The organism is Ancylobacter pratisalsi (assembly GCF_010669125.1).
In the GTDB taxonomy this organism is placed as follows: domain Bacteria; phylum Pseudomonadota; class Alphaproteobacteria; order Rhizobiales; family Xanthobacteraceae; genus Ancylobacter; species Ancylobacter pratisalsi.
The window spans coordinates 55,295-109,622 of record NZ_CP048630.1; the positions used below are offsets into that span (position 1 = coordinate 55,295).

At 64.7% G+C, this 54,328-nt stretch carries 62 protein-coding genes and 1 tRNA gene (1 of these 63 only partly in view); 20 read left to right on the forward strand and 43 right to left on the reverse strand.

The window, feature by feature from the left end; translation table 11 throughout:
- The first annotated feature begins 5 nt into the window (after window positions 1–5).
- The 3 genes from plsY (at window position 6) to topA (ending at window position 4,911) form a co-directional block, all read left to right on the forward strand.
- Window positions 6–611 carry a glycerol-3-phosphate 1-O-acyltransferase PlsY gene (gene plsY, locus G3A50_RS00285; protein ID WP_163073258.1) on the forward strand — a complete coding sequence of 202 codons (606 nt, stop codon included), beginning with the start codon at window positions 6–8 and terminating at the stop codon, window positions 609–611.
- A gap of 3 nt (window positions 612–614) precedes the next feature.
- Window positions 615–1,727 (forward strand): DNA-processing protein DprA, encoded by a 1,113-nt coding sequence (dprA, locus tag G3A50_RS00290; protein ID WP_163073259.1) that lies wholly within the window; start codon window positions 615–617, stop codon window positions 1,725–1,727.
- A gap of 496 nt (window positions 1,728–2,223) precedes the next feature.
- Complete coding sequence (gene topA / locus G3A50_RS00295; protein WP_163073260.1) at window positions 2,224–4,911, forward strand: type I DNA topoisomerase; 2,688 nt, start codon at window positions 2,224–2,226, stop codon at window positions 4,909–4,911.
- 51 nt (window positions 4,912–4,962) lie between these two features.
- Here the strand turns inward: topA and G3A50_RS00300 are convergent, their stop codons facing one another.
- Window positions 4,963–6,444, reverse strand: coding sequence for an MDR family MFS transporter (locus G3A50_RS00300; RefSeq protein ID WP_163073261.1), 1,482 nt, complete (start codon window positions 6,442–6,444; stop codon window positions 4,963–4,965).
- A 175-nt stretch (window positions 6,445–6,619) separates the two neighbouring features.
- Between G3A50_RS00300 and rnr the strand changes: the two genes are divergently transcribed.
- From rnr to rpmG, 5 genes are all read left to right on the forward strand, one after another.
- Entirely contained in the window at window positions 6,620–8,944 is a 2,325-nt protein-coding gene (gene rnr, locus G3A50_RS00305; RefSeq protein WP_210255192.1) for a ribonuclease R, read from the forward strand.
- Between the two features lie 21 nt (window positions 8,945–8,965).
- Window positions 8,966–9,415 carry a DUF983 domain-containing protein gene (locus G3A50_RS00310; protein ID WP_163073262.1) on the forward strand — a complete coding sequence of 150 codons (450 nt, stop codon included), beginning with the start codon at window positions 8,966–8,968 and terminating at the stop codon, window positions 9,413–9,415.
- Window positions 9,416–9,440: 25 nt separating this feature from the next.
- Window positions 9,441–10,181, forward strand: coding sequence for an NUDIX hydrolase (locus tag G3A50_RS00315; protein ID WP_163073263.1), 741 nt, complete (start codon window positions 9,441–9,443; stop codon window positions 10,179–10,181).
- 142 nt (window positions 10,182–10,323) lie between these two features.
- Window positions 10,324–11,493: an MFS transporter gene (locus tag G3A50_RS00320; protein WP_163073264.1), complete on the forward strand. Its 1,170-nt coding sequence runs from the start codon at window positions 10,324–10,326 to the stop codon at window positions 11,491–11,493.
- Window positions 11,494–11,624: 131 nt separating this feature from the next.
- On the forward strand, window positions 11,625–11,792 hold the full coding sequence (rpmG, locus tag G3A50_RS00325; RefSeq protein ID WP_018390658.1) for a 50S ribosomal protein L33: 168 nt from the start codon (window positions 11,625–11,627) through the stop codon (window positions 11,790–11,792).
- 291 nt (window positions 11,793–12,083) lie between these two features.
- Here rpmG and G3A50_RS00330 read toward each other — a convergent pair whose 3' ends face one another.
- A complete protein-coding gene (locus tag G3A50_RS00330) occupies window positions 12,084–12,452 on the reverse strand; it encodes a response regulator (RefSeq protein ID WP_163073265.1) in 369 nt (122 codons plus the stop codon).
- 109 nt (window positions 12,453–12,561) lie between these two features.
- Here G3A50_RS00330 and G3A50_RS00335 point away from each other — a divergent pair, with 109 nt between their 5' ends.
- Both G3A50_RS00335 and G3A50_RS00340 read left to right on the forward strand, forming a co-directional pair.
- Window positions 12,562–12,864, forward strand: coding sequence for a DUF3572 domain-containing protein (locus tag G3A50_RS00335; protein WP_163073266.1), 303 nt, complete (start codon window positions 12,562–12,564; stop codon window positions 12,862–12,864).
- Window positions 12,865–12,913: 49 nt separating this feature from the next.
- A complete protein-coding gene (locus G3A50_RS00340) occupies window positions 12,914–14,281 on the forward strand; it encodes a DNA polymerase IV (RefSeq protein ID WP_163073267.1) in 1,368 nt (455 codons plus the stop codon).
- Here G3A50_RS00340 and G3A50_RS00345 read toward each other — a convergent pair.
- Window positions 14,238–15,056 (reverse strand): cell envelope integrity EipB family protein, encoded by an 819-nt coding sequence (locus G3A50_RS00345; protein WP_163073268.1) that lies wholly within the window; start codon window positions 15,054–15,056, stop codon window positions 14,238–14,240. The genes G3A50_RS00340 and G3A50_RS00345 overlap by 44 nt on opposite strands.
- A gap of 153 nt (window positions 15,057–15,209) precedes the next feature.
- Between G3A50_RS00345 and G3A50_RS00350 the strand changes: the two genes are divergently transcribed.
- The 4 genes from G3A50_RS00350 to G3A50_RS00365 all read left to right on the forward strand — a co-directional run bounded on the left by G3A50_RS00350 (window position 15,210) and on the right by G3A50_RS00365 (window position 18,332).
- Entirely contained in the window at window positions 15,210–15,671 is a 462-nt protein-coding gene (locus G3A50_RS00350; protein ID WP_163073269.1) for a RidA family protein, read from the forward strand.
- 33 nt (window positions 15,672–15,704) lie between these two features.
- Window positions 15,705–16,451: a glycerophosphodiester phosphodiesterase family protein gene (locus G3A50_RS00355; protein WP_163077142.1), complete on the forward strand. Its 747-nt coding sequence runs from the start codon at window positions 15,705–15,707 to the stop codon at window positions 16,449–16,451.
- A gap of 143 nt (window positions 16,452–16,594) precedes the next feature.
- Window positions 16,595–17,845 carry a GNAT family N-acetyltransferase gene (locus tag G3A50_RS00360; protein WP_163073270.1) on the forward strand — a complete coding sequence of 417 codons (1,251 nt, stop codon included), beginning with the start codon at window positions 16,595–16,597 and terminating at the stop codon, window positions 17,843–17,845.
- A gap of 64 nt (window positions 17,846–17,909) precedes the next feature.
- Window positions 17,910–18,332, forward strand: coding sequence for an HIT family protein (locus G3A50_RS00365; RefSeq protein ID WP_163073271.1), 423 nt, complete (start codon window positions 17,910–17,912; stop codon window positions 18,330–18,332).
- Here the strand turns inward: G3A50_RS00365 and G3A50_RS00370 are convergent, their stop codons facing one another.
- The 5 genes from G3A50_RS00370 to G3A50_RS00390 form a co-directional block, all read right to left on the reverse strand.
- Window positions 18,333–18,698, reverse strand: a complete 366-nt coding sequence (locus tag G3A50_RS00370; protein ID WP_246251983.1) for an AzlD domain-containing protein — start codon at window positions 18,696–18,698, stop codon at window positions 18,333–18,335.
- Entirely contained in the window at window positions 18,695–19,438 is a 744-nt protein-coding gene (locus G3A50_RS00375; RefSeq protein ID WP_163073272.1) for an AzlC family ABC transporter permease, read from the reverse strand. The genes G3A50_RS00370 and G3A50_RS00375 overlap by 4 nt, the downstream gene beginning before the upstream one ends.
- A gap of 165 nt (window positions 19,439–19,603) precedes the next feature.
- A complete protein-coding gene (clpA, locus tag G3A50_RS00380; protein WP_163073273.1) occupies window positions 19,604–22,042 on the reverse strand; it encodes an ATP-dependent Clp protease ATP-binding subunit ClpA in 2,439 nt (812 codons plus the stop codon).
- A 31-nt stretch (window positions 22,043–22,073) separates the two neighbouring features.
- Window positions 22,074–22,430, reverse strand: coding sequence for an ATP-dependent Clp protease adapter ClpS (gene clpS / locus G3A50_RS00385; protein WP_163073274.1), 357 nt, complete (start codon window positions 22,428–22,430; stop codon window positions 22,074–22,076).
- A gap of 272 nt (window positions 22,431–22,702) precedes the next feature.
- On the reverse strand, window positions 22,703–23,041 hold the full coding sequence (locus tag G3A50_RS00390) for a phasin family protein (protein WP_163073275.1): 339 nt from the start codon (window positions 23,039–23,041) through the stop codon (window positions 22,703–22,705).
- Window positions 23,042–23,434: 393 nt separating this feature from the next.
- Between G3A50_RS00390 and G3A50_RS00395 the strand changes: the two genes are divergently transcribed.
- A complete protein-coding gene (locus tag G3A50_RS00395) occupies window positions 23,435–25,114 on the forward strand; it encodes a D-alanyl-D-alanine carboxypeptidase (protein WP_246251986.1) in 1,680 nt (559 codons plus the stop codon).
- An 11-nt stretch (window positions 25,115–25,125) separates the two neighbouring features.
- Here the strand turns inward: G3A50_RS00395 and G3A50_RS00400 are convergent, their stop codons facing one another.
- Window positions 25,126–25,824, reverse strand: a complete 699-nt coding sequence (locus tag G3A50_RS00400) for a DnaJ domain-containing protein (RefSeq protein ID WP_163073277.1) — start codon at window positions 25,822–25,824, stop codon at window positions 25,126–25,128.
- Entirely contained in the window at window positions 25,821–26,537 is a 717-nt protein-coding gene (locus G3A50_RS00405) for a VWA domain-containing protein (RefSeq protein ID WP_163077144.1), read from the reverse strand. The genes G3A50_RS00400 and G3A50_RS00405 overlap by 4 nt, the downstream gene beginning before the upstream one ends.
- 210 nt (window positions 26,538–26,747) lie before the next feature.
- Between G3A50_RS00405 and panC the strand changes: the two genes are divergently transcribed.
- Entirely contained in the window at window positions 26,748–27,608 is an 861-nt protein-coding gene (gene panC, locus G3A50_RS00410) for a pantoate--beta-alanine ligase (protein WP_163073278.1), read from the forward strand.
- 3 nt (window positions 27,609–27,611) lie between these two features.
- Here panC and G3A50_RS22360 read toward each other — a convergent pair whose 3' ends face one another.
- The 3 genes from G3A50_RS22360 to G3A50_RS00420 form a co-directional block, all read right to left on the reverse strand.
- Complete coding sequence (locus G3A50_RS22360) at window positions 27,612–27,782, reverse strand: hypothetical protein (protein ID WP_170308619.1); 171 nt, start codon at window positions 27,780–27,782, stop codon at window positions 27,612–27,614.
- An 81-nt stretch (window positions 27,783–27,863) separates the two neighbouring features.
- Entirely contained in the window at window positions 27,864–28,298 is a 435-nt protein-coding gene (locus tag G3A50_RS00415; RefSeq protein WP_163073279.1) for a DUF1489 family protein, read from the reverse strand.
- Between the two features lie 26 nt (window positions 28,299–28,324).
- Window positions 28,325–28,999 (reverse strand): glutathione S-transferase family protein, encoded by a 675-nt coding sequence (locus tag G3A50_RS00420; protein ID WP_163073280.1) that lies wholly within the window; start codon window positions 28,997–28,999, stop codon window positions 28,325–28,327.
- A gap of 620 nt (window positions 29,000–29,619) precedes the next feature.
- Here G3A50_RS00420 and G3A50_RS00430 point away from each other — a divergent pair.
- Complete coding sequence (locus tag G3A50_RS00430; protein WP_163073282.1) at window positions 29,620–30,318, forward strand: DUF599 domain-containing protein; 699 nt, start codon at window positions 29,620–29,622, stop codon at window positions 30,316–30,318.
- A 41-nt stretch (window positions 30,319–30,359) separates the two neighbouring features.
- A complete protein-coding gene (locus G3A50_RS00435) occupies window positions 30,360–30,638 on the forward strand; it encodes a DUF3253 domain-containing protein (RefSeq protein ID WP_163073283.1) in 279 nt (92 codons plus the stop codon).
- On the opposite strand, the gene G3A50_RS00440 is transcribed toward G3A50_RS00435, so the two are convergent.
- From G3A50_RS00440 to mgtE, 3 genes are all read right to left on the reverse strand, one after another.
- A complete protein-coding gene (locus G3A50_RS00440) occupies window positions 30,596–31,381 on the reverse strand; it encodes a YdcF family protein (RefSeq protein ID WP_163073284.1) in 786 nt (261 codons plus the stop codon). The genes G3A50_RS00435 and G3A50_RS00440 overlap by 43 nt on opposite strands.
- 15 nt (window positions 31,382–31,396) lie before the next feature.
- Window positions 31,397–33,712: a putative bifunctional diguanylate cyclase/phosphodiesterase gene (locus tag G3A50_RS00445; RefSeq protein ID WP_163073285.1), complete on the reverse strand. Its 2,316-nt coding sequence runs from the start codon at window positions 33,710–33,712 to the stop codon at window positions 31,397–31,399.
- Window positions 33,713–33,803: 91 nt separating this feature from the next.
- Window positions 33,804–35,201 (reverse strand): magnesium transporter, encoded by a 1,398-nt coding sequence (mgtE, locus tag G3A50_RS00450; RefSeq protein WP_163073286.1) that lies wholly within the window; start codon window positions 35,199–35,201, stop codon window positions 33,804–33,806.
- A 136-nt stretch (window positions 35,202–35,337) separates the two neighbouring features.
- Between mgtE and G3A50_RS00455 the strand changes: the two genes are divergently transcribed.
- On the forward strand, window positions 35,338–35,631 hold the full coding sequence (locus tag G3A50_RS00455) for an acylphosphatase (protein ID WP_163073287.1): 294 nt from the start codon (window positions 35,338–35,340) through the stop codon (window positions 35,629–35,631).
- On the opposite strand, the gene lipB is transcribed toward G3A50_RS00455, so the two are convergent.
- Complete coding sequence (lipB, locus tag G3A50_RS00460) at window positions 35,628–36,356, reverse strand: lipoyl(octanoyl) transferase LipB (RefSeq protein ID WP_425483489.1); 729 nt, start codon at window positions 36,354–36,356, stop codon at window positions 35,628–35,630. The two genes, G3A50_RS00455 and lipB, sit on opposite strands and share 4 nt — an antisense overlap.
- 169 nt (window positions 36,357–36,525) lie before the next feature.
- Between lipB and G3A50_RS00465 the strand changes: the two genes are divergently transcribed.
- Window positions 36,526–36,610, forward strand: a tRNA-Leu gene (locus G3A50_RS00465).
- 104 nt (window positions 36,611–36,714) lie between these two features.
- On the opposite strand, the gene G3A50_RS00470 is transcribed toward G3A50_RS00465, so the two are convergent.
- From G3A50_RS00470 to rpsC, 26 genes are all read right to left on the reverse strand, one after another.
- Complete coding sequence (locus G3A50_RS00470; protein WP_163073289.1) at window positions 36,715–37,503, reverse strand: polysaccharide deacetylase family protein; 789 nt, start codon at window positions 37,501–37,503, stop codon at window positions 36,715–36,717.
- A gap of 120 nt (window positions 37,504–37,623) precedes the next feature.
- The gene (locus G3A50_RS00475) at window positions 37,624–39,036 is read right to left on the reverse strand and encodes an exopolysaccharide biosynthesis polyprenyl glycosylphosphotransferase (RefSeq protein WP_163073290.1); all 1,413 of its coding nucleotides are present in this window, start codon (window positions 39,034–39,036) and stop codon (window positions 37,624–37,626) included.
- A gap of 269 nt (window positions 39,037–39,305) precedes the next feature.
- On the reverse strand, window positions 39,306–40,397 hold the full coding sequence (locus G3A50_RS00480; RefSeq protein ID WP_163073291.1) for an RluA family pseudouridine synthase: 1,092 nt from the start codon (window positions 40,395–40,397) through the stop codon (window positions 39,306–39,308).
- Between the two features lie 48 nt (window positions 40,398–40,445).
- On the reverse strand, window positions 40,446–40,829 hold the full coding sequence (gene crcB / locus G3A50_RS00485) for a fluoride efflux transporter CrcB (RefSeq protein ID WP_163077145.1): 384 nt from the start codon (window positions 40,827–40,829) through the stop codon (window positions 40,446–40,448).
- A 15-nt stretch (window positions 40,830–40,844) separates the two neighbouring features.
- Window positions 40,845–42,155: a replication-associated recombination protein A gene (locus G3A50_RS00490; protein ID WP_163073292.1), complete on the reverse strand. Its 1,311-nt coding sequence runs from the start codon at window positions 42,153–42,155 to the stop codon at window positions 40,845–40,847.
- Window positions 42,156–42,162: 7 nt separating this feature from the next.
- A complete protein-coding gene (locus G3A50_RS00495; protein ID WP_163073293.1) occupies window positions 42,163–43,635 on the reverse strand; it encodes a DegQ family serine endoprotease in 1,473 nt (490 codons plus the stop codon).
- 167 nt (window positions 43,636–43,802) lie between these two features.
- A complete protein-coding gene (gene rplQ, locus G3A50_RS00500) occupies window positions 43,803–44,231 on the reverse strand; it encodes a 50S ribosomal protein L17 (protein WP_163073294.1) in 429 nt (142 codons plus the stop codon).
- Window positions 44,232–44,302: 71 nt separating this feature from the next.
- The gene (locus tag G3A50_RS00505) at window positions 44,303–45,328 is read right to left on the reverse strand and encodes a DNA-directed RNA polymerase subunit alpha (protein ID WP_425483430.1); all 1,026 of its coding nucleotides are present in this window, start codon (window positions 45,326–45,328) and stop codon (window positions 44,303–44,305) included.
- 121 nt (window positions 45,329–45,449) lie between these two features.
- A complete protein-coding gene (gene rpsK / locus G3A50_RS00510) occupies window positions 45,450–45,839 on the reverse strand; it encodes a 30S ribosomal protein S11 (protein WP_163073295.1) in 390 nt (129 codons plus the stop codon).
- A gap of 116 nt (window positions 45,840–45,955) precedes the next feature.
- Window positions 45,956–46,324 carry a 30S ribosomal protein S13 gene (rpsM, locus tag G3A50_RS00515; RefSeq protein ID WP_163073296.1) on the reverse strand — a complete coding sequence of 123 codons (369 nt, stop codon included), beginning with the start codon at window positions 46,322–46,324 and terminating at the stop codon, window positions 45,956–45,958.
- A 193-nt stretch (window positions 46,325–46,517) separates the two neighbouring features.
- Window positions 46,518–47,102, reverse strand: a complete 585-nt coding sequence (locus tag G3A50_RS00520; protein WP_163073297.1) for an adenylate kinase — start codon at window positions 47,100–47,102, stop codon at window positions 46,518–46,520.
- Window positions 47,099–48,430: a preprotein translocase subunit SecY gene (secY, locus tag G3A50_RS00525; protein ID WP_163073298.1), complete on the reverse strand. Its 1,332-nt coding sequence runs from the start codon at window positions 48,428–48,430 to the stop codon at window positions 47,099–47,101. The genes G3A50_RS00520 and secY overlap by 4 nt, the downstream gene beginning before the upstream one ends.
- A 58-nt stretch (window positions 48,431–48,488) precedes the next feature.
- Window positions 48,489–48,983 carry a 50S ribosomal protein L15 gene (gene rplO, locus G3A50_RS00530; RefSeq protein ID WP_163073299.1) on the reverse strand — a complete coding sequence of 165 codons (495 nt, stop codon included), beginning with the start codon at window positions 48,981–48,983 and terminating at the stop codon, window positions 48,489–48,491.
- Window positions 48,984–49,004: 21 nt separating this feature from the next.
- The gene (gene rpmD / locus G3A50_RS00535; protein ID WP_163073300.1) at window positions 49,005–49,196 is read right to left on the reverse strand and encodes a 50S ribosomal protein L30; all 192 of its coding nucleotides are present in this window, start codon (window positions 49,194–49,196) and stop codon (window positions 49,005–49,007) included.
- A gap of 26 nt (window positions 49,197–49,222) precedes the next feature.
- Window positions 49,223–49,774: a 30S ribosomal protein S5 gene (rpsE, locus tag G3A50_RS00540; RefSeq protein WP_152301896.1), complete on the reverse strand. Its 552-nt coding sequence runs from the start codon at window positions 49,772–49,774 to the stop codon at window positions 49,223–49,225.
- Window positions 49,775–49,817: 43 nt separating this feature from the next.
- A complete protein-coding gene (gene rplR / locus G3A50_RS00545) occupies window positions 49,818–50,180 on the reverse strand; it encodes a 50S ribosomal protein L18 (protein WP_163073301.1) in 363 nt (120 codons plus the stop codon).
- Window positions 50,181–50,192: 12 nt separating this feature from the next.
- Window positions 50,193–50,726 (reverse strand): 50S ribosomal protein L6, encoded by a 534-nt coding sequence (rplF, locus tag G3A50_RS00550; protein WP_163073302.1) that lies wholly within the window; start codon window positions 50,724–50,726, stop codon window positions 50,193–50,195.
- Between the two features lie 19 nt (window positions 50,727–50,745).
- On the reverse strand, window positions 50,746–51,144 hold the full coding sequence (gene rpsH, locus G3A50_RS00555; protein WP_163073303.1) for a 30S ribosomal protein S8: 399 nt from the start codon (window positions 51,142–51,144) through the stop codon (window positions 50,746–50,748).
- Window positions 51,145–51,157: 13 nt separating this feature from the next.
- Window positions 51,158–51,463 (reverse strand): 30S ribosomal protein S14, encoded by a 306-nt coding sequence (rpsN, locus tag G3A50_RS00560; RefSeq protein WP_163073304.1) that lies wholly within the window; start codon window positions 51,461–51,463, stop codon window positions 51,158–51,160.
- Window positions 51,464–51,520: 57 nt separating this feature from the next.
- A complete protein-coding gene (gene rplE, locus G3A50_RS00565) occupies window positions 51,521–52,078 on the reverse strand; it encodes a 50S ribosomal protein L5 (RefSeq protein ID WP_163073305.1) in 558 nt (185 codons plus the stop codon).
- A complete protein-coding gene (rplX, locus tag G3A50_RS00570) occupies window positions 52,071–52,388 on the reverse strand; it encodes a 50S ribosomal protein L24 (RefSeq protein ID WP_163073306.1) in 318 nt (105 codons plus the stop codon). The genes rplE and rplX overlap by 8 nt, the downstream gene beginning before the upstream one ends.
- Window positions 52,388–52,756: a 50S ribosomal protein L14 gene (gene rplN, locus G3A50_RS00575; protein WP_163073307.1), complete on the reverse strand. Its 369-nt coding sequence runs from the start codon at window positions 52,754–52,756 to the stop codon at window positions 52,388–52,390. The genes rplX and rplN overlap by 1 nt, the downstream gene beginning before the upstream one ends.
- An 86-nt stretch (window positions 52,757–52,842) precedes the next feature.
- The gene (gene rpsQ / locus G3A50_RS00580) at window positions 52,843–53,091 is read right to left on the reverse strand and encodes a 30S ribosomal protein S17 (protein WP_163073308.1); all 249 of its coding nucleotides are present in this window, start codon (window positions 53,089–53,091) and stop codon (window positions 52,843–52,845) included.
- A 10-nt stretch (window positions 53,092–53,101) separates the two neighbouring features.
- Window positions 53,102–53,311, reverse strand: coding sequence for a 50S ribosomal protein L29 (rpmC, locus tag G3A50_RS00585; protein WP_163077147.1), 210 nt, complete (start codon window positions 53,309–53,311; stop codon window positions 53,102–53,104).
- A gap of 11 nt (window positions 53,312–53,322) precedes the next feature.
- Window positions 53,323–53,736: a 50S ribosomal protein L16 gene (gene rplP, locus G3A50_RS00590; RefSeq protein WP_163073309.1), complete on the reverse strand. Its 414-nt coding sequence runs from the start codon at window positions 53,734–53,736 to the stop codon at window positions 53,323–53,325.
- A gap of 30 nt (window positions 53,737–53,766) precedes the next feature.
- Window positions 53,767–54,328: the 3' portion of a 30S ribosomal protein S3 gene (gene rpsC / locus G3A50_RS00595; protein WP_163073310.1), read on the reverse strand. It continues 146 nt past the right edge of the window; only the last 562 of its 708 coding nucleotides appear in the window; its start codon lies off the right edge, out of view — the gene reads right to left on this strand; it ends in the stop codon at window positions 53,767–53,769.

Below are 54,328 nucleotides of genomic sequence, written 5' to 3' on the forward strand. Positions count from 1 at the left end.
GTCGCATGAGCTGGTCCCTGCCCCCGATGTCGAGCTATGTCGCGCTGCTGCTTGGCTATCTGCTGGGCTCGATTCCGTTCGGGCTCATCATCACGCGCTTCGCCGGCACGCAGGACATCCGCAACATCGGCTCCGGCAACATCGGCGCCACCAACGTACTACGGACCGGCCGCAAGGGCCTCGCCGCCGCGACGCTGATCTGCGACGCGCTCAAGGGCACCTTCGCGGTCCTGCTCGCGGCCTGGCTCATCGATGCGCCGGCGGCTCTCCCGGCGGCACTGGGCGCGTTTCTCGGCCACATTTTCCCGGTCTGGCTCGGCTTCAAGGGCGGCAAGGGGGTCGCGACGTTTCTGGGCGTCACCCTCGCGCTGGTCTGGCAGGCGGGGATCGTGTTCATCGCCTCCTGGCTCGCGGTTGCCTTCATCAGCCGTTACTCGTCGCTGTCGGCACTGGTCGCCAGCCTTCTCAGCGCCGTCGCCGCCTTCCTGCTCGCGCCCCCGCCCGTGGGCCTGCTGTTGAGCATTCTGGCGGTGCTGCTGTGGTTCATGCATCGCCAGAACATTGCCCGGCTGCTCGCCGGGACCGAAGGCCAGATCGGCGGGAAAGGCTGAACGGTGGCCACACCCGGCGTTGAGCTCGACCACACGCAGCGCCGCGATTGGCTCCGCCTCATCCGGGCCGAAAATGTCGGCCCCCGTGCCTTCATCAATCTGGTGAACCGGTTCGGCGGAGCGTCCGCTGCCCTTGAGGCGCTTCCGGGCATGGCACGGCGCGGCGGGCGGCTGCTGGAGCCGCGCATTCCCTCCATCGCCGAGGCCGAAGCCGAAATGCAGGCGCTGGCCCGCCTTGGCGGGCGTTTCCTCGCGCTCGGCGAACCGGCCTATCCCGCCCTGCTGCGCCAGATCGAGGACGCGCCGCCGCTGATCGCCGTGCGCGGGCGGGTGGAATTGTTGAACCAGCCCATCGTCGGCGTGGTCGGCTCGCGCAATGCCTCCGGTGCCGGGCGCACCATGGCGGTGCGGATCGCGCGCGGTCTGGGCGCCGCCGGCTGGGTGATCGCCTCGGGGTTGGCACGCGGCATTGACGCCGTCGCCCATGAGGCGAGCCTTGGCACCGGCACCATCGCCGTCCTCGCCGGCGGGCACGACCGGCCCTATCCGCGCGAGAACGAGGCGCTTCTGGCCGGCATCGCCGAGCAAGGTGCCGTCATCACCGAAATGCCGATGGGCTGGGAGCCGCGCTCGCGGGACTTTCCCCGGCGCAACAGGCTGGTGTCCGGCCTGTCGCTGGGCGTGGTGGTGATCGAGGCGGCGGAACGATCGGGCTCGCTCATCACCGCCCGTCTCGCCGCCGAGCAGGGACGCGAGGTGTTTGCCGTGCCCGGCTCGCCGCTCGACCCACGCGCGGGCGGGACCAATGCGCTCATCAAGCAGGGCGCCGCACTGGTGACCGACGCGGCGGACGTCATGTCGGCGCTTGCCAGCTACCGCGACCGCCTGCCGGGGATGGATGCCGACGAGGACCAGCCGATCCCCATGGACGCCCCCGAGCCGGGCGACGACCTGCGCGGGCGCGTGGCCGCCCTGCTCGGCCCGACACCATTGCCGGTGGACGATCTGGTGCACATGTCGGGCGCGAGTGCGGGCGAGGTCATGATCGTGCTGCTCGAACTCGAAATCGCCGGCCGCCTGGAGCGCCATGGCGGCGGACGTGTTTCGTTGCTGTGAGCGGCGTCAGCCGTCCTCGCATGGCGGCTCGGTCCCACCGGCGACCCATCTGTGCCTCATCGCGCGCCATCTCGAGCAGATAGCGCAGCACGGCAAGCTCTGGACCGTCTGCGAGTGTTGACAGCTCATGGGCGAGTGCGGCGATATAGCCCGCCGTCTCACGCGTCTTATGGAGGGCGCGATCAATTTCGTTCACGAAAGTTCCGTGGGCTCGTGGCGGATTGATTCAAGGTAGCACCCGACTCCCACTCGTCACTACCTAAAGGCGTATTTTTTCCTATAACCACTATTAAAAATTGTAATGCGAGCCTGCGCCGTGCCTTGTATGGGTGGCGGCGGTGAGCTCGGGCCTGTCAGCGAGCTGAGCCGGTCCTGCGATGCGCCAGCATGGCATTCCTCGTGCTTCCCAAATGGCTGCCATTTGACAGTCGGGGGCGGCTACCCCATTTTCCCGGCCTCTTTCGGGGCTTGATATACCAACGGAAACGGCGGACGCATGCAGGTCGTCATCGTTGAATCGCCTGCAAAGGCGAAGACGATCAACAAATATCTGGGTCCAGGCTACGAGGTCATCGCCTCGTATGGACATGTCCGCGATCTTCCGGCCAAGGATGGCTCGGTGGATCCCGAACACGATTTCCACATGCTGTGGGATGTCGACCCCAAATCCCAGAAACGGCTTTCCGACATTGCCAAGGCGGTGCGCGGGGCTGACGGCCTGATCCTCGCCACCGATCCGGATCGCGAGGGCGAGGCCATTTCCTGGCATGTGCTCGAGGTGCTCAAGGAAAAGCGCGCCCTCAAGGACCAGCCGGTGTCGCGCGTCGTCTTCAACGCCATCACCAAGCAGGCCGTGCTTGAGGCGATGAAGAACCCGCGCATGATCGACGCGGCCCTCGTCGACGCCTATCTCGCCCGCCGCGCCCTCGACTATCTGGTCGGCTTCACGCTCTCGCCGGTGCTGTGGCGCAAACTGCCCGGCGCGCGGTCGGCGGGGCGCGTGCAGTCCGTGGCGCTGCGTCTGGTCTGCGACCGCGAGCGCGAGATCGAGACCTTCATCACCCGCGAATACTGGTCGATCGCGGCCAGGCTGGCCACGCCGCGCGGCGACGAGTTCGAGGCGCGCCTCGTCGGGGCTGACGGCAAGAAGATCACCCGCCTCGATGTCGGCACGTCCGAAGAGGCGATGGCGTTCCGGCAAGCGCTGGAGAGCTCCGATTACAAGGTGCGCTCGGTCGAGGCGAAGCCGGCCCGCCGGCACCCCTACCCGCCCTTCACCACGTCCACGCTGCAGCAGGAAGCCAGCCGCAAGCTCGGCTTCGCGCCCGCCATCACCATGCGGATCGCCCAGCGCCTGTATGAGGGCGTGGACATCGGCGGCGAGACGGTCGGCCTCATCACCTATATGCGTACCGACGGCGTCGACATGGCGCCCGAGGCGATCGCCTCCGCCCGCTCGGTGATCGGCCGCGACTATGGCGACCGCTACGTGCCGTCCGTGCCGCGCAAATACACCGCCAAGGCGAAGAACGCCCAGGAAGCGCATGAGGCGGTACGCCCCACCGATCTCGGCCGCCGTCCGAAGGATGTGCTGCGCCTCCTCGAAGGCGACCAGGCCAAGCTCTATGAGCTGATCTGGCTGCGCACCATCGCCAGCCAGATGGAATCGGCCGAGCTGGAGCGCACCACGGTCGATATCGACGCCGTCGCCGCCGGCCGCGCGCTGGAGCTTCGCGCCACCGGGCAGGTCGTGAAGTTCGACGGCTTCCTCACCCTCTACCGCGAAGGTCGCGACGACGAGGAGGAGGACGAGGAGAATCGCCGCCTGCCCGCGCTCACCGCCGGCGAGGGCCTCCTCAACAAGGGTATCAAGACCGACCAGCACTTCACCGAGCCACCGCCGCGCTATTCCGAGGCGTCGCTGGTGAAGCGGATGGAAGAGCTGGGCATCGGGCGTCCCTCGACCTACGCCTCTGTGCTCGCCGTGCTGCGCGACCGCGAATATGTGCGGCTGGAAAAGCGCCGGCTGATGCCCGAGGACAAGGGCCGGCTGGTCACCGCCTTCCTGGAGAGCTTCTTCGAGCGCTATGTGGAGTACGACTTCACCGCCGACCTTGAGGAGAAGCTCGACAAGATCTCGGCGGGCGAGCTCGAATGGAAGGACGTGCTGCGCGACTTCTGGCTCAACTTCGCCGCCGCCGTCGGCGAGACGAAGGACCTGCGCGTCTCCGAGGTGCTGTCCGCCCTCGACGAAATGCTCACCGCGCACATCTTCCCGCCCAAGGAAGACGGCACCGACCCGCGCCTGTGCCCCAATTGCGGCAATGGCCGGCTGTCGCTGAAGGTGGGCAAGTTCGGCGCCTTCATCGGCTGCTCGAACTACCCCGAATGCAAGTACACCCGTCCGCTCGCCGTGCAGTCCGGCGAGAATGGCGAGGCGGTCGACACCGGCCCGCGTGTGATCGGTACCGATCCGGACTCAGGTCTTGAGGTCACCGTTCGCGACGGGCGCTTCGGGGCCTATCTCCAGCTTGGCGAGGCCAAGGACGGCGAGAAGCCCAAACGCTCCAGCCTTCCCAAGGGGCTGGCGCCCGCCGATGTCGATCTGGAAACGGCGCTCGGCCTGCTGTCGCTGCCGCGCGAGATCGGCACGCATCCTGACAGCGGGGACCCGATCCTCGCCGGCATCGGGCGCTTCGGCCCCTATGTCCAGCACGGCAAGACCTACGCCAATCTGGACGCGGAGGATGACGTGCTTTCCATCGGCATCAACCGTGCCGTGGCGCTGATCGCCGACAAGCAGAACAAGGGTCCGGGACGCGGGCGCGGCGCGCAGGGCGGACGCGAGCTGGGCGCCCATCCCACGCTCGGCGGCCCGATCACGGTTCGCCCGGGCCGCTTCGGCGCCTATGTGAACCACGGCAAGGTCAATGCGACGCTGCCCAAGTCCATGGTGCCCGAAGAGGTGACTCTGGAGCAGGCGGTTGAGCTGATCACCGCCAAGGCCGGTTCCACCCCCGCAAAACCTGCCCGCCGCAGCGCCAGCGCGGACGGCGCGACCAAGGCGAAGAAGCCCGCCGCCAAGAAGACCACTGCGAGCAAGAGCGCGGCGACGAAAAGCACCGCTAAAAAACCCGCAGCCAAGAAGCCTGCCGCGAAGAAGGCGGCGGCCAAGGCCGACTGACGGACCAGATGCCCGAAAGGCCGGAGCGAGGGCGGGGTGCCGCCCTCCTCCCTATTCGGTCAGTATGGCGGGGCTGGGATGGCCACGCAGCGGACGCTCTTCCATCGCCAGTATCGCCACCAGCGACAGGGTGAGAGCGCCCGCGCCGGCCAGGAACACCCAGCGGAACGCCTGTGCGAGGGCAAGGCTCCCGCCGTGCCCGCCCCCCAGCACTCCCTCGATCATCCCGTTTCCCTGCAGGCCCGAGGCACCGACCACGATGGCGCCGAAGCCGGCGGTGAGGATCGCCGCGCCGAGCGAGCGGAAGAAATTGGCCAGCCCCGTCGTGGTGCCCAGTTGCGGCAGCGGAACGGCGTTCTGGATCGCGACCGTCGATACCGGCAGCACCGTGCCAAGGCCGATGCCGGTCACGCCCGTGGTCAGGACGACGAGCCAGAGCGGGGGCGCCAGCGGCCCGAGCGCCAGCGCCACCAGCGCGCCGACGGCGCACACCAGTCCGAGTATCGGCACTCGCTTGTAGTGATCCACCCGGCCCATCACCTGCCCGGCCCCGGTGGCGCCGAACACGACGCCGGCCATCAGCGGAATCAGCGCCAGCCCGGACTGGCTGGCCGTGAGGCCGAGCACGCCTTCCAGATAGAGCGGAAGCTGGATCGACAGGCCGACCATGGTGCCCATGCAGAAGGCCGCCGCCGGAACGCCGGTGCGCACCACCTGATTCGACAGCACCGCGATCGGCAGCAGCGGCTCGAGCGCCGTGGCGACCCGCAGCGCGAAGCCGAGCCAGACCAGCACCGAAACCGCGAACAGCCCGAGAATTTCCAGGGAATTCCACGCGAATCGCGTTCCGCCCCAGCTCATCGCCAGCAGCAGCGCCACGGTGGCGAGACACATGAGCAGGGCGCCGATCACGTCGAGCCGGTGGCGGTGGTGATGGGCCGGCAGGCGGCGCAGCGCACGGTCGCTCATGACCGCGGCGAGAATGCCGAGCGGCAGGTTCATCCAGAAGATCAGCGACCAGTGCAGGTGCTGGGCGAAAAAGCCGCCGAGAACCGGGCCGGCGATCGAGGAGGTGATGAAGACGGCCGCGAAATAGACCTGATAGCGCCCGCGTTCACGGGGCGGGACCAGCAGCCCGATGATGGTCTGCGCCAGCGCGATCAGCCCGCCACCGCCCAGCCCCTGCAGCGCGCGAGCGCCGATCAGCCACAGCATCGAGGGAGCCAGCGCGCACGCGATCGAGCCGACAAGAAACAGCGCGATACATGCGTTCAGCACCGGCCGGGGGCCATGGATGTCCGCAAGCTTGCCGACGAGCGGCGTGGCCGCGGTTCCGGTAAGCAGATAGGCGGTCACGATCCAGGACAGGTTTTCGAGATCGCCGAAGTCACTACCGATGGTCGGGAGTGCGGTGGCAATGATAGTCTGGTCGAGCGCGCCAAGGAACATGGCGAGCATCACGCCGATAATGATGGTCCGGATAGTGGTGTGATCGAGGGCGGCGGGGTGCGCCTCGGTGGCACAGGCATCCATTACAGTTCTTTCAAGCTAAGGCGGGTCCCGCCCCCGGGGCCGGCGCAAAGTCATCCCAACATCGCCCGAATGCAAGGCCAAACAACATCTCGGTATCCACCGACCGGCCGCATCGGGCGTCGACGCCGGGCCTCCAAGCCGTTAGCGTCGCCATGACATTTTTGGACAGTGAATCGTGCGCAAGCCCGCCAGACCGAAGCCCCGCAAAGCCCCCGCCCCCCGCCTGCCGAGGGGTCTTCCAAGCCGTGAGGATCTCACCGCCTTCATCGCCGCCAATGGCGGAGACGTCGGCAAGCGGGAGATATCGCGCGCCTTCGGGCTCGACGGCAGCGACCGCATCGTGCTCAAGGCGATGCTGCGCGAGCTGGCCGAGGAAGGGCTGATCGGGCGCAAGCGCAAGAAGCTCCACGTCGCCGGCGGCCTGCCCGCCGTCGTCATGTCCGAGGTCGTGGAACGCGACGAGGACGGCGAACTCATCGCCCAGCCGATCGACTGGGACACCGAGGCGCATGGCGAGGCCCCGCACATCCTCATCAAGCTCGCCCGGCGTGGCCGTGTCGCCGGCCCGGCGCCCGCCATCGGCGACCGCGTGCTGCTGAAGACCGACGAGATCCCGGAAGCGGATGGCCGGGTGCGTCACACCGGGCATGTGCTCAAGATCATCGAGAAGTCCCGCGCCCTCACGCTCGGCGTCTTCCGCCGCGACGCCCAGGGCGGTGGACGGCTGATCCCGGTCGACAAGCGCAACATGGGCCGCGAGCTTGCCATTCCCCCGGACTTCGCCGGCGATGCCGAGGACGGCGACCTGGTCTCGGTCGAGATCATGCGTCATCACGCCTATGGCCTGCCGACCGCGAAGGTGAAGGAGCGACTCGGCTCCGTCTCGACCGAGAAGGCGATCAGCCTCATCGCCATCCACGCCCACGGCATACCGAGCGTGTTCCGGCGTGATGCGCTGGCCGAGGCCGAGGAAGCCCGGCCCGCGAGGATGGCCGGTCGCGAGGACTGGCGCGATCTGCCGCTGGTCACCATCGACCCGCCCGATGCCAAGGACCATGACGACGCGGTCCATGCCACGCCCGATCTCGACCCCGACAATGAGGGCGGCTTCATCCTCACCGTCGCCATCGCCGATGTCGCCGCCTATGTGCGCCCCGGTTCGGCACTCGACCGCGAGGCGTTGTCGCGCGGCAATTCGGTGTACTTCCCCGACCGGGTGGTGCCGATGCTGCCGGAGCGGATCTCCAATGATCTGTGCTCGCTGCGCCCGCTGGAGGACCGCCCGGCCATGGCGGTGCGCATGGTGGTGGGCGCCAATGGCCGCAAGCGGCGCCACAGCTTCCATCGCGTGATGATGCGTTCGGCCGCCAAGCTCTCCTATGTGCAGGCGCAGGCCGCCATTGACGGCCGGCCGGACGAGACCACCCAGCCCCTGCTGACGGGCGTGCTGCGCCCGCTGTGGGACGCCTATGCGGCCGTGAAGCAGGCCCGCGACGCCCGCTCCCCGCTGGAACTCGACCTGCCCGAGCGCAAGATCCTGCTGAAGCCCGACGGCACGGTGGACCGGGTCGTGGTTCCCGAACGCCTCGACGCGCACAAGCTGATCGAGGAATTCATGATCCTCGCCAACGTCGCCGCCGCCGAGACGCTGGAGGAAAAGCACGTCCCCCTCGTCTACCGCGTCCACGACCAGCCATCGCTGGAGAAGATGTCAGGCCTGCGCGAATTCCTGCAGACGCTCGACATCAAGCTGCCCAAGACCGAAACCGTCCGCCCGGCGCAGTTCAACGAGATCCTGTCGCGGGTGGTGGGCAGCGAGCTGGCGCCGCTGGTCAACCAGGTCATCCTGCGCAGCCAGGCGCAGGCGGAGTATGCCTTCGAGAATTACGGACATTTCGGCCTGCATCTGCGCCGCTACGCGCATTTCACCTCGCCGATCCGCCGCTATGCCGACCTCATCGTGCACCGCGCGCTGATCCGTGCGCTCGGACTTGGCCGCGACGGGCTGCCGGAGACCATGACGCCCGAACAGCTCGCCGAGATCGCCGCGCGCATCTCGGCCAGCGAGCGCCGCGCCATGTCGGCGGAGCGCGAGACCGTCGACCGGCTGATCGCCCACCATATGGCCCAGCAGATGGGCGCCGAGTTCAAGGGCCGCATTGCCGGTGTCACCCGTGTCGGCCTGTTCGTCACGCTGGACGACACCGGTGCGGACGGATTCATTCCCGCCTCGACGCTCGGGCAGGACTATTATCGCTATGATGAAGCCCGCCACGCCCTGATCGGCGACCAGAGCGGAGAGATGCACCGCCTCGGCGACCGCGTCGAAGTGAAGCTGATCGAAGCCGCCCCGGTGGCTGGCGCGTTGCGATTCGAGCTTATATCGGAAGGGACGCGGGTCGCGGGCGCCGGGAAAGGACCGCGCGGTGCCGGCAAGGCCCGCTTCCGCCGCCCCGAGGAACGGCCCCGCCGCGCCGGTATGCGCGGCAAACGCAAATAGCGCCCGGGAGGCGCGACGCACATGATGTCACAGCCGCACCGGCCCGTCGGCACCGCCTTCGCCAGAGGCTTCCGCATGCGCTGCCCCGCCTGCGGCCAAGGCAAGATGTTCGGCGCCTATCTCAAGGTGAACGAGCGCTGCCCGTCCTGCGGCGAGGAGCTCTGGCACCACCGCGCCGACGACGCCCCGCCCTACATGGTCATCACCATCGTCGGCCACATCGTTGTGCCGCTGCTGCTGGCGGTGGAAATGGCCTTCCGTCCGGCCATCTGGATCCACCTGTCGCTGTGGCTGCCGATGACGCTCATTCTCTCGCTGCTGCTGCTTCCGCCCGTGAAGGGTGCGCTCATCGCCTATCAATGGGCAGTGCGCATGCACGGCTTCGACCCCACCGATCCCGAGCGCGATCCGGTTCCGCCCAGCCGCCGGGCGGATGCGCCGATGGCCAAACCCGCCCGCGTCGCCTCCTGATTCCCCTCCTGCATCGAAGTCAGCCATGAGCCGCACCGACGTTACCGCGCGTTTCAATGTCGAAGCGCGCGGCCCCCGCCATCCGACCGTGCGCCCCGCCGACGCTGCGGCGCTCATTCTCGTTGATCGCTCGGCCACGACGCCCCGCCTGCTGTTCGGCCGCCGCAACCCGCGCCTTCGCTTCATGCCCGGCAAGCTGGTCTTTCCCGGCGGACGGCTGGAGCCGAAGGACCGGCACATGCCGGTCTTCGGCATGCTGGACGACGAGAGCGAGCGGCGGCTCGGCGAGCGGGTTGCGCGCCCCGCTCTCAGCCGGCCGCGCGGGTTGGCGCTCGCCGCCATCCGCGAGACCTTCGAGGAAACGGGACTGGCCATCGGCACGCGCGATGCCGGCACGCCGGACACGATTCCCGACGGCTGGCAGGATTTCGGCGGCGCCGGACTGTTTCCCAATCTGGAGGCGCTCACCTTCGTCGCGCGGGCCATCACCCCGCCAGGTCTGATCCGCCGCTTCGATACGCGCTTCTTCATCGCCGACCTCGCCGATGTCGGCCATCGCGTCGAGGGCACCATCGGACCGGAGCAGGAGTTCGTCGAAGCCGCCTGGCTCACCACCGACGAGGCGAAGCGCGCGGAGATTCCCGACATCACCCGCGCCATTGTCGAGGAGGTCGAGATCCGCCTCTCCGGCGGCAACAAGCCATGGCTGCCGGTGCCGCTCTATTACGGACGCGGCAACCGGATGTACCGCGAACCCATCGCCTGAGAGCGTTGTGGCGGGCGCGCCCTGCGCCCGCCGTCATAAATCCCCGTCATGATTGCATTGCCAAAAGTCATTCGACTTTCGCACCCCATGGGGTAGAGCCAACGGCCCGGGAGCATCGGCTCCCGTTACGCCAGGTGCCTGCATGTCTGCCCCCGTCTCGTCCATCCCCACGCCGCCGGGCGTGAATGTTGCTTCCATCGCGGCGGCCATCGGCGCGATTTCGGTGGTGGGGCTGGGGCTGGCGCTTACCATTCCGCTGCTGGCGTTCGAGCTGAACGCGCGCGGAATCTCCAGCACCTGGATCGGCATAAACACCGCTGTCGGCGGCTTCGCCACCATCGTCGTCGCGCCCTTCACACCGGGGCTGGTCCGACGCCTCGGCGCGGGCCGTATGCTGATGGCGGCACTTCTCACCGCAGGCATCAGCCTGATCGCCTTCAAGCTCACGGCGTCCTTCGCGCTGTGGTTTCCGCTGCGCTTCATCTTCGGTGCCGCGCTGTGCGTGCTGTTCGTCGTCAGCGAGTTCTGGATCAACGCCGCCGCGCCCAGCGGCCGACGCGGCTTCGTCATCGGCATTTACGGCACTGTTCTATCGGTGGGGTTCGCGGGCGGGCCGGCTATTCTCAGCCTGGTCGGCACCAGCGGCCTCGCGCCCTATCTGTGCGGCGCGGCCTTCTTCGGCGTCGCCGCGATTCCGGTGATGATCGGCGCGTCCGGCGCGCCGGTGATCGAGAAGGACGGCGCGGGCGGCGTGTTCAGCCTGTTGCGCATCGCCCCTGCGGCGACGCTCGCCGCCTTCATCTTCGGAGCGGTCGAAACCGGGCTGCTGAACTTCCTGCCGCTCTACGGCCTGCGGCGCGGGCTCGGCGAGAGCGACGCGGCGATCCTGCTTACCGTGGCGGAACTCGGCAATGTGGGGCTCCAGCTGCCGCTCGGCCTCATCAGCGACCGGGTCGACCGGCGCAAGCTTCTGCTCGGCTGCGGCGCGCTGGCGTTGATCGGTTCGCTGCTGCTGCCCTATCTGGCCATGGATGGCTGGGCGATGTGGATCACGGTGTTCCTCACCACGGGCATCTGCGCCGGCCTCTACACCGTCGGCCTCGCCCTGCTCGGCGCGCGCTTCGATGGCGCGGCGCTGGCCACGGCGAACGCCGCCTTCGTGATGCTCTATTCCATCGGCCTCATTGTCGGCCCGACCACGGTGGGCGGGGGCATGCAGGTGATCGACCCCAACGGCTTCGCCTTCGCCCTGGCGCTGTTTCTGGCCATCTATGTTCTGGTGGTCGCGGGGCAGATATGGCGCGATCGCTGACGCGCCTTCCTTGACAATCGCGCTCCGATCACGGATACGGTCGCGCAACGAGCGGCAGTTCTGCCGCACGAACCCGTTTTGTTTAACGTGGCTGTCCCACGTTTGACTGCCACGCTCCTGGAGATCCGGTCATGGCCAAAGCAACGACCATCAAGATCAAGCTCGTGTCGAGCGCCGACACCGGCTTCTTCTACGTCACCAAGAAGAACTCGCGCACCATGACCGACAAGCTGGTCGTGAAGAAGTACGACCCGGTCGCGCGCAAGCATGTCGAGTTCCGCGAAGGCAAGATCAAGTGATCTGAGCCCTTCCGGCTCCGCCAAGCATGCAAAAGGCGCCGCGAGGCGCCTTTTTTGTTGCTTTCGGATCTGGGCACGGCGCGGGACAAGGCACGGCGCGGGAGAAGTATCGGCGGGCGGCAGCACGGAGAGGCCATCCACGCCGCCACCCGCCGACTGAACCCCACGGACCCAGGAGATGCGGCGGACCCGAGCACTCCGTAGGGCAGTTCAATACCGCCTCAGGCTAGCGCAGGTGGCGCGGAAAGCAACTGTCGGAACGCAGCCGAATCGGTCCACCCACCGGCCGGTTCAGTCGGGAAGGAACTGGCGCACCGTCTCCAGGAATCGCGCTACCGAAATCGGCTTGGAAAGATAGGCCTCGCAGCCCCCCTCCCGGATTCGTTCCTCGTCGCCTTTCATGGCGAAGGCGGTGACGGCGATAACCGGAATCGCCTTGAGTTCCGGGTCGGCCTTGAGCCAGCGCGTCACGTCGAGCCCGGAGACTTCGGGAAGCTGAATGTCCATCAGAATCAGGTCGGGACGGTTCTGACGGGCAAGATCCATCACCTCGCGGCCATTGCGCGTGCCGATGGTGACATAGCCGTGAGCTTCGAGCAGATCGTTGAAGAGCTTCATGTTGAGCTCATTGTCTTCAACGATCAGTACGGTCTTGGGCATGGGTCTGTGAATCCCCGGAAAAGCACCGATGGTCCACGCGGGCCGGAATCCAGCAGCGTCGGCCCATCATTGACGCTAATCTAACCGCCCATTCCTTACGGAACCGCAAATGCAACGCCGCAGTTCAAAACCTCTCGCAACGATTCAGGCCGCCCGCGAGGTCAGCCTGGGCGCGCTGTCCTATCTCGCCGGCGATCCGGAGCGGATCGGCCCCTTCCTCGCCGAGAGCGGGCTGTCGCCGGCCGACCTGCGCGGTGTGGCCGCCTCCCCCGCCTTCCACGTCGCGCTGCTGGACTTTCTCATCTCCCGGCAGGATCTGCTGCTCGAATATGCCGAGCAGGCCCGGATCGATCCGGGGCACGTGGTGGCGGCGCGCGAGATTCTGTTTCACGATGACAGGAACGAGGAGTGACCTGCGTGGGGCATGACGTCGGCACCAGAATTACCCCTGGAGCATAGACATGGCGCGGGAGCCTGCCTTCTGCCGGGATTGCCTGCGTGAGGCGGGCGCCGAGGCGCGCTGCCTGGCCTGCGGCAGCCCGCGCCTCACGCGCCACATCGAACTCACTGGCCTCCACATCGCCCACATCGACTGCGACGCGTTTTACGCCTCGGTGGAGAAGCGCGACGACCCTTCCCTGCGCGACGTGCCGGTCATTGTGGGCGGCGGCAAGCGCGGTGTCGTCTCAACCGCATGCTATCTCGCCCGCGTGAAGGGCGTGCGCTCGGCAATGCCGATGTTCAAGGCGCTCGCCCTATGCCCGGAGGCGGTGGTGGTGAAGCCGAACATGGCGAAATACGTCGCCGTCGGGCGGCAGATTCGCGAGCGTATGCTTGAACTTACGCCACTGGTCGAACCGCTTTCCATTGATGAGGCATTTCTCGACCTCGCCGGCACCGAAAAGCTGCATGGCGAGAGTCCGGCACGGTCCCTCGCCCGCCTCGCCCGCTCCGTCGAGGCCGACATCGGCGTGACGCTCTCGGTCGGTCTGGCGCCGAACAAGTTTCTCGCCAAAATGGCCTCAGAGCTTGATAAACCTCGCGGATTCGCCGTCATAGGCTCAGCCGAAGCCCGCGCTTTCCTCGCCCCTCTCAGCGTCGGCGCCATCTGGGGCGTCGGCAAGGCGACACAGGAGCGGCTTGCCCGCGAAGGCTATCGCCTGATCGCCGACCTCCAGGCCGCCGACGAGGTGACGCTGGCCCGCCGCTTCGGCAATGAGGGCCTGCGCCTCCACCGCCTCGCCAATGGCATCGATACCCGGCGGGTGAATCCGGAACGCGAGACCAAGAGCGTTTCCACCGAGACCACATTCGACAGCGATATCAGCGACTTCCGCGCGCTGGAACAGGAACTCTATCGGCTCACGCGCAAGCTTTCCGACCGGCTCAAGGCGGGCGGGCATGCCGGGCGCACGGTGACGCTCAAGCTGAAGACCGCCGATTTCCGCCTGATCACCCGTGCCCACTCGCTCGAAGATCCCACCCAGCTCGCCCACCGCATCTTCGAGCACGCCCGCACCATCCTGCTGCGCGAGGCAGACGGGCGACGCTTCCGGCTGATCGGCGTGGGCGTTTCCGAGCTCGCCGACCCCGCCCTGGCCGACCCGGCGGATCTGGTGGATGCGCAGGGCACACGAAATGGCGTCGCCGAGCGTGCGCTCGATACTCTGCGCGCCCGGTTCGGAAAGGAGATCATCGACCGCGGGATCGTGCTCGACGCTCCGCGCCGCACCAGCGCGCCCCAACCCCATCGCAACGCACCGGCCCCAGCCGGTACAGAGCCCGTCAGTTCGGGCACGCCTCGGTCGGAAGGGGCTCATAGGAAATGAGTGTCCCGCGCAAGGCGAAGTCACCATAATCAAGCTTCAGGGCCCGGCTGACGCCGTTGTCGAACAGGTCAAAGCTGATGACGTAGCTGGGCGTCTGATCCTTGCCGCCGCGCTCGTAATAGCTGATCGTGACCGGATAGCGCGTGCGGCCTGCCAGCTCGCCGGACTTCGCGGCCTGCTCCAGCCCCTGCTCATCCGTGATACCTTTCCCGATCACCGACAGCGTGTCGTAGACCTTTCGCGCGTCAGGCGAGCCGTCATAGACCGGCGCCTGAAGAATCGGCTCTCCGCTCGTCGCCGCGGCAAGAACCCGCAACACATGCTGCGTCGGCAGCAGAACACTTCCGGAAATCTTGACGGTGGTCTCTTCCGGCTTGGTCGCCTTGACGACCAGCGTGCCGTCCCGGCGCTCGGCAACGCCGTCCGCCTGTTCCGGGGCGTCGCCATTGACCTTGTTGGTTACCCGAAAGCGATAGGCTTTGCCGGTGCCGTCTTCCCACGTCGCGGTCGAGATCGAGCTGCTGAGCAAGCCGCCCTGGGTATCGAGATCCGTATTCTGGCGCAGCAGGACCGAGTATCCTGCGCATTGATTTCCGCGCAGCTCATAGACGATCTGTCCACTGGCCGCGTTCACCCGCTTGGCGACCTTGCTGCCGTCCAGCGAAAGGGCATAGGTGGCGCGGTGCGGCGCGAGTTGGACCGCTGCCGCCGGCAGGGTCGCGGCCAAAAGGAGTACCGAGGCGAGACAGGCTCGGAAAGGCACGGACACGGGCATAAAGGCAAACTCCTCTGGCGTGGCCGCAACCGACTTGCGTGCGGACCGCCGATCAGCGAAACATCGCTACCCAAACGGGGCAAGGTCGAATTTTCAAAAAGGCTAAAGTCCCTTAGCCCGCTACCGAACAATCAGTTCAATACGGAGAATCAAATGTCCGGAACGGTCGAGGCCAAGCTGGCGTCACTGGGTATCACCCTCCCCGAAGCCACCGCGCCGGCTGCCAATTATGTGCCCACCGTGACCAGTGGCAACCTGCTCTGGATCTCGGGCCAGATCTCCGTCGCCAATGGCAAGCTGACGCAGGGCAAGTTGGTGGTCGAAGCCGATGTCGAGGCTGGTCGCGCGGCGGCCCGGCAGTGCGGCATCAACGTCATCGCCCAGATCAAGGCCGCTCTTGGCGACCTCGATCGGGTAAAGCGGGTGGTGAAGCTCGTCGGCTTCGTGAACTCCGCTCCCGACTTCACCGAACAGCCCAAGGTGGTCAATGGCTGTTCGGATCTCTTCGTCGAGGTGTTCGGCGATGCCGGTCGCCACGCCCGTTCCGCCGTCGGTGTCGCCGCGCTGCCGTTCAACGTCAGTGTCGAGGTCGAGGCGGTGATCGAATTCGTCTGAGCAGATCCTGTGAGCTCTGCCCCCACTTACGCGATCAACGCACCGGCCTGGCTCACCGCCCGGCCGGTGGCGCATCGGGCGCTGCATGACGCCGCGCGCGGCATTGTTGAGAACAGCCCCTCCGCCGTCGATGCGGCGATCGCTCGCGATTATGCGATCGAAGTCGATATCCAGCTCTCCTCCGACGGCGAGGCGATGGTGTTCCACGACGACACGCTGGAACGCCTCACCACCGCCACGGGTCCGGCCAAGGCGCTTGATGCCGCCGCGCTAAAGGCCATCGACCTGCGCGGCACCTCCGATCGCATGATGACGCTTGCCGAGCTTCTGGCGCGCGTGGCCGGACGGGTTCCGCTGATCATCGAGATGAAGAGCCAGTTCGACGGCGACGAGGCGATCGCGGTGCGCGCGGCTGAGGTTCTGGCCGGCTACGAGGGTCCGGTTGCGCTGATGTCGTTCGACCCCGACCTGGTGGCAAGTGCCCGGCGGCTGACCCCCGCCATCCCACGCGGCTTTACGATGGAGCGGCGCTATGACGACCCGGAGTGGGATTTCCTCGCGCCGGGCACGAAGTTCGCCTGGGGCAATCTGCTGCATGTTCCGCGCACGCGGCCGGACTTCCTCGCCCACTATGTGAAAGACCTTCCCTCGCCCGCCGTCTCCCTGGCGCGCCGGTCGCTCAACCTGCCGGTACTGACCTGGACGGTCCGAACAGCCGAGGACCGAGCCACCGCCGCCCGTCATGCGGATCAGATGATTTTCGAGGGCTTCCTGCCATAGCGGCGTTTCGCGGCCTGCGCGGGAATCCTGTCCGTGGCGCAGAGCTCAGAGCATCGCATTGTCGTGAGAAGCCTTCCGTCCGCCGCATCGCGCGCGCACATTGAGCGGACACTCCGCGCGAACTGCGAAATACACGGCATCCCATGACTGACGACACCATCAGCCTGCGCGTCGAGAGCAATATCAGCGCACTCTCAGCCGCGGACTGGAATGCTTGCGCCGACGACAGCTCACTCGAAACATTATCCACTGACTTCAATCATCTGATTTCAAAGGACTTCTCTGGAAGGCAGTCCTGCCGTGGAAACCCGTTCATCAGCCATGAGTTCCTCTCAGCGCTCGAAGAGTCCGGCTCTGCCTCGGCGCAGACCGGCTGGCTCCCGCAGCATCTTGTGCTGGAAGGAACAGATGGTGTCGTGCTCGGCGTCTGCCCCGCCTACCTCAAGTCACACTCGCAGGGCGAATACGTCTTCGACCATGGCTGGGCCGAGGCGTATGAGCGCGCCGGTGGGCGCTACTATCCCAAGCTTCAGGTCGGTGTTCCCTTCACACCCGCCACCGGCCCGCGACTGCTGGTCCGTGCCGGAGCCACGGCGGACTCCGCACGCATGGCGCTGGCACAGGGCCTTGTGGCGCTGGCAGGCATGCGCAGGGTCTCGTCGGTCCACGCCACCTTCCTGACCGAAAGAGACGCCGCAGCGCTGAAGGCGGAAGAGTTCCTGCCCCGCACCGACCAGCAGTTCCACTGGCAGAATCGCGGGTATTCCAGCTTCGACGATTTTCTCGGCGAGCTGGCTTCACGCAAGCGCAAGGTCATACGCCGCGAGCGCCGCGAGGCGCTGGAGAACGGCATCTCCATCCACTGGCTCACGGGCCCGGACCTCACCGAGGAGGCGTGGGACGCGTTCTTCGCCTTCTATCTCGAAACCGGGTCGCGCAAATGGGGGCGGCCCTATCTCAATCGCCAGTTCTACTCCCTCATCAGCGAGCGCATGGCCGACCGGGTTCTTCTGGTGATGGCAAAGCGCGCGGGGCGATGGATCGCCGGGGCCATCAATTTCATCGGTCCCGATACGCTTTACGGACGTCATTGGGGTGCCGTCGAGCAACATCCCTTCCTGCATTTCGAGGTCTGCTATCATCAGGCCATCGAATTCGCGATCGCCCGGGGCCTAGGCACCGTTGAGGCCGGCGCGCAGGGCGAGCACAAGCTGGCGCGCGGCTATCTTCCGGTCACAACACATTCAGCGCACTACATCGCCGACACGGGGTTTCGCGCCGCCGTCGCAAGCTATCTCGCGCGCGAGCGCCGCTATGTGGAGAGCGCAGGCGAAGAGCTTTCCGAGCTCGGGCCCTATCGCCACGTCGCGCGGCACCTTGACGAGGAAGGCTGAGCGGCGATGCCTTGACCTGCGCGTGGGGGACTGCGATCACCACGACCCGACAGGGAGGAATGTGATGACCTACGATCCGGGCAACATCTTCGCCAAGATCCTGCGTGGCGAACTGCCCGCATACCGCGTCTATGAGAATGACCGCGTCGTCGCCTTTCTCGACATCATGCCCCGCGCGCCGGGCCACACGCTCGTGATCCCGAAGGCGCCGGCCCGCAATCTGCTCGACGTCGAAGCGGACGATCTCGCGGCCGTGGCGACTGGCGCCCAGCATATCGCGCGGGCGCAAATGAACGTGTTCGCTGCCGACGGCATCACGGTGACGCAGCACAATGAGAAGGCCGGCGGACAGGAAGTGTTCCATCTCCACGTCCACGTGCTGCCCCGTCACACGGGGGTCGAGCTGAAGCCGCCGCTTTCCTACAAGGAGGCACCCGACGTGCTTGCCGCGCAGGCCGCGAAACTCAAGGCAGCGCTGGAGGGCTGATCAGCCGGTCACGCCAAGCCACCACGCGCTCACTGCCAGCACCACTTCCGCCGTGAGAACGCCCGCCAGCACCGAGCGGCGCATGGCGTAGAACCCGCCAATGCCAGACGCCACCGCCAAGAGGCGCAGCCAGAGCGGAAGCGCGATCAGCGCCCCGCTCGGCACCAGCACCAGGCGGGCGACCACCGCGGCCACCAGCGCGGTCGCCACCGTCTTCACCCAGCGCATCAGCGCGCTGTCCTCATCGATCCGGCGCCCGAACAGCACGCCGAGCACCCGCCAGAGTTCGTTCGGCAGGAACCCTACCAGCAGAACGATCACGATTGCGGCCAAGTCGCCCAGAGGCGCGTTCATTGTCAGCGTCATGCCCGGCGCCTCGGCAACCAGCGCGCGACGATGAAGGCGAGCGTTCCCCCGCCCACGCCGGCCCAGAACAGGTCGAGCCCGCCGGGCAGGTAGGTGGCCAGCGGCGAGATCGTCGCCCCGAACCCGATCGCCAGCCAGTCCGCCGGCGCGCGCGCATTGCGCACCAGAAGGATGGTGAAAGAGATCGGCGTCAGCAGCAGCAGCGAGATGGCCAAGGGACCGGGCAAGGCGTCGGTCAGATAGAAGCCGATCGCCGTGCCCGACAGGCTCAGGACCATGAGACCCGAGCCAATACCGAGGGAATAGGCCGGGCGCGCATACTGCGGAACGCCGGGCAGCAGGCGTACCCCCTCCACCCAGAGCGTGACGGCCACGAAGTGCGCGCACAGCAGTTCCTGCCACAGGCGCGGCCGGGTGCCACGCATCATCGGCATGACCGACACCACCATGGGCAGCAACCGCACGCCGGAGAGGCACACCGCGATGGCGAGGGCGGGGATCGGCGAGCCTGCCGCCAGACCGCCGACCAGAATCACCTGCGCGGGCAACGCCCAAATCAGCAACGTGGAAAGAAGTCCCGCCACGAGGGGAAACTGGACATCGTGCAAGAGACCACCAAAGCCAATGAAGGTGGCAACGAGCACGCATCCGGGCACGCTGAGCGCCGCGACGGCACCGCGAAGGAACCAGACCGGCGCACCGGCCCCACCAGTCTCGGACGGAGGAGGAAGTGAATGCATTATGCGGGACCCAAAGCGGCTCGTTGATCGACCCGGGCGATGCTCCGGTCAAGCAGAACCTTCGGCCTCATTCCCAACCTCACAAAAGAAACCGCCCGCGACGTTGCGCGGGCGGTGCACATTTTCGATATCCGATGCTGGAGGCACCGGAGCGTGATCGCGGGCCTACACCTTGAGAGGCATCCGCGGCACGCGCGAGCCTCCCGAACGGCCGCGCGGCCCCTCGCCGCTCGCCTTCTTGGCCTTGGTGCCCGTAGCCGCTTTGCGGCGGGGCGCCCGTTTGGCCTTGGGAGGCGTGATCTTCTCCGGCTTCGGCGTGATCGGTCCCTCCGGGAACTCGAAGGCAAGCGAGGTTTCGCCCGTCTCTGCCGTGGTGACCACGACGCGGACATGGCCACCCGAACGCAGCTTGCCGAACAGCACCTCGTCCGCCAGCGCCTTCTTGATGTGCTCCTGGATCACCCGTCCCATCGGACGCGCGCCCATCTGCTCATCGTAGCCACGCTCGACCAGCCAGGCAGTGGCCTCATCGGACAGCTCGATGGTGACGTTACGGTCGGCGAGCTGGGCCTCAAGCTGGAGCACGAACTTCTCCACCACCAGCGCGATGACCTCGTTGGTGAGGTGGGCGAAGGGAATGATCGAGTCGAGGCGATTGCGGAACTCCGGCGCGAACAGCCGGTTGATCGCCTCCACATCGTCTCCCTCGCGCTTCGTGCGCGTGAAGCCGAAGGCCGACTTGGACAGGTCCGCCGCGCCCGCATTCGTCGTCATGATGAGAATGACGTTGCGGAAGTCGACCTGCTTGCCGTTGTGGTCGGTCAGCTTCCCGTGGTCCATCACCTGCAGCAGGATGTTGAACAGGTCGGGATGCGCCTTCTCGATCTCGTCCAGCAGCAGCACGCAATGTGGGTGCTGGTCGATGCCGTCGGTCAGCAGACCGCCCTGGTCGAAGCCGACATAGCCCGGAGGCGCGCCGATCAGCCGCGAGATGGTGTGCCGCTCCATGTACTCCGACATGTCAAAGCGCAGCAGTTCCACACCCAGGCTGGAGGCAAGCTGCTTGGCCACCTCGGTCTTGCCGACGCCTGTGGGACCCGAGAACAGGTAGGAGCCGATCGGCTTCTCCGGTTCGCGTAGCCCCGCCCGCGCCAGCTTGATCGCGGAGGACAGCGCCTCGATGGCCTTGTCCTGACCATAGACCACCCGCTTGAGCGTGGTCTCCAGCCCGGCAAGGATCTCCGTATCGTCCTTCGAAACCGTCTTCGGCGGAATGCGGGCGATGGTGGCGATGGTGGCCTCGATCTCCTTCACGCCGATGGTCTTCTTGCGACGCCCTTCCGGAAGCAGCATCTGCGCCGCCCCGCTCTCGTCGATGATGTCGATCGCCTTGTCCGGCAGCTTGCGGTCATGGATGTAGCGCGCGGACAACTCCACCGCCGCCTTGATGGCGTCGTTGGTGTAGCGGAGCCGGTGATAGTCCTCGAAATACGGCTTCAGCCCCTTCAGGATCTCGATCGCGTCCGGCACGGTCGGCTCCGGCACGTCGATCTTCTGGAAGCGGCGGACAAGGGCGCGGTCCTTCTCGAAGTACTGGCGATACTCCTTGTAGGTGGTCGAGCCGATGCAGCGCAGCGTGCCCGAAGCGAGGGCGGGCTTGAGCAGATTCGAGGCATCCATGGCGCCGCCGGACGTCGCGCCGGCGCCGATCACGGTATGGATCTCGTCGATGAACATGATCGCGTCCGGATAGGCCTCGATCTCCTTCACCACCTGCTTCAAGCGTTCTTCGAAATCGCCACGGTAACGGGTTCCGGCAAGCAGAGCGCCCATGTCGAGCGAGAACACGGTCGCGTTCTTGAGGACGTCTGGCACCTCGCCATTGACGATGCGACGTGCCAGCCCCTCGGCGATAGCGGTCTTGCCCACGCCGGGATCCCCCACGAAGAGCGGGTTGTTCTTGGAGCGCCGGCACAGCACCTGGATGGTGCGCTGGATTTCGCTGTCGCGGCCGATGAGCGGATCGATCTTGCCGTCGCGTGCCTTCTTGTTGAGATTCACGCAATAGGCGTCGAGTGCATCAGCCTTCTTCTTGGCCTCTTCCCCGGTCTTCGTCTCCGTCTCCTCCTCGGCGCCGCGGACGGGACGACTCTCCGACATGCCGGCGCGCTTGGCGATGCCGTGACTGATGTAATTGACCGCGTCGTAGCGGGTCATGTCCTGCTCTTGCAGGAAATAGGCCGCATGGCTCTCGCGCTCGGCGAAAACCGCAACGAGAACGTTCGCGCCTGTCACCTCTTCGCGACCGGAGGACTGGACATGGATCACCGCGCGCTGGATCACGCGCTGGAACCCTGCCGTCGGCTTGGAATCCTCGCCGGCGTCCTGAACCAGATTGTCGAGCTCGGTGTCGATGTACTCGACAAGGTTCCGGCGCAGCTTCTCGAGATCGACGTTGCACGCACGCATGACGGCCGCCGAGTCCTGGTCGTCGACCAGCGACAGCAGCAAGTGCTCAAGCGTCGCGTACTCGTGATGACGTTCGTTAGCGAGCGCGAGGGCCCGGTGAAGTGACTGTTCGAGGCTTCGGGAGAAGGTGGGCATCGGGACCTCTTCGTTTAGCCGTCGCGGGGCGTCACTTCTTCTCCATGACGCACTGCAAAGGATGCTGATGCTTTCGGGCGAAGTCCATCACCTGTGTGACCTTTGTTTCGGCTACCTCGTAGGTGTAGACACCGCACTCGCCCACGCCATGCTGATGCACATGCAGCATGACCTGAGTGGCTTCCTCCCTGTTCTTGGTGAAGAAGTGCTCGAGCACATGCACGACGAACTCCATTGGCGTGTAGTCGTCGTTGAGCAGGAGCACCCTGTAGAGATTGGGCCGCTTCACCTGCGGCTTGGTGCGCGTAATCACCGCCGTTCCCGGCGCGTTGTCTCCGCGTCGGCGACGCTCGTCGTCGGCCATCATCCTCTCGCGCAGCTTCGTCATGACTGAGGGTGTCATTCAGGCTGGACCCTTGCGGCCGGGCTGGCCGTTGAAAACTATAATAGGTACGCCTTCCCCGCTGCGCCAGAGCTTCGATGCGTACGCTCTGTCGCAATCCGGTGACAATCGCCACGGCGTCCTTGCTCCAGAACGCCACGCTGCATGACCACGCGATGACATTCAGGCGCCCGAAACGCAGAAGGCCCGGCGGTTAGCCGGGCCTTGCAAACGAACGGGCCACCGGCACGGAGCCGGAGGAAATCAGCCGGAGGGCGTCACTTGGCTCCGGGGAACTTCCCCATCATGCCCTCATACGGCTTGTAGGTTTCCTTGGCGAGGTCGGCATACAGCTCGCCCATCTTGGTCGCCTGGGCGACAAAGCCCTCATAGGCGTTCTTGAAATAGGCGGACTGGATCTCGACGGCCTTGTCGAGGGTCTTGGCGCCGAACAGCTTCTCCGCCGCGGCAGTGCCTTCCTCGAAAGACTTCTTCGAATAGTCGGCCACCTCGACGGCGATCGCCTGAACGCCCTTCGACACGGTGCCGAAGCTCTTCATCGCGTTGTCGAGGTTGTCCTTACCGAGCTTCTGAATTTCATCCATGTTCTGCATCATAACCACTCCCTGTTGCTCCTCCGCGTGCGCGGAAATGCCTCTCGCCCGCGTCTGCCGGGATATTCTGTCCCGCATATCTATATAATGCAACGCACCATCATCGTCAACAATTTTTGTGCACTGCAATATGAACGCTACGGTGCTGGGCCACCTGCTCTTTTTCTCGCCACAAGGAGATTGTTCACTATGGCAGTTTACGAGTTCGTAACCGCGCCCTCCATAAGCTCTCCGTAGTGATCGCTCGGCAACGCTTCCTTGATCTGCGGCTATCAGCGCTCAAAAAAGAGCGCGTCTGGCAAAGAGGCGTTGGCGAGACAGGGTATTCCGACCAGAGGTCGGATTGAGTAGCGGGACGGGTAGATGCGGGTTCCGGGGTTTGTCGGGAAACAGTTTTTGCGCGCGGGCATTGCGGTGCTGGCGGTTTCACTGCTGAGCGCAGGCGTGGCCGATGCGGCTTCGAAGAAGAAGAAATCGACACGCAGCGCTTCAAGTGTCTCTCGGACAACGACGAGCAGTTCCGGCTGGAAACGTGGCTACGCCGACATCGTGATCGACGCGAACACCGGGCGCGTCCTGCATCAGGACAACGCCGACACGGTGCTCCACCCCGCATCGATCACCAAGGTGATGACGCTGTATCTGCTGTTCGAGCAGCTCGATGCCCGCAAGCTTCGGCTGGATTCGCAGCTCAAGGTTTCCTCCTATGCGGCCCGGCAGCAACCTTCCAAGCTGGGGGTGAAGGCCGGCTCCACCATCGAAGTGGAGGACGCGATTCAGGCACTCGTCACCCGTTCTGCGAACGACGTCGCCGTCGTGATCGCCGAGAACATTTCCGGCTCGGTGCCGGAGTTCGCCCGACTGATGACGCGCCGCGCCCACCAGCTGGGCATGACGCGCACCAACTATGTGAATCCGAACGGCCTGCCGGACCAGCGCCAGGTGACCACCGCGCGTGACCTGGCAACGCTCGGCCGCGCGATCCAGGAGCGGTTCCCCAGCTATTACGGGTACTTTGAGAAGCGCAGCTTCCAGTATCGTGGCGTCGCCATCCGTAACCACAACCGCCTTCTCGGCCGTGTCGAGGGCGTGGACGGGATCAAGACCGGCGACACCAACGCATCCGGCTTCAACCTCCTCACAAGCGTGAAGCGTGACGGTCGTTACGTCATCGCGGTGGTGCTCGGCGGCAAGAGCGGTGCGTCCCGCGACAACCGGATGGTCGCCCTGCTCAGCGACGCCCTGCCCCGCGCCTATTCCGGCCGGCAGATGGTGGCCCGCATGAACCGGGCGCCGGTGGACGCGGACGATCTTCCCACACCGGCCGTCGTCGCCGTGGCCGCTCCCAAGCCCCTGGCCCCGCCGGCCATCGCGCCGGAAGAGGTTCCCGTGCCCCTGGCGAATCCGCGCCTCGCCATGGCGTCCGCTGCGGGCGAGATGCCCTCGTCCGAAGACGAGGAGGTCGCGGTTGTCGAAGAAGATCAGCTCACCACCGCCTCGGTGCCTGTGCCGCTCGCAGCCCCGACCCGCCCGGCAGTTGTCGCCTCCGCATCGGCTGACAATCCGGCTGTGGGCTCTGTCGCGCCGATCGTTCCTGTGACGGTCAAGACCGTTGCCGTGGTTGCCCGCCCGTCCAAGCCTACCGCCTCGTTCAGCAACCAGCCGGGCATTCTGGGCACGCTCGCCTTCTCCAGCGCCCAGTCGGATGGGCCGTCGGTGAAGAACGCGCCGGCACAGAAGGCGATCAAGCCAGTTCAGGTCGCCAGCGTTGGCCAGGTCGAAATTCCCCGTCAGGACGCCGAAGCCGCCGAAAAGACTGTCACGCCGCGCTCCGGCTGGGCGATCCAGATCGGCGCCTTTGGCAGCGAAGCGGATGCGCGCGCCCAGATCGCGAAGGCCCAGCAGAAGGTGCCGAGCGCACTCGCAAAAGTGGATCCCTATACCGAAGAAGCGACCAAGGGCTCTACCCGCTTCGTGCGGGCCCGCTTTGCCGGGTTCGATGCCGAGTCCGCTGCGCGCAAGGCCTGCATGGCCTTGAAGCGTCAGGACTTCGGCTGCATGGTCTTCCGGAATTGACGGGGATGTCATCAATGCCCGTTGAGCAGGATATCCTTGGCTTCGTTCACCCGGGCGGCGAGATAGTTCGACCCGCCCTGGTCGGGATGGAGTTTCTTCATAAGGGATCGGTGAGCCTTTCGGACCTCGTCCGTCCCCGCCCCCGGCGCAAGGCCCAGGATCTGGTAGGCCTCCTCTTCCGTCATCGCGCCGCGGCTCGGCGGATGAGCGCGCCCCCCGCCCGTGTCGCGTTGAGCGTTTTCACGCCAACCGGGCGACCGGCGGTCAAGGTAAGCTTCGAGTAGCTGGCGACTTTCCGGGTCCACTTCCAGCGCAAGCCGCGCCAGTGTCGCCACGTCGAGACCGTCGAGAACGGCTCCCTTCAACGGCCCGCCGATCACCGTTCCGTTGAGCCGTCCGCTGTCATGGTCCAGCACCATGTCGAGCATCGCGGTGCGGACCTTGGATTGTTTTCCGGGTGTCTTCTGTCCCCGCGACCACGGCATCGCCTGCCCGATATTCCATCCGATCAGCGACAGCCCGAAGATGCCGAGCGGCAGCGCGGTCTCGATGTGGCCACGCATGCCGAGAAAGCCGGCGAGGAGAAGCGTCGCGCCTCCACCCACGCTGCGTCCCAACTTGGACAGCGCCTTGGCATCCGCCCGGCCAAAGGCCTTGAGGCCGTAATAGAGCAGCGCGACGATGGCGGCGCCTATGAGCAGGTTGATCATCGGCGGTCACCAAAGGCCGAGATGAGCCTGCGGGCGCCATCCGACGAGCGAGCCAGGGCTGTCAGCGCCGCGGTGCCGCCGGCAGCATAGGTGGCCGCTGCCAGCAACAGGGCGCGCAGCTGCGCCGCCGCACCGGCGTCGAACCGGCACCACGCTCCACGCGTAAGCCGTGCCACTTCGCGAAAGGCCTGCTCAGCCACCGCGTCATGCCCTTCCTGAAACATCAGCACCGGAATGCCACGCAGCGCGAGAGGCCCAGCCTCGGCGCAGAGCGTGTCCACCGGTTCCTCCATTGCGTCGCCGATGAAGACCACCGCGCCCACCGGCCCCTTGTCGATCTGGCTGGCGGCATGGCGCAGCACGCGGGAAATCTGGGTGCGCCCACCCTGGCAGTCGATCCGCCCCATCAGCGCGCCAAGCTTCGCGGCATCGGCAACCCAGGGCGACGCACGGCATTCGTTGATCCCGCGATAATAGACCAGCTGAATGTCCAAACCGCCAATAGCCGCCACCTCCTTGAACATCTCCGCCTGGAGCGAGCAGGCAAGGTCCCACGTCGGCTGACGGCTCAACGTGGCGTCGAGCGCAAAAATCAAGCGTCCCCTCTGCCCTGCAGCGATCGGCGGGCGCGCCTTTACCTGGGCGAGGAACGCGGCGACGTCGGCAGTTGGCGCCGGGGACTGGGCAGTCGGTTTTAGCTTGTCGGATGCCATGAAACACCTGAACGCGGATTCGCGGCGATAGTAGCGGTGGAACAGCCACCGGGAACAGCCGCCTCCCGAACGGTTGACCACCCTCCTCGCTCTGCTAGCTTCCCGCCCCCTGGCTGGCAGCCGGTCGCGGCGTTCAGACCCCGAATGTTGCGACGATATCGTTCCACACGTATCGAACCGTCAGCCGGAACAAAGTCGACAGGTCACGCCATGAGTCCATCCCGCACCATCCATCCCGTCTACACTGTCGATGAACTGCGCGCTCAGGTGGCCGCGTGGCGCGCCGAGGGGGACACCGTGGCGCTGGTGCCAACGATGGGAGCGCTGCATGCCGGACATGCGGCCTTGATGGAGGCAGCGGCCAAGCTGGCGCAGCGCGTTATCGTCTCCATCTTCGTCAATCCCACGCAGTTCGCGCCAACGGAGGATCTCAGCCGCTATCCGCGCACGCTGGAGGCGGACCTTGATCGTGCGGAAAAGGCAGGGGCTCATCTCGCTTTCGTGCCGGACGCAGAAGAAATGTACCCGAAGGGATTCGCGACCACGATATCCCTTGAAGGCCCGGCGCTTGGACTGGAGACGGATTTCCGTCCCACGCATTTTGCCGGCGTCGCCACGGTCGTCGCCAAGCTGCTGATCCAGACTGCGCCTGATGTCGCCCTGTTCGGCGAGAAAGATTATCAGCAGTTGCAGGTTGTCATCCGCCTCGGCCACGACCTCAACCTGCCGGTGCGCATTGTCGGGGTACCGACGGTTCGGGAGCCAGACGGTCTCGCTCTGTCCTCCCGGAACGTCTATCTCGGCACGGAGGAACGCGCGGCTGCGCCCGCGCTTCACCGCTCTCTCCAGGCGGCAGCCCGTGCCATCATTGACGGAGCCGATATTGCCGCGGCAGTCGCCGAAGCCCGCGAAAGCGTGATCGCCGCCGGCTTTGTCCTCGACTATCTCGAAGCTCGCCACGCCGAAACCCTGGCGCCGATCGCTTCGCGTGACGAGGGCCCGATACGACTGCTGGTCGCCGCGCGCATCGGCGCCACGCGGCTCATCGACAACATCGGCGTATCGGGCTGACTGTTAGGTGAAGCTCACATAGCTGACTGCCATGCCGATGATGACCAGCGCGAGCCCGATGCCGAGCACGTAGCGCATGGGCCTGACCTCGGCAGCCTGACGCTCCTTGGTATCTGATTTCACGACAGATTCGCCGCGGCTCGATTCGTGATGGTCGTCCGAATCCTGGACCATATCGGTGCCTCCTCTGCGGTTTCACGTTAGGTCAACGCGTGAGAGGCGATGTGGTTCGTTCCGATCCACGGAACGACGGCTTCAGATGAGGCCGAGGGAGCGAAGCTCGCGCCGCATGTGCTCGGGCAGCAGGGTGTCGTCGCCGGCCGCGCCTAGATCCGCCGGCACATCCTTGGCGGCAAGGTAGCGCCAGCCCTGGAACGGCCGGTGCGGCCGCGGCACCACCTTGTGGACGGCAGGATCCAGAACGAGGTGACAACGCCGAATACCGTCGCCGTCGACGAAGGGCCGTATCGCCACGAGGCGCTGCCGGCAGGCCACCTCCCCCTTGATGACCCAGTAGAGAGAGCCACCATCGAGCAATTCGTCGGTACGGGTTGGGACCATGCGCGTGGTGTGGAACTGCTCAGCCGGCTCGCCGCGTGCGGCCCGGCTCGACAGGCTCTCCGCGATCCATTCCTCCAGATCCTGGATGGATTCAGCGCCGACGCAGAGTTTCAGAAGATGGAGAGGCATGGTCAGGTCCGCGATATCTGCGCGTTCTATACGCGCTTCACCTGCGGCCAGTCGACCTCATCGGCCTCAACGATATGCGTCTCCTGGAGGGCCGCCTCCTTCCAGGCGATGAAGGCCGGATGGGCATGGACCGCCTCGACATAGGCCGAGCACACGGCATCAACCTCGATCGCATAGGTGCGCAGGCGTGTAGCCACCGGGGCATACATTGCGTCGGCGGCACTGAAGGCGCCGTACAGGAAGTCGCCCCCCGCGCCGAAGCGCTCGCGCGCCTCGTTCCAGCGGCGTTGCAGGGCGCGGACGTCCTTGAGCGTATCCTCGGGAAATGCGCGAGGCTCGACCGGGCGCCACAAGTTCATGGGCGCCTCACGCCTCAACGCGCCGAACCCGCCATGCATTTCGGTCGCCACCGAACGGGCGTGGGCACGCGCCGCCGCTGCCGACGGCCAGATCGCCTTGTCGGGAAAGCGCTCGGCGAGGTGCTCGAGGATCGCGATCGATTCCCAGACCACCGCCTCACCGTCGATGAGAACCGGCACCCGCCCCGCTGGCGAATGCTCGCGCACCCGCGCCTTGAATTCAGGCGTGTCGAGCGGAACCATGATCTCCTCGAAAGGAATGTGGAAGGCGGTCATCGCCAGCCAAGGGCGCAGCGACCATGAGGAGTAGTTCTTGTTGCCGATGACCAGCTTGAGCGACACGTCCCGTCTCCGCTTCAACAAATCCGGACGCCAACATCGTCGGACACGTCGCTGAGCGCAAATGCAGTGTCGTCATAGGCGCGATCACATTCATTGATCAGGCCTGCAACCCGCCGTTCGGTGACCCCGGACCATGAATCGAAAACGGCCCGGCTTTTCAGCCGAACCGTTCCCAATTCATCATGTCAGTTTCTCGAAGAAGGGTCGCGCTCTTAACTGGCGGCGACCTGTACGGCTTGGAAGCCGCCAAACAGATAGACCAGACCGACGCCTACAAGAAAGGCAACAACGGCCCAGCGCGCAACTCCCCAACAGGAGCGCTCGGAAAGGGAATTCATGGATGATCCCCGGAACAATCAAACCTGCCGCTTGCTTTCGCGGGAACGACTCCCGAAGCGCGGCTCGCGAAACATTATTTAATGAAACGTTACCGCGTTCGCAATCGCGGAATCGTCATAATCCACGGAACGGGCGCACGTCAGACGCGCTTCCGACGCATACCGAGGCGTGTTCCGGGGCATGCCTATCTTTCCGCCAATGATAAACTGACGTAGCGGCCACGTTACCGATTCGACCGGCGTGGCAGATGAAGCGCGACACGAGGAAGCGGATCTATCGCCATGCTTGGCTTCACCTATCTGGACGCCATCGCGTTTGCGATCTTCGCTGTGGTCTGGGTTGGCTACCATTTCGCGATGGAGGGAAGCTGGTCGCACGGGCGCACCCTTAACCGCCGCATGGACATCTACCGGCTGCAATGGATGCACCGCATGCTGGCCCGCGAAAATCGGATCGTCGACACCCAGATCGTCGCTGCGTTGCAGAATGGAACGGCCTTCTTCGCCTCGACCTCGTTGCTGGCGATTGGCGCGACGCTGGCGATTCTCCAGTCGACGGACGCGGTGATGGCGATCTTCGCCGACCTGCCCTTCGTCGCCCCCACCCGTTCGAGCTGGGAAATAAAGACGCTCGGCCTGACGCTGATCTTCGCCAACGCGTTCTTCAAATTCGCCTGGGCCTACCGGCTGTTCAACTACACGACGATCCTGGTCGGCTCCACGCCGCCCGCATCCGAAGCCGACACCCCAGAAGCGCAGGCACATGTGCTGGCAGCCGCGCGCATGGCGACTTTGGCGGGCCGGAACTTCAACCGCGGCCAGCGTGCCTTCTTCTTCGCCATCGGCTATCTCGGCTGGTACATCAACAGCTGGGCCTTCATGCTGGCGACGATCGCGATCTTCTTCGTCATGATCAACCGACAGCTCGGCCCGGATTCGCACTGGATTCTCGATCTCGAGAACAGAAAGAACAGCCTGTGACGAACAGCTCGCCCGCCAAGCCCGCGCCAACGGAATTAACGATGGAGGCGGCGATCCTCGACCTTGCCGGGCGTCCGGATGCACCACGCACCATTGCGCCGGAAGAGCCGGCCCGGGCGTTGGCCAGCGGGCCGGACTGGCAGAGCCTTCTTCCGCTGGTGCGCCAGACCGCCCTGCGCCTCGCCCGCGAGGGGCGCCTTGTGCTCTACCGGAAGGGCAAGCCCGTCGATCCGGATGCGCTCAAGGGCGTTTATCGGCTGGGATTGCCTCCGGCCGATCAGGGCGCGGGAAACCAGGCGTCGGTGCGGCCGGTCCAGTAGTAGACCACGAGCCCGATCCATTCACGGACGGCGCCGTCGACGAAATCGAGCCCCTCGGCAACGTTGCCGAAAAGCCCATAGGTCAAGGTCGCCGTAGTACGGAAGTCCACCGGATAGGCCGTGACGGGAAAGCCCGCGACACGGAAGCACCCGATGGCGCGCGGCATGTGGGCGGCGGAAGTGACCAGCAGCCACCGCTCCTTTGGACGCGGCTTGACCAGGTCCCGCGCGTTACGGGCATTTTCCGCGGTGTTTCTCGATCTGGCCTCGAAGATCACGCGCGCAGGATCGACGCCGAGTTGGTGCAACGCCATTCGCACCACGTCGGCCTCCTGCATGGTCTGCCCCATCAGTGCCCCGCTGCCGCCGGCGAAGACGATCTTGGCATCCGGGTAGCGGTGGGCGAGTTCAACCAGCGCGAGCAGGCGTTCGGATGCATTGTTGAAGCTCGGCTGCCCCCGCGATGCCGTGAGCTCCGGCAGCTCAGCCCCGCCGAGAACCACGACGCCGGTAATGGGACCGGCATCGTCGAAGGGGGGAAAGCGTTGCTCCAGCTCATGCATAAGCACGCGCCCAAGCGGGCTGAGCCCCGCAACGGCGAGCCCGATCACCCCCAGGGCCATGAGTGCCATGCCGAACCGCCGGAACCTCGGCATCATTGCCAGGCCGACAAGGGCCAGCAACGTCAGGAAGGTCGAGGGAACGGAGACCATCCACATGATCTTCGAGGCGTAGAAGAACATTACGACGAACCCGCTTCAGACGAACGTGTGCAGGCGCTGCGGCGTCGGCTCAACGGGGCGGCGGGCGAGTTCCAGATAGCGATCGACGCTCGATAGCGGCACCGGACTTGCCAGCAGGAAGCCCTGCACGTGGTTGCAGCCAACCGATTGCAGATAGCGCAGCTGCTCACGGGTCTCGACCCCCTCGGCCGTCACGTTGATCGCCAGCGCGCGCGCCAGACGGACCACGCAGTCAATGATGGCTGCCGCGTCATCGCTTCGTCCGATGTTCTGGGTGAAGCTCCGATCGATCTTGATGGTGTCGACGCGGAAGCGGCGAATATAGCCGAGCGAGGAATAGCCGCTGCCAAAATCATCGAGCGCAATGCGCATGCCCATCGCGCGAAGCGAAGCGAGCGAGGCGAACGCTTCCTGGTGATTGCCGAACAGCAGATTTTCCGTGATTTCGATTTCCAGGCGTTCGGGCGGAAAACCTTCTTCCTCCAGTATCCTGCCAATCTGCACCGCCAGATCACGCATGCGGAAATCCACGGGAGAGAGGTTCACCGCAATCTTGGTGTTTCCCCATCCCTTCGCCTGGGCGCAGGCCTGCCGCAGCACCCACATGTCGAGCTCGGTCACGAGCCCGGTCTGCTCGGCGATTGGGATGAACTCACCGGGAGAGATGAGACCCATCGTGGGATGGTTCCAGCGCACCAGCGCTTCGAACCCCACCACAGCCTCTCCGCTCGCCGCGAACTGCGGCTGGTAGAACACGGTCAGTTCGCCCTCATCGAGGGCACGTCGCAGCTCTCGCTCCAGTTCCCGACGGTGAAGCACATCGCGCTCCATGCTCGGCGCGAACAGGCGGACCGAGTTGCGCCCGTCCGCTTTGGCCCGATAAACGGCGATATCCGCCAGGCGGAGCAGCTCGGTCGGTTCGGTCCCATGATCCGGCACGATGGTCGCGCCAATCGAACCGCTGACGACAAGTGTCTGGTCCGCCACCATGACCGGCTGACGGATGGCCGCGAGAATGACCGCGCCGACGGCCTCAACCTCCTGATCGTCAGGCCCGATCGGTGTCAGGATAACGAATTCATCGCCCCCGAAGCGCGAGGCCAACGCCACGGGAATGGGCAAGGCATTCAAGCGGCTTCCGATCTCGGTCAACAGTTGATCGCCGACGTGATGGCCCAACGTGTCGTTGATGTCCTTGAATCCGTCGAGGTCGAGGAAGAAGATCGCGAACCGATCCGTCCCCGAATGACATGCGCTCCACTCGCCGATGCTGCGCGCCAGCATCGCCCGATTGGCGAGCCCTGTCAGAGGATCCACATAGGCCAATCGGGAGGATAGCGCCTCGCTGGCCGCCAGATCCTGCGTCGCACGGCGCGCATACCAGAGAACGATCGCGGCGGCGGCGAGGAGCAACGCGGCCGTCCCGATCAAGGCTGGCAGCAGCGCTCTGATCAACGACGCGCCCGGATTTTCCGGCAACCAGCTCAGCCATGCCGGAGGCAGACTTGGATCATAGAAGGGAATGGCCACGGCCTGCCGGCTGGGGTCGGGGGCATCATTGGAGACCCTAGGGTCCGAAATATGCAGTTCACCGATGATGTCGCCGAGAAAGTTCTCATCGATGAACACCACAGTAACCGCAATCGGCGGCATGCTGGCGGTCGGGACGACCCGTCCATAATCGGGCGTTATGTTTATCGCGCCGACAAGTGCCGGTTTGCCCTCGACCCGCATGTAGCCCGCGCGAAACACGGCCGGTAGGTCGCGTGTGCGCCTGACCTCCCCGGTGGCGCTGGCATCGGCGTTCGCCGCCCGGGCGACGTAGGCACTCTGAACACCGAGCACCAATGGCATTATGGCATCGACATCGAAGGGTGCTTCGTTGATCGGCGTCAGCTCCCCGTCGACCGAAGCATAGGCAACGCCACCATCGAGCACGATATAGGAGCGGTTGTGGCGCCGGGTCTTGTAGAGCCAGCGGCCGAAATTCTCGTGGACCCAGTCGACATCGAGAAAGTAGGCGGTGCGCAGTACGGACTCATCCCAGTGCGCGAAGCTTGAGAGGTCCCGTTGCAGCCCGCTCGCGCGACGCTGAAGCGACTCCAGGACCACACTGCCCCAACGCCCCCGCGCGACCGTATCGATGCGCTCGGCGGCGACAAGGGCGAAGCCGCCCATGGCAATGACCGCGGCGACGATGACAAGCGCCACGGCGATGATCATTCGATCGCTGGCACGCGCAAGGTCCGCCTTTCGGATGCCACTCGCCGCACCACGCGATTCGTCGCCTCCGGCAGCAGACCCGCGAAGGCGTCCGAAGGGCGCCTTCATCCGCTCCTCCAACAACACAGCCGCAGCGTAGCGGGTGATTGTTAATTCCGATTGAAATCGAATCAATCGCCGCGCGTGGAGGACGTCTTTTCTAGAACCACAGCGAGGCGATACCCAAGAACGCGAAGAACCCGACGACATCTGTCACTGTGGTGACAAAAGGCCCCGAGGAAACCGCCGGATCAATCTTGAGCCGATCCAGCGCCAGGGGAATGAGAATGCCGCCCAGCGCCGCGGCGACCAAGTTTATGATCATCGCGAGACCGATGACCACCCCGAGGTCCGCGATCCCGAACCGCGCGAAAACCGCCGCTGCCATGATGACAGCGAAAACCACACCATTGAAAAGGCCGACCAGCAGTTCGCGCATGATGATGCGCTTCGCGTTGCTGGCCCTCAGTTCACGCGTGGCGAGGGCACGCACCGCCACCGTCATCGTCTGCGTCCCGGCATTGCCGCCCTGGCTCGCGACGATGGGCATGAGCACGGCGAGCGCCACCATCTTCTGCAACTCGTCCTCGAACATCGAGATGACGAAGGAGGCGATGTTCGCGGCGAACAGATTCAGAAGCAGCCAGGAAAAACGGCTGCGGGCGATGTACCAGAAATTGTCGGACAGCTCCTCGTCGCCGGCGACACCACCCAGCGCCTTCAGGTCCTCGTCGGCCTCCTCCTGGATCACGTCGACGATGTCGTCGACCGTGAGCACGCCCACCAGCCGCCCGCTCTCGTCGACGACTGGCGCCGAGATGAGGTTGTAGCGCTCGAACACGCGCGCGACGTCTTCCTGATCGTCGGTCGCCTGCACGACGTGGCGATCCGGCGTGACGACCTCATCCAGCTTGATGTTCCGGCGCGTGCGCAAGAGCCGGTCGAGCGGCACCGATCCGCTCAGTCGATAGGTGGGATCGACCACGAAAACCTCAAAGAAGGTCTCTGGCAGCCCCTCGGTCTCGCCGATGTAGTCCAGCGTCTGGCCGACCGTCCAGAAGGGCGGCAGAGCGATGAACTCGGTCTGCATGCGCCGGCCGGCGCTTTCCTCGGGATAATCGAGGCTGCGCTGCAGGGCGGCGCGCTCCGGCGTCGGCAGATAGGCGAGAATCTGCTGCTTGTCCGCCTCGTCGAGATCCTCAAGGATGTAGACAGCGTCGTCGGACTCGATCTCGCGCAGGCCCTCGACCACGGTCCTTGTCGACAGGGCCTCAAGGATCTGGACACGAACGGTCTCATCAAGCTCGGTGAGCGCGGTGAAGTCGAAGTCCGAACCGAGCAATTCAACAAGGCGCGGCCTGTCCTCCGCAGGCAGCGCTTCCAGAAGCCGGGCGAGATCGCTCTCGTGCAGGTCGGCGACGAGTTCGCGGAGCGCGTCGACATTCAGCGTCTCGACGGCGCCCGCCACCGCCTCGACGAAGCCCGGCACCTCGATCGGGTCGCGCTCATGTTCCGTTCCGCGCGGGGGCGGGACGGCGAGATCGGTCTCTTCGCTCATGCCGCACTCCGGCCGGACGTTCGAATTGATTGAATGGAGCCGTTCTTATGAAGCATCGCCTACGAACGCAAATCGTTCCACGCATAGTGGAATCGAAGCGTCCGGCGCCGTTGTCGGTCAGCAACAGGAGAGCAGCATGACACCACAGATCACCCGTCTGGTCATCCACGGGCGGGTCCAGGGTGTGGGCTACCGTGCCTGGCTCGCGAAAAGGGCCCGGCACGAGGGCTATTCGGGATGGGTACGCAACCGCCGCGACGGCACCGTCGAGGCACTGATCGACGCCGCACCTGATTCGCTCGTCGTCTTCATTGCCGCGTGCCGCGAAGGACCTCCGGCCTCGCGGATCGACCACATCGAGGTCACGGGCCTCCCCCGTGAAGGCGAGACATTCATCGCCGACGACTTCACCGTGCGGCCCACCGTCTAGTCCGACGGCGTTCGTGTGGGGCCGAAGACGACCTCAAATTCCCGCCGCATGGCGAGATCAACGTCCTCCATGGTCACAGGAAGGCCGAGTTCGACCAGGCTCGTGACGCCGTGTTCGCGCACACCGCAGGGAACGATACCCCCGAAATGGGCGAGATCCGGTTCCACATTGAGCGAGACGCCATGCATCGTCACCCAGCGTCGCACCCGGATGCCGAGAGCCGCGATCTTGTCCTCGCCCTCACCCGCCTTGGTGGGATGGCGAACCCAGACGCCGACGCGATCCTCACGGCGCTCACCGCGCACGTTGAAGGCCGCCAGGGTGCGGATCAGCCATTCCTCCAGCGCGGCGACGTAGCGGCGCACATCTGGCGCGCGACGCTTCAGATCAAGCATCACATAAGCTACGCGCTGCCCGGGTCCATGGTAGGTGAACTGGCCACCGCGTCCAGTTTCGAAGACGGGGAATCGATTCGGCTCGACCAGATCATCCAACCGGGCACTGGTGCCAGCTGTATAAAGTGGCGGGTGCTCAAGCAGCCACACCGTCTCAGAAGCCTGACCGAGCGCGATCTCCGCCGCCAGCCGATCCATCTCGGCAAGTGCGTCCGGATAGCTCACCAGGTCCCTCTCCACGCGCCAAAGCACGGGCGGCCTTCCCTTCTCGGCAAGAAAGGATGTGGGCAACCCGTCGCGCGCTGTCCGCTGGGAAATGACGCTTTCCATCATGACAAACAGATAGTCATTTCAGGCCGGCCTGTCTCCACGGAGCCCTCATCGACATCTCAGCTCTGTCCACAGCTCATGGCGGCTCTTGTGGAGCCTCAATCGATCTGTTAGACGATGCCCGCCCGCGTCGGAAGCCACTTCAGCCGACGGTACCAAACGGGCATGTGCGGTCGTGGCGGAATTGGTAGACGCGCTGCCTTGAGGTGGCAGTGGGTAACACCGTGGAGGTTCGAGTCCTCTCGACCGCACCATTTCCCGGCTCAGATAGCCGGGCTCAGCCCGGCAAGAGCTTCGGGCAGCTTCCTCGAAATGAGTGCTCCTGCTCAAGTTCGCCCCCGGAAGCGGGGACGAGCCTTCAGCGTGGCGCTGCGGCGGTCATCGGCCCCGCTGGAACGATGTGCACGACCCGATAGCCCTTCTCCCTGAGCGCGACGAGGAACGCCGGCACCATCTTGGCGGTCTGATCGCGGGTGTCGTGCAGCAGGATGATTCCGCGCCGCTGGCGGTCGAGACGCTCCATCAACAGTTTTAGCTGCTGGTCCGGGGTCATCGGATTCCAGTCACCCGCCCACAGGTCTGCGCCAAACACGCCAACCCCGCGCTTGTCGAGATAGGCCAGAAGTGCTGGCGAGGACCCAAATCCGGGAAATCGGAAAAAGGGCACGCGCGGTTGCGCGCCCGCGCTGCCATAGGCGGCCTTGTCGGTGGCACTGAAGCCCTTCTCGATGTCGGCCACAGCCTTGTCGAAGGGCAGATCCGCGAGCGTCATGGGGTGCGTCTGGCTGTGATAGGCCAGGGTGTGACCGCCGGCGAGGATCTGCTTCAGGAGAGCAGGATGGGCCGACGCATTGCGGCCCACGACGAAGAAGGTCGCCCGTGTGCATTCCTGTGCCAGAGCCTTCAGCACGGCCGAGGTCGTGCCGGGGCGAGGTCCATCGTCGAAGGTCAGCACCACCTCACCATCGGCAAGGTCCAAGGTCTGGGGAAACTGCTTGGTACCGACCTGCAAATGGTGGGGATCGACCTCCAGCACGCGCGCCGTGCCGAGCCTCCCTTCGCACCCCGGCGCCGCCATAACGGCGCCGGACAAAAAGCAGGACGCGAGGATGAGCGCGGCGCGAAAGCCCTGTGAACGGCCAAGCATGAGGAACCCGAATTCGGTGACGGGAAGACCGCTGCCTAGCGCAGGGCGTCGGCCAGCGCCAGTCTCAGTGTTGTCCAGGGTCATTACGACCCAAGAAAGGCATCCGACCCTGGCCGGTCCTCAATAGGCGTTGTGATGCACGGCGACTCGAACGGTCATGATAAGGATCTTGATGTCGAGCCAGAGCGACCAGCCATTGATATATTCGAGGTCGGCGGCCACGCGGCGCTCAATGTCGGAACGGCTATGGGTTGCGCCGCGGAAGCCGCGCACCTGTGCGAGTCCGGTGACGCCCGGCCTCATGGCGTGACGGCTCCAATAATCGGGCACGAGGTCCCAGAACAGCGCCCCTTCGGCGCGTGAAGCGAGCGCATGCGGCCTGGGGCCCACGAGGCTCATATCGCCCTTGAGCACGTTGAAGAGCTGGGGAAGCTCATCCAGGCTGGTACGCCTCAGTATCCCGCCGATCCGCGTGATCCTCTCATCGCCGCGCGAGGCCGAGACACCGCCATGCGCGTCCGTGAGATCGGTCCGCATGGTGCGCAGCTTGAAGCAGCGGTAGATGCGGTTGTTGCGCCCGGTACGCTCCTGGATGAAGAACGCCGGTCCCGGAGAATCGAGCCTGACCAGCACGGCGCAGATCGCGATTACCGGTCCGGCAAACAGCAGGATTCCGCAGGTCACCGTGAGATCAAAGGCGCGCTTGAGCAGGCGCTCGCCAAGATTGAGCGGTCCACGCGAAATGACCAGCGTGGTGTGGTCCTGCCAGTAACTCAGCGCGACCGGCCGGACATAGCCGAGATCGGCAACAACCTCGGCATCCATGCCGGTCTGCCGCATCGCCTCGGCCCAGGACTGGCGCTCGCTCGGATCGGAGAAGGCCAGCACGACGCGATCGGCATCGCGCACGATGTGACCAAGGTTGTCGAAAAACGCCGGATCTCTGAGATCGGGAACGATCCCCGCCGTGCGCACATCGACCAGAAAGGTCATTTTGTTGCCGGCGCGTCGTTCTACGCCAACGCCGTCCGTCAGGACGACAATGCGTTGCTCGACGATGGCATGAAGGGTGCGACGAATGAGGCGGACCCCGATGAGCCGGAAGCCGGTCATCAGGAACAATGCCAGCACGATCGTCAAACCGGTCTGAAAGCGCGACAGCTGTTCGCCGACCTTCAGCGCGAAGACCACGCTCAGCGCTATCGTCGAGGATCCCAACAACGCCATTGCCGATGTAAGGACCGATCGGGTGATCGAACGCAGCGTGCCGATCGAATACGCCCGCAGTGCGAGCGCGACGACAAGATAGGATGGAGCCAGCAGCTGCAACGACTGCAGCCATCCAACCACGGCAACATTGCCGTAGCGCCAGAGTGCACTCAAGACGCCCGCGCCACCGATCGCCGTCAAGTCTATCAGCGCAGCGCCCACCATCAGGCTGACGCGAATCAGATCGCGATAACGCTCCAGCCGCGCGACATTCGCCAGACGACCGGCACCCGATCCCTTCTTCAGAGCACCGTAGACGCTCATTTCAGTCACGGACGACCACCCCCCACGCTCGTCCAAGTCCCATAAAGACGCCCCAAGCAGCACGATGAAGCGCCTCGATGGGGCAGCCGTCACCAGCCGAATGATTGCAGGTCAAGATGTCGCATCAATGGCAGGCAGGCGCCGAAGCCTAACTTTATTACAGTCCATCCAGCATGTCCCATAGTTAAACGGCTAAGGGACCCGCACGAAAGCCGGCCGCCCTCACTCTACCATAAAGCTCGCGCCGAACCGGACCTTGCCGCGTGGCATCAGCTCTCCGGCGCGTCGACGATCGGATCGTACTGGGTGGCGTCGAAGCCGAGCACATTCCAGCTCTGCTGCATGTGAGGGGGCAGCGGCGCCGACACATCGATCAGCCTGTCGCCCTTCGGGTGGGGGATCACCAGCCGCCGGGCCAGCAGATGAAGCCGGTTCTGCAATCCGCCGGGCAGCGGCCAGTTCTCGATGTCGAAATACTTCGGGTCACCAACGATCGGATGGCCGATATGCGCCGCATGGGCGCGTAGCTGGTGTGTTCGCCCGGTAACGGGCTTCATCGACAGCCAGGCCATTTTCTGCGCGGCATTGTCGACCACGGCATAATAGGAAATGGCGTGACTGGCTTCGTCGTCCCCATGCCGGGCAACACGCATCCTCTCCGCGGCCTCGTCCTTGGCGAGGTAGGTCGAAATGCGTCCCTGCGCGGGTCGCGGCACGCCCGGCACCAGCGCCCAGTAGATCTTGCGCGCCGCGCGCGAGCGGAAAGTCTTGGCCAGCGTGGAAGCCGCGAGCCGCGTCTTCGCCACCAGCAGAATGCCCGAGGTGTCCTTGTCGATCCGGTGCACCAGGCGCGGCTTCTGACCATCATGCGAACGCAAGGCTTCCAGCATGCCGTCCACATGGCGATAGGTGCCCGATCCGCCCTGCACGGCGAGACCGTAAGGCTTGTTGAGGACCAGAACGTCACGATCCTCATAAAGGATCATCGCCTTCAGCGCGGCGGCGTCCTTGTCATCGGAGCTGGCACGATGGACCGCTGGCGCCGCAAGCGGCCGCTCTTCCGCGCCCCTCGCCGGGCGCGGGTCCGTGCCGGCGCCCTTCCCTGCATCCTTGCCGTCCAGAGCATCGAGATAGTCCGCCGCCGAGAGCTGCGGCTTTTCCTCCAGCGGCGGCACGCGGATGCTCTGCCCCGCAGCCAGCCGGGTATTGGTTTTCACCCGCCCGCCATCCACGCGCACCTGCCCGCTGCGCAGCAGCTTCTGCAGATGTCCGAAGGACAGGTCGGGGAAATGCGTCTTGAACCAGCGATCAAGGCGCATGCCTTCTTCATCGCGGTCGACGTGGCGGGTCTCGACGGCCATTGGATGTGTTCTCCTCGCCCCAGCACATAGCCGAGACGGGGCGGCGCGTCACGCGACAGCGCGCACGAGCGCCAATCCACCGAACACGGCCGCCAGCGAAAGAACGAGAGAACCGCCCACATAGAGCGCGGCGAGACCCAGTTCCCCCCGCTCAACCAGTACGGCGGCGTCGAGGGAGAAGGACGAGAAGGTCGTGAATCCGCCGAGCACGCCGGTAATGATGAAGAAACGCGCGTGCCCCGCCCACATGTGCTCGACCCGCATGGTGAGCCAGCCGGCAGCGCAGCCGATAATGAAGCAGCCGATGACGTTCACCAGAAAGGTGCCGAACGGAAACGCGGTGCCAAAGAAGCGGATTGCCGCCATGCCGACGAGGTTTCTCAGCACGCCGCCAACACCCGCGCCGATGAAGATCAGAAGCAGGCCGGTCATCGACATGCCCCCCATTCAGCGCCCCTGCCGTTCCGCTCGCAGACGCGCCCAGTAATCCAGTCGCTTGCGAATCTCACGCTCGAAGCCGCGTTCCACCGGTTCGTAGAACTGCTGGCGACCAAGCTTTTCGGGGAAATAATCCTGCCCCGAGAATGCATCGGGAGCGTCATGGTCATATGCATAGCCAGCGCCGTAGCCCTCATTCTTCATCAGCTTCGTCGGCGCATTGAGAATATGACGGGGCGGCACTAGCGAGCCCGCCTCCTTCGCAACCTTCAACGCCTTCTTCCACGCGGTGTATACGGCGTTGGATTTGGGCGCGGTTGCCAGATAGACCGCCGCCTGCGCGAGCGCCAGTTCACCCTCCGGCGAACCGAGAAAATCATAGGTATCCTTCGCCGCGTTCGCGACCACGAGGGCCTGCGGATCAGCGTTGCCGATGTCCTCCGCCGCCATGCGCACCAGCCGTCGGGCCAGGAACAACGGGTTTTCCCCGGCGTCGATCATCCGCGCCAGCCAATACAGCGCGGCGTCGGGGTCTGAACCGCGGATCGACTTGTGGAGGGCCGAGATGAGGTTGTAGTGGCCGTCCTCGCTCTTGTCATAGAGCGGTGCGCGGCGCTGGACGATTTCCTGGAGCTTGGCCCCATCGAACACCTCGCCCGGCCGCGCGGCACGCCATGCCTCTTCAGCGAGCGTCAACGACGCACGGCCATCCCCGTCCGCCAGACGCACAAGCACGGCCCGCGCTTCTGGCTCCAGCGGCAGCACCCTGCCCTCCAGTTCCTCCGCGCGCCCCAGCAGGCGGTCGATCGCCTCATCGTCGAGAGACCGGAATGTCAGTACGCGCGCACGCGAGAGCAAAGCGGCGTTCAGCTCGAATGATGGATTTTCGGTCGTCGCGCCCACGAGCGTGATGGTGCCGTCTTCCATCACGGGCAGAAAGCTGTCCTGCTGCGCGCGATTGAAGCGATGGATCTCGTCGACGAACAGCAAGGTGCCCCGCCCGAGCGCCCGCCGCCCCCGCGCCGCCTCGAAGACCTTCTTCAATTCCGCCACGCCACTGAATATGGCCGACACCTGCTCGAATTCGAGATCGGTGGAATGGGCGAGAAGCCGCGCAACCGTGGTCTTGCCGGTCCCAGGCGGTCCCCAGAAGATCAGCGAGCCCAGCGACTGGCTCTCGATCATCCGCGTGAGAATGCCGTCCGGTCCGGTAAGGTGCTCCTGGCCGACCACCTCTGCGAGCTGGCGCGGCCTCAGCCGATCGGCCAATGGCCGTGGCGCCGTCGATTCTAGCCCGGCGCTGGCGAAAAGGTCGACCAAAGGAGCCTCATCCAGGAAGCATGGCGGTGAGCGTGCGCCCGCCGCGCTGAAGCGTGATCCGCCACACACGCGACGGTGACGCGGTGGCCCGCACAAGATCATCCGTACGCGTAATCCGCTCTCCATTCACCTCGATAAGAACATCACCGACCTTGAGATTGGTCATTTCTGCCGGCGAGCCCTCCGCGACCGAGGTCACCACCACCCCTTTGTCCGCTTCCACGGTGCGCAGTTCTTCGGCGACAGCGGGCGAAAGGTTCACCACCGTGGCCCCGGCGAGCGGCGAGCGGTTGTCCAGTTGGCGCTTTTCGCGCGGGATCGTCTCCGGCGCCGCATCAAGCGGAATCGACAGCGTCAGGCTGCGCCCCTGCCGGACGACCGCTACGGCCACATCGCCGCCCAGCGGACGCGTGGCGAAACGGTACCCAAAGGCGTCCGGGTCGTCCGCCTCCTGCCCGGCGATTCCGGTGATCAGATCCCCTACCTTCAATCCTCCCCGCGCTGCGGGGCTGCCGGGGGCGACGCTCTGGACCAGAGAACCGACTGGCCGTACCAGATCCAGACCTTCGGCGATGTCGGCCGTCACCCGCTGCAGGCGGGCGCCAAGCCACGGCCGGCGGACAGACTTGCCACCATCCAATGCCGACTGAAGCACCACCCGGACCATGTCCGCGGGAATCGCGAAGCCGATACCTTGCGAACCGCCGGAGCGCGAGAAGATCGCCGTGTTGATGCCAATCACCCTCCCGGCCGTATCAACCAGCGCACCACCCGAATTGCCCGGATTGATCGCGGCATCGGTCTGAATGAAGAACTGATAATCGGTGATGCCAACCTGCGTGCGCGCGAGCGCCGAGACGATGCCCTGCGTCACCGTCTGCCCGACGCCAAACGGATTGCCGATGGCCAGCACAATATCGCCGACCTGGAGGTCGTCCGAGGAACCCAGTTCCGCCGCCGGAAAACTCCCCTTCCCGCCCTTTAGCTTGAGCACGGCAAGATCGGTGCGCGGATCCCGAAGCAGAATCTCGGCGTCGTATTCCCGCTTGTCCGCCAGCGAGACGCGCACCTCATCCGCGCCCTCGATGACATGGTTGTTCGTCACCACCAGACCGGACGGGTCAACGATAACCCCCGAACCCAGCGCCCGCTGCAGCCGTTCACTCGGGCCGCCAAACCCAGGGCCCGATGGCCCGCCGAAGAAGCGCCGGAAAAACGGATCGTCCAGCAACGACATCTGGCGGCGCTGCGGCACCGCGCGCATCGCGTAGACATTCACGATCGCCGGAGCTGTACGCGCAACTACCGGCGCGAAGCTGAGACTTATCTCGGCCCGCGAGGTCGGCACATGCGGCTGTGCGGGCACAGGCATGGGCATGGGCATCGGTGCGGGCATGGGCGCCACAGCAGGCGCGGCCTGCGTGTCGGCCGGAACCAGAATCAGGAAGCAAGCGGTGAGAATGCGGGAAAAACGGATCATGGCTTGAGATATAGCCCCGGCTCCGCGGCGGAAAAAGGGTCATCGCGTCTTCACCGCGACGCGCGGCCTGCAACCGTGCCCTTCCCCACCAGCCGGCGACTGAAAAAGCGCAAACAAAAAGGGGCAGCCAAGGCCGCCCCTTCGTAAACCTCTCGCCCGGCCTAAACTCAGGCGGCGGCGTTCTCTTCCGACTTCGACGCTTCGTGGCGGGCGAGATCAGCGGCGCCCTTGGCGCTCTCGTCCCGATCCACCAGCTCGATCACCGCGATCGGCGCCGAATCACCGTGACGGAAGCCAGCCTTGATGATGCGCGTGTAGCCGCCGTTGCGCTCCTTGTAGCGCGGGCCGATGACGTCGAAGAGCTTGCGCACGACAACGACGTCGCGCACTTCCGCGATCGCCTGGCGACGCGCATGAAGCCCGCCGCGCTTGCCGAGGGTGATCAGCTTCTCGACAACGGGACGCAGGTCCTTCGCCTTGGGCAGCGTCGTGATGATCTGCTCATGGGTGAGGAGAGCCTGGGCCATGTTGGCAAACATGGCCTTGCGGTGCTCAGCGGTCCGGTTGAATTTCCGATACGTCTTGCCGTGGTTCATGGCGAGTATCCCAAATGCGACGGCTTCGAGCCGAATGTGAAGGAAGGCGGCTCGACCGCCGCGTCAAATGCTCAGTAGTGATCTTCGAAGCGCTTTGCGAGGTCTTCGATGTTCTCGGGCGGCCAGCCCGGCACTTCCATGCCGAGATGCAGGCCCATGCTGGCGAGAACTTCCTTGATCTCGTTCAGCGACTTGCGGCCGAAGTTCGGGGTACGGAGCATCTCCGCCTCGGTCTTCTGGATCAGGTCGCCGATATAGACGATATTGTCGTTCTTCAAGCAGTTCGCCGAACGCACCGACAGCTCGAGCTCGTCGACCTTTTTCAGAAGCGCCGGGTTGAAGGGCAGCTCCTGCATCGCCGGGCTCTCGGCTTCGCGCTTGGGCTCCTCGAAGTTCACGAAGATCTCAAGCTGGTCCTGCAGAATGCGCGCGGCGAAAGCCAGGGCGTCCTCAGGACCGATCGAGCCGTTGGTCTCGATGGTCAGCGTCAGCTTGTCATAGTCGAGAATCTGGCCCTCGCGGGTGTTCTCGACCTTGTAGGACACCTTCTTGACCGGCGAGTACAGGCTGTCGACCGGAATGAGACCGATCGGCGCGTCCTCGGGACGGTTGCGGTCGGCAGCGACGTAGCCCTTGCCGGTGTCGACGGTGAATTCCATCCGCATCTCGGCGCCATCGTCGAGCGTGCACAATACCAGCTCGGGATTGAGCACCTGAACGTCGCCGACAGTCTGGATGTCGCCGGCGGTCACGATGCCCGGGCCCTGCTTCTTCACCACCATGCGCTTGGCGGTGTCGCCCGCCATCTTGATGGCGATGTCCTTGATGTTAAGGACGATGTCCGTCACGTCCTCACGGACGCCCGGGATCGATGAGAACTCGTGCAGAACGCCATCGATATGGACCGACGTCACCGCCGCGCCCTGGAGTGAAGACAGCAGGATGCGACGCAGCGCATTGCCGAGCGTCTGGCCGAAGCCACGCTCCAGCGGTTCGGCGACGACGGTCGCAAAACGCTTCGCGTCGCTGCCGGCCGAAACCTCGAGCTTCTCGGGCTTGATCAGCTCTTGCCAGTTCTTCTGAATCACTTGCGTCACCCTTGCTTTCGACGGCCCCCGGCCAAACTTCCGGGACGCGCCGCCCCCGGCCGGGCCGGGAGGGAATGCCAAACGCGGCGGTCCCAGCGGCGCGCAACGCACCGCTGGGAGGATCGAAATCTCAGACGCGCCGGCGCTTGCGCGGACGGCAACCATTGTGCGGGATCGGCGTCACGTCACGGATCGACGTCACCGTGTAACCCGCCGCCTGGAAGGCGCGCAGCGCGGACTCACGTCCCGAACCCGGGCCGCAAACCTCAACCTCAATGGTGCGCATGCCGTGCTCGGCCGCCTTGCGCGCGCAGTCTTCCGCCGCGACCTGAGCCGCATAGGGGGTGGACTTACGCGAACCCTTGAAGCCCATGGCACCCGCCGACGACCAGGCAATGGTGTTGCCCTGCGCATCGGTGATGGTGATCATGGTGTTGTTGAACGACGCATTCACATGCGCAACGCCCGACGCGATGTTCTTCCGCTCGCGACGCTTAATGCGGGCAGCTTCTTTAGCCATTTGATCTTCGATCCTTCAGGCGCGCCCGTTGTTCCAGGCGCTCGGGACAATAGTCGTAAACGTTGAAACCGGCGCTCACGCCGCCGGCGCGGAAAAGCGGGCCGAAGCCCGCCTCCTCATTTCTTCTTGCCGGCGATCGCCTTGGCAGGACCCTTGCGGGTACGCGCATTGGTATGCGTGCGCTGGCCGCGAACAGGCAGGCCACGACGGTGACGCAGACCGCGGTAGCAACCCAGGTCCATCAGGCGCTTGATGTTCATCGACACTTCGCGGCGCAGGTCGCCCTCGACAATATAGTCGCGGTCGATCGTCTCGCGGATCTGGAGCACTTCCTGATCGGTGAGCTGGTTCACGCGGCGCTCGGCCGGGATGCCAACCTTCTCGACGATCTCGGACGCGTTCTTCGCGCCGATGCCGTGAATGTACTGAAGCGCGATGACGACGCGCTTGTTGGTCGGAATATTAACGCCTGCGATACGGGCCACTTCGCCGTCTCCATGTCGTCCAGCCAAGGCCGGAAATTGAAATCCCCCGCGTCCGGTGGAGGCCGGCTCATGCAGGGATACGCAAGACGCTGCGCGACATCACCAAGTGATGCCGGACCGCAACGTCCGATTAAGTGAAGCGCGGCACATAGAGCGATTCACCCGCCCTGTCAAGTCCGCACGCCAATCGAGATCAGACAGTCTCGAGAATTTCCGAGATCGTCTTCTCCACTTCATCGATCGGCTTCATGCCGTCCACGGCGACGAGGAGCCCCGTGTCCGCGTAGTAAGGGCCCACGACAGCGGTGTCGCGATTGAAAGCCTCAAGCCGTGTCTTGAAGATTTCCGGATCATCATCCTTGCGCACCGGCTCGCCACGTTCAGCGGCCTCGCGCGCGCGTTGAAGGATGCGGCCGACCAGCTTGTCCTGGTCCACCTTGAACTCGATCACGGCGTCGAGCTTCAGCCCCTTCGCCGCCAGCATGTCGTCCAGTGCCTTCGCCTGGGCGACGGTGCGGGGAAAGCCGTCGAGGATGAACCCCTTGGCGGCATCCGGCTGATCGATTCGATCCGCTACGATGTCGATGACAATGTCGTCGGACACCAGCTTGCCGGCATCCATCACTTCCTTGGCTCGCAAGCCGACGGGCGTTCCGTCACGCACCGCCTCGCGCAGCATATCCCCGGTCGACAGCTGCACGATGCCGTGCCGTGCGACCAGGCGTTGCGCCTGAGTTCCCTTGCCCGCACCCGGCGGACCAAGAAGAATCAGCCTCATCGACGCTTCCCCCTGAGCTTGGCCTTCTTGACCAGCCCCTCATATTGATGCGCCAGCAAATGCCCCTGGACCTGCGCAACCGTATCCATGGTCACGCTCACCACGATCAGCAGCGACGTACCACCGAAGTAGAACGGAACCGCAGCATACGAGATCAAGATCTCGGGGAACAGGCAGACGACCGCTAGGTAAGCCGCACCGATGACAGTGATGCGAGTCAGCACATAGTCGATGTACTCGGCGGTCCGCTCTCCGGGACGAATGCCCGGAATGAAGCCGCCGTGCTTTTTGAGATTGTCCGCGGTCTCTGTCGGGTTGAACACGATCGCGGTGTAGAAGAAGCAGAAGAACACGATCAGCGCCACATAGAGCAGCATGAACAGCGGCTGACCATGACCGATGAGCGTGGTCACGGTGGTGAGCCATGACGGCCCCTGCCCCTGCATGAAGCTCGCGACGGTCGTCGGGATCAGCAGCAGCGACGATGCGAAGATCGGCGGGATAACGCCCGACGTGTTCAGCTTCAGCGGCAGGTGGGAGGACTGGCCCTCATAGACCTTATTGCCGACCTGGCGCTTGGGGTACTGGATCAGCAGCCGGCGCTGGGCACGCTCCACGAACACGATGAACATGATCACCGCGATGACCATCAGGATCACCGTGAGGATAATGCCCGTCGACAGCGCGCCCTGACGGCCGAGTTCGAGCGTGTTGGCGATCGCCGAGGGCAGCTCCGCCACGATACCAGCGAAGATGATCAGCGAAATGCCGTTACCAATGCCGCGTGAGGTGATCTGCTCGCCGAGCCACATCAGGAACATGGTGCCGCCCGTGAGCGTGATCACCGTCGAGATGCGGAAGAACAGGCCAGGATCGGAAACCACGGCACCCGACCCTTCAAGACCGACGGCAATGCCGTAGGACTGGAACACCGCCAGAACGACGGTGAGGTAGCGGGTGTACTGGTTGATCATCTTCCGGCCGGACTCACCCTCCTTCTTCAGCGCTTCCAGCGTCGGAGAGACAGTGGTGAGGAGCTGAATGATGATGGAGGCCGAGATGTACGGCATGATGTTCAGGGCAAAGATCGCCATGCGCGAAACCGCGCCGCCCGAGAACATGTTGAACAGGCCGATGATGCCCGTCTGCGCCGTGCGGAACACATCCGCCAGCGCGTCCGGATTTATGCCGGGCATCGGAATGTAGGTGCCAAGCCGATACACGAGAAGCGCACCTAGCGTAAACCAGATGCGCTTCTTCAGTTCTTCGGCCTTCGCCAGAGCACCAAAATTGAGGTTCGCCGCGAGCTGTTCTGCTGCCGAGGCCATGAGGCTTCGCTCCCTCGCTGTGCCCTGTAGGACTTTATAGAAAGGCCTGACTTAAGCGTCAGGCCGCCGTTTTTCCAGCCTTGGACTTCGACGCAAGCAGCGTCGCCGTGCCACCGGCCTTCTCAATCGCTTCGATCGCCGACTTGGTGGCGTGCGCGACCTCGAGGGTCACCTTCGACGTCAGCTCTCCGCCGCCGCCAAGCACGCGCACACCGTCACGGACGCGACGCAGAACGCCGGCCTCGACGAGCACCGCCTCGGTGATGGTCACACTGGCATCGACCTTGCCGGCATCGATCGCGGTCTGGAGGCGGCCGAGGGTAACCTCGTTCCAATCCAGTGCGAAGATGTTGTTGAAGCCGCGCTTGGGCAGGCGACGATGGATCGGCATCTGGCCGCCCTCGAAGCCCTTGATCGCGACGCCGGTACGCGAGGTCTGACCCTTCACGCCACGTCCGCCGGTCTTGCCCTTGCCGGAGCCAATGCCACGGCCGACGCGCATGCGCTTCTTGCGTGCGCCGTCGTTATCCTTGATCTCGTTTAGGCTGCTCATCGCCTGTCTCCTTCAGCGCCGTCAGGCTTCGACGACGCGGACGAGGTGGCGGACCTTCTGGATCATGCCACGCACGGCCGGGGTATCTTCGAGCGTCGAACGACGCCCAAGCTTGTTAAGGCCGAGACCGATAAGGGTCGCCCGCTGGTCGTCGGGGCGACGGATCGCGCTCCCGACCTGCTCGACCGTAACCGTCTTGCTGCTGTTCGCCATGATAAGCTCCACTACCTTTCAGGGCGTCAGTCTGTCGCTTCAGCGTCGTCGACACGACGACGGGACTGAAGCTGAGACACCTTCAGGCTGCGGCGCGCGGCCACAAGGCGCGGGCTGTCCTGATTCTTCAGCGCATCGAAGGTGGCGCGAACCATGTTGTACGGGTTCGACGAGCCGAACGACTTCGCCACCACGTCCTGCATGCCCAGCGTCTCGAAGACGGCGCGCATCGGGCCGCCCGCGATGATGCCCGTACCGGCCGGAGCCGCGCGCAGAATCACCTTGCCGGCGCCGTGATGGCCATGCACGTCATGATGCAGGGTACGGCCTTCGCGCAGCGGCACGCGGATCAGCGCACGCTTCGCGGCTTCCGTCGCCTTGCGGATCGCCTCCGGCACTTCACGGGCCTTGCCGTGACCGAAGCCGACGCGACCCTTCTGGTCGCCGACAACAACCAGGGCGGCGAAGCCGAAGCGACGGCCACCCTTCACAACCTTAGCAACACGGTTGATGTGGACCAGCTTGTCCACGAACGTGTTGTCGCGATCCTCGCGTTCACGCTCACGTTCACGAGCCATGATCATATCCTCGTCGTTCTGCGGGGGGATCCCGCTCGTGATCTCAGAAGTTGAGACCGCCCTCGCGGGCGGCATCGGCGAGCGCCTTGACGCGGCCGTGATAAATGAAGGCGCCGCGGTCGAAGACCACGTCCTTCACACCGGCTGCGACGGCGCGTTCCGCCACGAGCTTGCCGATCGCCTGAGCCGCGGCGACATCCGCGCCGGTCTTCAGGCTTTCCCGCAGGGTCTTCTCAAGCGACGAGGCGGCGGCGATGGTAACGCCGCGCGCATCGTCGATGACCTGCGCATAGATGTGCTTCGACGAGCGATGCACCGAGAGGCGCGGCCGCCCGTTCGCCGTCGTGCGAAGAGCACGACGGACACGCGCCTTACGGCGCTCGGTAGCGTCCTTGAACTGTGCCATGGTTCCGATCCGTTACTTCTTCTTGCCTTCCTTGCGGAAGATGAACTCGCCAGCGTATTTGACGCCCTTGCCCTTGTAGGGCTCGGGACCACGGAAGTCGCGGATTTCCGCAGCAACCTGGCCAACCTTCTGGCGATCAATGCCGGTGATCACGATCTCGGTCGGCTTCGGCGTGACGATCTGAATCCCCTCGGGGATCGGATAGTTCACGTCGTGGCTGTAACCGAGAGCCAGGCTCAGGTTCTTACCCTGAACCGCGGCGCGATAACCGACGCCGCTGATCTCAAGCTTCTTCTCGAAGCCCTTCGTCACACCCTCGACCAGATTGGCCACGAGCGTGCGGGAAAGACCCCACATGGACTTGTGGCGGTTGGTCTCGCCGCGCAGCGCGAACAGGATGGCCCCGTTCTCGAGCTTCACGCCGATCTCTTCGACCACGTTCACTTCCAGGGCACCCTTGGGGCCCTTCACCTTGACCGTCTGACCATCGACCGACGCGGTAACGCCGGCGGGGATCTCTACGGGGGCTTTGCCGATCTTGGACATTGCTCTCTCTCCCTCCAGGTCAGAAGACCGTGAAGAGGACCTCGCCGCCCACGTTCTTGTCGCGGGCTTCGTGGTCCGCCATCACGCCCTGGGGCGTGGAGACGACAGCGACGCCGAGACCGTTGGCGACGCGCGGAAGGGTTTTGACCGACGAATAGACCCGCCGGCCGGGCTTGGAAACCCGGGAGATCTCACGGATCACCGGCTCGCCATCATAGTACTTCAGTTCGATCTCGAACTCGCTACGCCCATTGACAGGCTCCGAAGCCGAATAACCGCGGATGAAACCCTCGGCCGTCAGAACTTCGAGAACGCTGGCGCGCAGACGCGAGCCGGGCGTGGAGATCTTTTCCTTACGCCGCATCTGCGCATTGCGGATGCGGGTGATCAGATCGCCGATTGGATCAGACGTGGACATGGATCGGCCCTCCTCACCAGCTCGACTTAACGAGGCCGGGGATCTGCCCCTGCGAACCAAGTTCGCGGAGCGCGATGCGGCTCATCTTAAGCTTGCGATAGTACGCGCGCGGACGGCCGGTGATCTCGCACCGGTTGCGGATGCGCACCTTCGCCGAGTTCCGCGGGAGTTCCGCCAACTTCAGGACCGCCGCGAAGCGCTCCTCGATCGGCAGTTCCTTGTCGTTCACCAGGGCCTTGAGGCGAGCCCGCTTGCCCGCGTAGCTCTTGACCAGCTCGCGACGGTGCTCGTTCTTCTCGACGGCGCTTTTTTTCGCCATATGCTTTGCTCCAAGTCTCCGCGTTTGGGGTTCTACCCCACGGCCGGAAGGGGATGCTTACTGACGGAACGGGAAGTTGAAGGCCTTCAGAAGCGCGCGCGCCTCCTCGTCCGTCTTCGCCGTCGTGCAGACGATGATGTCCATGCCCCACATCTGATCAACCTTGTCGTAGTTGATCTCGGGGAACACGATGTGTTCCTTGATGCCCATAGCATAGTTGCCGTGGCCATCGAAGCTCTTGGGGTTCAGACCCCGGAAGTCACGAACGCGCGGCAGGGCGATGTTCACGAGCCGATCAACGAACTCGTACATGCGCACCTTGCGAAGGGTGACCTTGGTGCCGACCGGCTGGTTTTCACGCAGCCGGAAGTTCGAGATCGCCTTGCGAGCCCGGGTGACTACGGCCTTCTGGCCGGCGATCAGCGCCAGGTCCGCCGCAGCGGTCTGCACCTTCTTCGTGTCGGCAGTCGCCTCGCCAACGCCCATGTTGATGACGATCTTCTCGATGACCGGCACTTCCATGACGTTCTTATAACCGAACTGCTCGGTCATCTGCTGACGGATGTTCTCCTCATAGAAGGATTTCATCCGCGGGGTGTAGCTGGTCTCAGCCATCAATCTTCTCCCCCGAGCGCTTGGCGACACGCACCTTGGTGCCGTCAGCCTGCACAAGGAACCCGACGCGGGTGGGCTTGCCATCCTTGGGATCGGCGATCGCGATATTCGACAGGTCGATCGAGGCCTCTTTCGAGATGATCCCGCCTTCCTGATTCGCGCTCTGCCGCTGGTGGCGCTTCACCATGTTAACGCCGCGCACCTTGGCGACGTTATCCTTGGGAAGCACTTCAATGACCTCACCGGTGCGACCCTTGTCGCGGCCAGCGAGGACGACGACCTTGTCGCCCTTCTTGATCTTAGCCGCCATCACAGCACCTCCGGCGCCAGCGAAATGATCTTCATGTGGTTCTTCGCGCGAAGCTCGCGCGGAACCGGCCCGAAGATACGGGTGCCGACCGGCTCTTTGTTGTTGTTGATCAGCACGGCCGCATTGCGGTCGAAACGGATCACAGTGCCATCGACGCGACGGATGTCCTTGGCGGTACGAACGACGACCGCCTTCATCACGTCGCCCTTTTTCACACGGCCGCGCGGAATAGCTTCCTTCACCGACACCACGATGATGTCGCCGACATGGGCGTATTTACGCTTCGAACCGCCAAGCACCTTGATGCACATGACGCGACGCGCACCGGAATTGTCCGCCACGTCGAGATTGGTCTGCATCTGGATCATGACGCACCTATTTCTCGCAAAAACTGCGCTCACCCACTGGGCGGCGCACCCTCAACCCCGTTTCCGGGAAGCTCAGACGGAAAAGCTCAGACCACAGCCCGCTTTTCACCCTGGACGACGATCCAGTTCTTCAGCTTGGACAAGGGGCGGTGCTCCTCGATCCAGACAGTGTCGCCTTCCTTCCACACATTGCCCTCGTCATGGGCGTGGTACTTCTTGGAACGACGGACAGTCTTCTTCAGCAGGGGGTGGGTGAAACGGCGCTCGACACGGACCACGACGGTCTTGTCCTGCTTGTCGCTCACCACGACGCCCTGGAGCAAACGCTTTGGCATCGCCCTCTCCTCACTTAGCCTTGGCCGCAGAAGCGGCCTTCTGGGCATGAATCGTCTTGACCCGCGCGATATCGCGGCGGACCTGACGCACACGCGCCGTGTTCTCGAGCTGGCCGGTTGCCCTCTGGAAACGAAGGTTGAACTGCTCCTTCTTGAGCTTCAGCAGCTCGTCGGAGAGTTCGTCCACCGTCTTGGTCCGGATATCGGAAGCTTTGGTCATCATTCCCTCCGTCACTCAGCAATCCGCTCGACGAAGCGGGTCTTGACCGGCAGCTTGGCCGCGGCAAGACGAAGTGCTTCACGCGCGATCTCCTGGCTGACGCCATCGATCTCGAACATGATGCGACCCGGCTTGACCTTGGCCGCCCAGAAATCGGGAGCGCCCTTGCCCTTACCCATACGAACTTCGGTCGGCTTGGAGGAAACCGGCACGTCAGGGAAGACGCGAATCCACACCCGGCCCGCACGCTTCATGTGACGGGTGAGCGCGCGACGCGCAGCTTCGATCTGGCGCGCCGTAACGCGCTCCGGTTCAACGGCCTTCAGCCCGAACTGGCCGAAGTTGAGGTCAGTTCCGCCTTTCGCGACGCCATGAATGCGTCCCTTGAACTGCTTGCGGAACTTTGTGCGCTTTGGTTGCAGCATGTCGCGCCTCTTATTCCTTCTTTACTCGGTTCACGCCGCGTCGCGACGCGACGAGCGACCACCCGAGGGCTCACCATCCGTCTGGCGCTTATCCTGCGCCATCGGGTCGTGCTCGAGAATCTCACCCTTGAAGATCCAGACCTTCACACCACAGGTGCCGTAGGTCGTGAAGGCGGTGGCCGTACCGTAATCCACGTCCGCGCGCAAGGTGTGAAGCGGCACGCGCCCTTCACGATACCATTCCAGGCGGGCGATCTCGGCGCCGCCGAGGCGACCCGAACAGTTGATACGAATACCTTCCGCACCCAGACGCATCGCCGACTGAACGGCGCGCTTCATGGCGCGGCGGAATGCCACACGACGCTCAAGCTGCTGCGCGATCGACTCGGCAACCAGCTTGGCATCGATTTCGGGCTTCCGAATCTCGACGATGTTGATGAAGACTTCCGAGTCGGTCATCTCGGCAACCTTCTTGCGAAGCTTGTCGATGTCCGCGCCCTTCTTGCCGATCACCACGCCGGGACGCGCCGAGTGAATCGTCACGCGGCACTTCTTGTGGGGACGCTCGATCACGATCTTCGACACCGCAGCC

Bases quoted from the DNA above. Each gene is read 5' to 3' on its own strand.
- plsY (WP_163073258.1), top strand. From the start codon at position 6: ATGAGCTGGTCCCTGCCCCCGATGTCGAGCTATGTCGCGCTGCTGCTT.
- topA (WP_163073260.1), top strand. From the start codon at position 2,224: ATGCAGGTCGTCATCGTTGAATCGCCTGCAAAGGCGAAGACGATCAAC.
- G3A50_RS00300 (WP_163073261.1), bottom strand. From the start codon at position 6,444: ATGGATGCCTGTGCCACCGAGGCGCACCCCGCCGCCCTCGATCACACC.
- G3A50_RS00310 (WP_163073262.1), top strand. From the start codon at position 8,966: ATGATGTCACAGCCGCACCGGCCCGTCGGCACCGCCTTCGCCAGAGGC.
- G3A50_RS00315 (WP_163073263.1), top strand. From the start codon at position 9,441: ATGAGCCGCACCGACGTTACCGCGCGTTTCAATGTCGAAGCGCGCGGC.
- G3A50_RS00320 (WP_163073264.1), top strand. From the start codon at position 10,324: ATGTCTGCCCCCGTCTCGTCCATCCCCACGCCGCCGGGCGTGAATGTT.
- rpmG (WP_018390658.1), top strand. From the start codon at position 11,625: ATGGCCAAAGCAACGACCATCAAGATCAAGCTCGTGTCGAGCGCCGAC.
- G3A50_RS00330 (WP_163073265.1), bottom strand. From the start codon at position 12,452: ATGCCCAAGACCGTACTGATCGTTGAAGACAATGAGCTCAACATGAAG.
- G3A50_RS00335 (WP_163073266.1), top strand. From the start codon at position 12,562: ATGCAACGCCGCAGTTCAAAACCTCTCGCAACGATTCAGGCCGCCCGC.
- G3A50_RS00340 (WP_163073267.1), top strand. From the start codon at position 12,914: ATGGCGCGGGAGCCTGCCTTCTGCCGGGATTGCCTGCGTGAGGCGGGC.
- G3A50_RS00345 (WP_163073268.1), bottom strand. From the start codon at position 15,056: ATGCCCGTGTCCGTGCCTTTCCGAGCCTGTCTCGCCTCGGTACTCCTT.
- G3A50_RS00350 (WP_163073269.1), top strand. From the start codon at position 15,210: ATGTCCGGAACGGTCGAGGCCAAGCTGGCGTCACTGGGTATCACCCTC.
- G3A50_RS00360 (WP_163073270.1), top strand. From the start codon at position 16,595: ATGACTGACGACACCATCAGCCTGCGCGTCGAGAGCAATATCAGCGCA.
- G3A50_RS00365 (WP_163073271.1), top strand. From the start codon at position 17,910: ATGACCTACGATCCGGGCAACATCTTCGCCAAGATCCTGCGTGGCGAA.
- G3A50_RS00370 (WP_246251983.1), bottom strand. From the start codon at position 18,698: ATGACGCTGACAATGAACGCGCCTCTGGGCGACTTGGCCGCAATCGTG.
- G3A50_RS00375 (WP_163073272.1), bottom strand. From the start codon at position 19,438: ATGCATTCACTTCCTCCTCCGTCCGAGACTGGTGGGGCCGGTGCGCCG.
- clpA (WP_163073273.1), bottom strand. From the start codon at position 22,042: ATGCCCACCTTCTCCCGAAGCCTCGAACAGTCACTTCACCGGGCCCTC.
- clpS (WP_163073274.1), bottom strand. From the start codon at position 22,430: ATGACGAAGCTGCGCGAGAGGATGATGGCCGACGACGAGCGTCGCCGA.
- G3A50_RS00390 (WP_163073275.1), bottom strand. From the start codon at position 23,041: ATGATGCAGAACATGGATGAAATTCAGAAGCTCGGTAAGGACAACCTC.
- G3A50_RS00400 (WP_163073277.1), bottom strand. From the start codon at position 25,824: ATGATCAACCTGCTCATAGGCGCCGCCATCGTCGCGCTGCTCTATTAC.
- G3A50_RS00405 (WP_163077144.1), bottom strand. From the start codon at position 26,537: ATGGCATCCGACAAGCTAAAACCGACTGCCCAGTCCCCGGCGCCAACT.
- panC (WP_163073278.1), top strand. From the start codon at position 26,748: ATGAGTCCATCCCGCACCATCCATCCCGTCTACACTGTCGATGAACTG.
- G3A50_RS22360 (WP_170308619.1), bottom strand. From the start codon at position 27,782: ATGGTCCAGGATTCGGACGACCATCACGAATCGAGCCGCGGCGAATCT.
- G3A50_RS00415 (WP_163073279.1), bottom strand. From the start codon at position 28,298: ATGCCTCTCCATCTTCTGAAACTCTGCGTCGGCGCTGAATCCATCCAG.
- G3A50_RS00430 (WP_163073282.1), top strand. From the start codon at position 29,620: ATGCTTGGCTTCACCTATCTGGACGCCATCGCGTTTGCGATCTTCGCT.
- G3A50_RS00435 (WP_163073283.1), top strand. From the start codon at position 30,360: ATGGAGGCGGCGATCCTCGACCTTGCCGGGCGTCCGGATGCACCACGC.
- G3A50_RS00440 (WP_163073284.1), bottom strand. From the start codon at position 31,381: ATGTTCTTCTACGCCTCGAAGATCATGTGGATGGTCTCCGTTCCCTCG.
- G3A50_RS00445 (WP_163073285.1), bottom strand. From the start codon at position 33,712: ATGAAGGCGCCCTTCGGACGCCTTCGCGGGTCTGCTGCCGGAGGCGAC.
- mgtE (WP_163073286.1), bottom strand. From the start codon at position 35,201: ATGAGCGAAGAGACCGATCTCGCCGTCCCGCCCCCGCGCGGAACGGAA.
- G3A50_RS00455 (WP_163073287.1), top strand. From the start codon at position 35,338: ATGACACCACAGATCACCCGTCTGGTCATCCACGGGCGGGTCCAGGGT.
- lipB (WP_425483489.1), bottom strand. From the start codon at position 36,356: ATGGAAAGCGTCATTTCCCAGCGGACAGCGCGCGACGGGTTGCCCACA.
- G3A50_RS00470 (WP_163073289.1), bottom strand. From the start codon at position 37,503: ATGCTTGGCCGTTCACAGGGCTTTCGCGCCGCGCTCATCCTCGCGTCC.
- G3A50_RS00475 (WP_163073290.1), bottom strand. From the start codon at position 39,036: ATGAGCGTCTACGGTGCTCTGAAGAAGGGATCGGGTGCCGGTCGTCTG.
- G3A50_RS00480 (WP_163073291.1), bottom strand. From the start codon at position 40,397: ATGGCCGTCGAGACCCGCCACGTCGACCGCGATGAAGAAGGCATGCGC.
- crcB (WP_163077145.1), bottom strand. From the start codon at position 40,829: ATGACCGGCCTGCTTCTGATCTTCATCGGCGCGGGTGTTGGCGGCGTG.
- G3A50_RS00495 (WP_163073293.1), bottom strand. From the start codon at position 43,635: ATGATCCGTTTTTCCCGCATTCTCACCGCTTGCTTCCTGATTCTGGTT.
- rplQ (WP_163073294.1), bottom strand. From the start codon at position 44,231: ATGAACCACGGCAAGACGTATCGGAAATTCAACCGGACCGCTGAGCAC.
- rpsK (WP_163073295.1), bottom strand. From the start codon at position 45,839: ATGGCTAAAGAAGCTGCCCGCATTAAGCGTCGCGAGCGGAAGAACATC.
- G3A50_RS00520 (WP_163073297.1), bottom strand. From the start codon at position 47,102: ATGAGGCTGATTCTTCTTGGTCCGCCGGGTGCGGGCAAGGGAACTCAG.
- secY (WP_163073298.1), bottom strand. From the start codon at position 48,430: ATGGCCTCGGCAGCAGAACAGCTCGCGGCGAACCTCAATTTTGGTGCT.
- rplO (WP_163073299.1), bottom strand. From the start codon at position 48,983: ATGAGCAGCCTAAACGAGATCAAGGATAACGACGGCGCACGCAAGAAG.
- rpmD (WP_163073300.1), bottom strand. From the start codon at position 49,196: ATGGCGAACAGCAGCAAGACGGTTACGGTCGAGCAGGTCGGGAGCGCG.
- rpsE (WP_152301896.1), bottom strand. From the start codon at position 49,774: ATGGCTCGTGAACGTGAGCGTGAACGCGAGGATCGCGACAACACGTTC.
- rplR (WP_163073301.1), bottom strand. From the start codon at position 50,180: ATGGCACAGTTCAAGGACGCTACCGAGCGCCGTAAGGCGCGTGTCCGT.
- rplF (WP_163073302.1), bottom strand. From the start codon at position 50,726: ATGTCCAAGATCGGCAAAGCCCCCGTAGAGATCCCCGCCGGCGTTACC.
- rpsH (WP_163073303.1), bottom strand. From the start codon at position 51,144: ATGTCCACGTCTGATCCAATCGGCGATCTGATCACCCGCATCCGCAAT.
- rpsN (WP_163073304.1), bottom strand. From the start codon at position 51,463: ATGGCGAAAAAAAGCGCCGTCGAGAAGAACGAGCACCGTCGCGAGCTG.
- rplE (WP_163073305.1), bottom strand. From the start codon at position 52,078: ATGGCTGAGACCAGCTACACCCCGCGGATGAAATCCTTCTATGAGGAG.
- rplX (WP_163073306.1), bottom strand. From the start codon at position 52,388: ATGGCGGCTAAGATCAAGAAGGGCGACAAGGTCGTCGTCCTCGCTGGC.
- rplN (WP_163073307.1), bottom strand. From the start codon at position 52,756: ATGATCCAGATGCAGACCAATCTCGACGTGGCGGACAATTCCGGTGCG.
- rpsQ (WP_163073308.1), bottom strand. From the start codon at position 53,091: ATGCCAAAGCGTTTGCTCCAGGGCGTCGTGGTGAGCGACAAGCAGGAC.
- rpmC (WP_163077147.1), bottom strand. From the start codon at position 53,311: ATGACCAAAGCTTCCGATATCCGGACCAAGACGGTGGACGAACTCTCC.
- rplP (WP_163073309.1), bottom strand. From the start codon at position 53,736: ATGCTGCAACCAAAGCGCACAAAGTTCCGCAAGCAGTTCAAGGGACGC.